Raw genomic sequence first — 57671 nt, forward strand, 5'->3', positions numbered from 1 at the left:
AAGGGTTTTGTGTTTCAGGACAGCGATGTGGCGAAATGGTTAGAAGCAGTCGCATACAGTTTAGAAACGGATCCGGATCCCGAATTAGAAAAAACAGCTGATGAAGTGATTGATCTTATCGGAAGAGCACAAGAAGAAAACGGCTATTTGAACACCCACTTCACGATAAACAAACCTGATGAAAAATGGACAAACTTGCGGAATCTACATGAGCTTTATTGTGCAGGACATATGATAGAGGCAGCGGTTGCTTATTATCAATCTACTGGAAAGAGAAAGTTATTAGACATCGTGTCTCGGTTCGCAGATCATATTGACTCGATATTTGGGCATGAGGAAAATCAATTGCCTGGATACCCTGGTCATCAAGAAATTGAACTAGCCCTCGTCAAATTGTATAGAGTGACAAAAAATGAACGATACTTGGCTTTGAGTAAGTATTTTATTGATGAGCGTGGTCAAAGCCCACATTATTTTAATATGGAAAAGCAAAAAAGAGGAGATGACAAAAAGCCCTGGTGGAGTGACGAATATGGAAATTACAGCTACCACCAAGCACATTTGCCAGTTCGTGAGCAGGAAGAAGCCATTGGACATTCTGTTCGAGCCATGTATATGTATACAGCAATGGCAGACCTGGCTTTAGAGACTGACGATCATACATTAAAAGAAGCTTCTCAGAGACTGTGGGAAAATGTGACTCAACGACAAATGTATATTACTGCAGGAGTAGGCTCTATGAGGCATGGCGAAGCGTTTTCCTTCGACTATGATCTGCCAAATGACTTATGTTATACCGAGACTTGCGCCTCAATAGGATTAGTATATTGGGCAAATAGAATGTTGAATCTTGAAAAGGATCGTAAATATAGCGATGTAATGGAACGTGCGCTTTATAACGGAACGATCAGCGGAATGGATTTAGACGGGCAAAGGTTCTTTTACGTCAACCCATTAGAAGTATCGCCAAAGGTTTGTTCGAAAAGGAACGATCAAGCACATGTGAAACCTGTACGGCAGAAATGGTTCAGCTGTGCATGTTGCCCACCAAATTTGGCAAGGCTGATTGCTTCAATTGGTCATTATGTTTACTCTGCAGATCAAAACCAAGCTTATGTGCACCTTTATGTTGGAAGTGAAGCTGAACTGGACATCGGAGACCAGAAAGTTAACATCAATCAGAAGTCGAACTACCCTTGGGACGGAGACGTCAAAGTTCAGATCAATCCAGAAAAAGAGGCTGAATTTACAGGTCAATGGTGAAATCATTGATCTTGATTTTAATGTAAAAAAAGGCTATGCCTATATTTCTCGCTTTTGGAAAAAAGGGGGCGAAATTCAATTGCATTTCCCTATGGCCATTGAAAAAATGAAAGCTCATCCAAAAGTACGAGCGAACGTAGGTAAGGTAGCCATTCAACGTGGTCCAATCGTGTATTGCCTAGAAGAAGTTGATAATGGAGGGCATTTACCGAGCATTTCACTTCCTTCAAATGCCCAACTTGACGCTATTCATGAAGAGATTTACTCGGAGGCGTTACGGTTATTACAGCAGAAGCTGAACGAGTGGATGAAAATGGATGGGGTGAACAGCTTTATCAACCGGAGGTTTCTAAACAGAAACCTATAAGGATCAAAGCAATACCCTATTATGCATGGTGTAACCGAGAGAAAGGTGAAATGCTTGTTTGGATCCGTGAGAAAAACTGATTAACAATTGATTTTTTTAAACATGCTATTTAAAACCTGAGCAGGAGTTCCTCTTCCTGCTCGGGTTTTTTGTCGTTTACAAACATCGTTTTTATACTATTTTTCAAAATCAAAGGTTTGTTTTTATAAAATATGCAATTATAATGACAAAAATATGGAAGGAATTTTCCGCGATTTAAACTGTGCCCACAGAATTTGATGAAAAAGTATTGTCGAAAAAAGAAAGCGGACCATAGTAGTAATCCACCCGAACTATGTATTTTGGTGTTTGAGGGAATGGATTTATTCACCACAATATCATGGGAGTTTATGGTGTTTATATATCCCGAAGATAATACAATCTAAACTCCAAATCCGCTTTGACGTGGAATTCAGCTCTTAAACCTTAGGAATCTCACAAGGCAACATGAGAATATTACGGGGATATATGTTCAAACCAAGCTGCAATTTCAAGCAGTACTAGATCAAATCTTTCCTGAATACAGAGGAGTTTTTGGTGACTTATATTCCATTGTGTCTTTACTTATTCTAAAGGAATACCCAGCATCAGAAGATATTTTAGCTGTTAGCGAAGATACGTTAGCCAATAAAATCAAGGAGTTCTGTAATAGTCGGTCAAAGAAATGGGCAGAAGAAAAAGCTCAAAATCTTAAGAAAGCTGCAGCACGGAATCCATTAAAAAAGACACTCTATCAGAGTCATTTACTGAGTCTTGGTATGTATATCAATATGCTTCTTCAATACAAAGAGCATCTATCTAGGTTGGACACAGAGATAGATACTCTCGCAAAGGAAGTTGAAGAATATAAGATTATCCAATCTATCCCTGGTATCGGAGAAAAAATCGCGGCCACGATCATTTCTGAAATTGGTGAGATAGACCGGTTTAATCACCCCAAAAAGCTTGTTGCATTCGCCGGAGTTGATCCAGAAGTGTTTGAATCAGGTAAATTAAAAGCTACTCTCGTTCGCATTTCAAAACGTGGATCAAGTAGGTTGCGGCACGCCTTATATATGGCTGTTCGCTCTGGTATTCGTGATTGTCGTAAACAGAAAACAACTGATGAAATTATCCCTAGAAACAAGAGATTAAGAGCGTTTTACTATAAAAAGCGTGAGGAAGGCAAACTTTATAAAGTAGCCGTTATTGCGTGTGTAAATAAGCTCTTACATTGGATTTATGCCATATTAAAAAACAGAACCACTTTCCAAGATATAGACTAATTAAGATTTCCAACTAAATAAGGCAAAACCTTCCAACCATTAGTTAGTGGAAGGTTATTTGGCATGCGCATTTTTAGTATAACATGAAGTATTTTAAGTTTTTATTGAAAAATGTTGACAAACTATTAGCTGGTTTAAGTGAAAACCTATACAATCTGTATGCAATATTTAACTGAAATATCTTTTTCCGAGTCTGGGACCCAAAAAACTGCTTGTCCCATGCCCATAAGACGGTCACAGGCTTCGCAGATTTGAAAAAATAGTTGACATTTTTATAGAGAGTATATTATATTTACTGTAAATAGTTAAATAGTTAAATAGTTCTCCTAAAGGGGAGTAGCTTTTACAACAAAGTCGTCATTTCGGAGTGCTACCGCTCTCGGCTTTGTTGGCAACATAGCGTTGTTAGCAAGACCTTTACCGATCGGTAGAGGTCTTTATTTGTATAAAAAACCTTTACCACATTTGGTAAAGGTTTTTTTGATGAAGGTATGGAAAACGATCAGCATTTACTTGATGGTATATCAGAAAGAAGCTATTGGACCGGTATTCTTTGTAATAAAACGTGCTCAATAACAAGACACAATTCATTTAGGTAAAGCCAAACATTAGACAATTTGTTTAACTAACAACACTGAAGGGAGGTTTGATGCCACCATGAATAAAGTAAAAGTATCCTTATCTGAGTTAATCAAAGAAAATAAAGAAGAGATCCTTAAAGATAAGGAACGAATTGAAAAAATTGAAAAACGTATTGATGAAAAATATACAAATCTAGCAAAATGATGCATTCAGGAGGGTGTTCAATGTTACTAAGGAAATACATGGCCCTTTTAGGAATAGGGTCGGCACAAATAGATCTTATCCTGCCTAAGGAAACGTATAGGCCTGGTGAACATATTAGCGGATATTTCTTAATTAAAGGCGGTACCATCGAACAACAAATCATACGAATTGACTGTGATTTGGTCATGATTAATCAAGCTACAGGCATCGAAAAGGTAATTGATACAATAACCCTATTAACATCAAAACTTATCCAGTCTGGAGAAGTTTATAAAGAATCACTGACGTTTAAACTATCAACTACAGTCCTGGTTACGACAAAGGAAATATCGTACCGTTTTAAAACAAAGGTCACTTTTAAAGAAGGAGTAGAAAGTAGAGACCAAGATATTATTCAAATTATCTAACAAGTCCTTTTTTGATCAATCGGATTCGGTGTTTCCATTAACTTTAGACATGTAAAATCTTAACAAAGCTTAGTACTAATTATTAAGTTTTGTCCTTTATCTATGCTAGACTAAACAAAACAAGAACACAAGCTTTATAAAAGATGAAAAGAGGATAAAAATGTTTAAAAAAATCATGAAGCAAATCAAGCAACTCTCCCAAGGCAGCAGCGAGCGAAGACATGGTCATTATCGCCGAGGCAGTAGTAGCAATAACCGACGGTATAAACGATCTCCAATGAGTGGAAGTAAACACTACAAACGGAAGGGTCGTAGCAGCAGCTAATCTTTTTCTCTGCGGTTAATGTACTTTTTCTTTCGCTTTGAGTGCAGCATGAAGATCGGCTGAAATTTCACTAATATTTGAATAAGGTTCTTTAATTCTTAAAAGTCTTTTTAGCAAATAAACGGTTCCCTTTTCTAAAGAAAGTTCTTCTGTCCATGGAAGAGCTTTTTTATTTTTGGAAGAATACGTCGTATAAAGCAAATATAAAAGTATTTCTCCTAAATCATAGTAGTCCTGTTGTTTCATTTCTAGGATACCTTCTTGTTTGTTATGTGAAAAACTAGGTGGTGATTGAAATGCGTCGAACGAGACTCTCTGTTTAGATAAACCAAAATCGATCAAAAAGGGCTCATTATTGTTCAATAAAATGTTTGGAATACGTAAATCTTGATGGTAAATGCCGTTTTTGTGAAGATATTCGACCAATTCAAGCAGTTGATCAAGAATTAGTAGAGACTCTTTCTCGTTAAAAGTTTTCTTACTAATAAAAATTTGGTCTTCCAAATTGTCCCCTTCAATGAAACTCATTGCATAAAAAAAATATTCGTTATTTGAAAAACCTTCATATAATATTGGCATATTTTTGTGGTTCAGTGTATGCAAAACAGAAGTTTCACTTTGAAACAGCTCAACCTCTTTTTTGTTACGACGTTTACTTGGACGAAGCTGTTTAACCACCCTATTCTCTTTTGACTTCAAATCATTACAGAGATAAACAATGCCATAGCTTCCAGTCCCTATAACACTCAAAACCTCGTAGCGATTGTTCAAAATCGTCCCTTCTTTAATAGGTATATCTACAATAGACTGATAAATTTTTCGAAATGAACGCAAAATCGAAACTTTCCTCACATCCTCATTTCAAACTGTTTTTTTAAAATTTTGTACTAATAGAGTTTTCAAAGTCTAGTATAAATTGAATATAAAAGAGTATGCACGTTAATAAGTTTACTCTTTTAAAAGACCTCAATAGATGTGGCAACCGAAACCTTGGTACTTCTTCAATTTTCTTTACTGTCATTCTTAGAGGATACATGACGATATCTTGATTTAATTTTACCTGATTAACCTTAGGTCTTTCCAGCTTACGGCCTCTTGCTCTAGCTGTCTCAGCTATCCACAAATCCTTAATATTATTAAAAATGATCGTAAGAGCTTGACTGATTCTCCGTTGGTACTTGGGACTTTTATTTCTCCAAAGTCCACCTGCATTTGTTTGCCCATTGGCAGCTCAGGTATCGCTCCAAATGTTCTGATAGAGGCTTGTTTAGGAATGTGATAGAGCTCTCTCATCTCATTTACATAATTTCTTACGGTGCCTTCTGAAACGTTCCTCATTACAAACCTTGAAGGTAATATGGAAGATATAGATGACGCAATAGAGGAAACAATAGTACCAATTCTACAAGAGACTTCAAATGGAGAGTAATAATCAAACACTCTTCAAGAAAAGGGGGCTTTTCTGAGGTAAGAAAAAGCAACATTTCTTATTTTTAGGGAGAAAAATATTTGAATTCATTATTGTTAGAATCTAACCTGAACACGCACTAATAGTAGTTTTTCATCAGGTTATATAGAATATATAAAGAACAAGCCATAAAACACTAGTTCATGAGTGAGCTAAGAATTTTATGGCTTAATTTTTTCCCTAAATTCTTAGGTTGTCTCATTGACCATAATTCAACTTATTGTAAGAAGCATTTCGAAACTTTTAACACTATTCAGATGTAAAAATAATTCTGTGAAACGAAACAATGTGAACAGTTTTATCGTCAAACAGAATAGGAGAGGTAAGGGGGAATGGTAAAGTTGGAAGATACGATACATATTGGGAAAAATGAAACACTTGAAGAAATTATAGAACTGCTAATAGATGAATACGGAGATACAATCAAGAGACTAATTTATACATATATTAAGGACTGGAATATTACTGAAGATGTAACACAAGAAGTATTTATTACCTGTTACAACAAGTATCATCTTTTTCGTGGAGAATCAAATATTAAAACATGGGTTTATCAAATTGCAGTCAATAAAGCGAAAGATACATTAAAACGTAAATCTTTTAGACAGTTTTTACGCTTTGAGCCCCTAAGGGATAATCTACAACATGGTCAACATTCTATAGAGGAACAAGTGATTAAGGAAGATGAAAAGCTAAATTTTTCAAATAAGGTGTTATCACTCCCAGTAAAATATCGGGAAATCATCATTTTTTTTTATTATGAAGAACTCACAATAAGGGAAATTAATGAACTTACTGGAATCAATGAACAAACAATTAAAAGTAGACTCAGAAGAGGGAAATTATTACTACGAAGAAAGTTTGAAGGGAGTGAGTAATTGAACATGGAAGAAAAGTTAAATAAATTACGAGAAAGTATGAACGATACAGTATTTAAGGAAACTGGGATTAGTAATAAAGAAAAATACAAAATTCTTAGTGCATTAGGTAATAGAAGAAAGTCTGGTTGGTTTACAAGTAAAATCCTTAATCCTACTCTAACGATATTAGTTGGTCTGATACTTATTCCCTCCATCATCTATTTTGGATATGAAAATATGACTGAATCAAAGATTGCACCAATCAATCAGCAGAATTCAGATAGGAATCAAGAAGGAGAAGTTTATAATAGTATATTTTCGAGTAAACATATTGATGATGCTGGTGTTAGGGCTGCAATTAAAATGGGGCATGGCCAAGTTCTGGATCAAACATTTTATGATAAGCAACTTGATATTAAAGTGAATTTTGAAAGGGTGATGGCAGATGATACAGAGACAAAACTTTTATTAACCTTTCAAAGTGAAAAAACAACGTTAAAGAACTATTATCTTGATATATTTGAAGGTAAAACTTCCATTAACCTAATTGTTGGAGATAAGAAAATTGAATTAGATAACGTAGGTTGGGGAAGCAGGTATTACGACAGTGAAAAAAACATAGTAGCTGAAGCCTTATCTTTTGAATCGATAAAAGAATATGAAGGAGAGGACATTCGGTTAGAAATTAAAGATTTGACAGTATATGATAATTCTGAGACACAAAGAGTAAAAACGACATGGCCACTTGAGTTCAAAATCAATCAATCTGCCATCTCAAAAAGAGAAACGATAAAGGTAAATAAAGAATTCACTTTTAAAAATGTAAATTATAAGATTAGACAGGTAGAGTTTTCACCTTTTGAAACAAGAATTGTGGTTACTGGACCAGACACTAAACTCCTAACTGATGAAAATGGAGTTCAATACCAAGTAAAGAGTAAATTGGAACTTCAGTACCTTAATGCAAGGAAAATTGATAAAGAATTTGGTTACATTGTTAATGAGAAAAAATCTGGTGTGTTCTTGAAATCAGCTGGAGAGAAAGTTATCCCGATTTTTAGTAAAGGTGAAATGCAGGGAGCAGATGACGAATATATTATGGTTTTTGCTCCTGTTAAAGATCACCAAGACACTGCTCTCTTAGTTGGTGATGAAATAAAAATACCTTTAACTAATTAGAGATAAATATACGAAGAGGCATATCTGAAATAGGAAAAGGATATGCTCTTTTTTAATGTGAAAGTAATTATTGAGTTAGATCTTATAATTTGAAATAATTGGTATTAAGCAATAGGGCAGGATTTTAGAACAAGAGTCAATTACGTTAGAGTAAACAAATACCATTACAAAAAAATAAATAACGCTGTTATTCTATTCCAGAAAAAAAGTGAATAGTATTGGACAGGAGGGGATCATTTTGTACAAATTAGTAACCTTATTGTCCATATTTTTATTACTTGGATGCGTTAAAGAAAATCAATCAACTATAAAAGAAGGAAGTGTTAAAGATTTAAACAAATATACTTCAGTTGCTGAAGTAAAAGAAGATTTGGATGGGAACGGGATTACAGAGAAAATCTCATTGTATGTAGGACCTGTTATACATAAAGACGCTGCGGTTTCTTCCTTAGCGGATCAAACTTATTGGAGGTTAATTGTAGAAGATGGTGATAAGACTTTCTCATTAATAAATTATAAATCATCTTATAATGATTCATTTGACTTGTGGCTTGAGGAAAATGGTAAAAGGAATAACATAATAGTATTCTTAGGAGGACACAACAAAGAAATTATCTCTTACCATTATGAAGATTCCAGGTTTATCAAAGAAAAGAGGTACAAAAGTAAGGGAGAAGTTAAAGAATTTGCACATGAGTATACTAGGATTAATTAATTTTTTTATGGAACATTTCGTTGATCCTTTAGAAGTCTAAATCAATTTACAATTATTCAAACGAGGCTTTTTAGTCACAAGAAAAGCCTCGTTTTGTATTTTTCCCTTAATTTATAATGTGAAATATTGAAAGTATAAATCAATAATACAGCATACATATTTCTTGAAATTAACATTTATTGGGGGTTATTGAATGAATAAAAAATGTCTTACATTATCGGGCATTGTATTTGTATGTATTATTGGGGTTTCGTAATATAAGGTCAACCAGTAAAAACTGGCTAACCTTATATTACGAACGGGCGCGCTTCTGGAATAAGGACAGCACAATTTTTCATTTAAAGAGCCAGAATATAGAATATAAGAAGCAAGGGAAAGAGGAGGAATCTAAATGGATTATCATCCGATTAATCTAAGGGAAAAGTTGTCTAAATTTAGTGACCAATGGTCGCCTAAAGTCATTGGTGAAATGAATGACTATCAGTTTAAGCTGGTAAAGGTTCTAGGGGATTTTGTATGGCACGATCATAAAGAGACTGATGAGGTATTCATAGTACTTGACGGCGAGATGGCTATCGCTTTTCGTGATGGAGAGGTCAAACTCTCCAAAGGAGAAATGTATGTTATACCAAAAGGTGTGGAGCATAAGCCCTATGCCGAAAAGGAATGCCATATAATGCTGGTGGAGCCAAAAGGTGTAGTCAACACTGGTGAAACCAAAGGCGAATTAACTGCTGAAAACGATGTATGGATTTAAGCTAATAAGTTAGTATGTATTGAACAAACCAATTACCGATTACTTTCACCAAATAGGATATGGACTCACTAATGTTCTTCAAGAAACGGGCCCAGTTCAGGAATAAAAAATGCGCTCTCGCTTTGTGTATAGGTCCATATTATGGTATGCGTTGGTATTCTAATCATACTCATGATCTAGGATAAATAAAAATCGGAACTGACTGTTGTAACTTTTCAAACACACTGTGGTAGGTTTAAATGCTAAATGATAAAAACTGATAGCAAGGGGTGGACAAATTGCCATCGATGCAGGACAATTCGAATTTATCACCTAAAAGTGATGAAGATCTCCAGAGATTGGAGAGCGTAAACCTCATAATGCGCAGATCACACTTCTAGAGTATGATCCGTACTGGCCTAAGCTATTCGACCGAGAAGCTAAACGGATTCGTTCCGTACTTGGGAAAAAGGCATTGCTAGTGGAGCACGTTGGATCAACCTCAGTACCAGGACTGTGTGCCAAGCCAATCATTGATATTCTGTTGGTCGTGACGGACTCTGCTGATGAAAAAACCTATGTTCAGGACTTGGAAAAAGCCGGCTATACGTTACGTATTCGAGAACCCGATTGGTTTGAGCACCGTGTGTTTAAGGGTCCCGATACAGACATCAATTTGCATGTATTCAGTAAAGGGGCGTCTGAGATCGATCGAATGTTACGCTTCCGTGATTGGCTACGGAACAACAAGTCCGATCGGGACAACTACGCACGCGTCAAGCGTAACCTGGCACAGCGTGAATGGCGTCACGTTCAACATTACGCAGATGCCAAAGACTCGATAGTCCAGGAGATCATGGAGCGAGCAAACTCGGTCGAGTAGAACGTTTAACATACTCTGGCCTGTTGGTCTGATGATCAGACTTATTCATTGTGATAATTTGGATACAAACTGGTGATACAACCTATGTTCAGTAATAGGGCTCTCTTCTGAAGTACCTACTGTAATAAACTCTATTTCTTTTTTGTAACAAAGAAAAACAAAACCGCTATTACAAAAAAGCCAATAATTATAATTATAGGTTCAGCAAAAGAAAAAAGATCCTCATAGATCATTTCTAAAAGTTCATAATCTAGAACTTTAGCAGCTACACATAAAAGGATCAGTATTATAAATATATTTCCTATTTAAAATCTCCTTACCAACATTTGTATATGCCTATATTTTAACAGATAACGAAAAGTACGATAGAGTTTGATCCTTACAAAATTCAAGAACGATCTTCCACAATCGGGAGCATTTCTGGAACAAGAAATACGCTCTTATTAATGAATTGGGAGTTTGTTGAATAAGGAGGAAAAGCTTTTAAAATCGAGAAGAAATCTTTAGGAGACATAAGTGATAAACTTAGGAACATAGGAGGTATGATATATGAAGATCCATAGAATAGATCATGTGGGTGTAATCGTATATGATCTTCCTGCCGCTAAAGCCTTTTTTCTTGACCTTGGACTTGAAGTGCTAGGGGAAACAGAATTGAAAGGAGAGTGGGTGGAACGGATAATTGGGCTTAATGACGTTAGAGAGACGGTTGTAATGTTTGGGATGCCAGACGGCCAGGCAACTTTGGAGCTGGTCAAATTCCATACGCCGTCAGATGAAAAAGGTATTCAGCAATCTTTTGCAAATACCTTGGGTATCCGGCATATTGCATTTGCTGTTGAAGATATTGAAGCCGTTGTTGCCAAATTGAAAAAGAAAGGCGCGGAACTTTTTGGTGAGATACAAAACTACGAAAACGCTTATAAATTATGCTGCGTTCGTGGGCCAGAAGGGATTATTTTAGAGTTGGCGGAGCAAATTAAATAAATATTGAGGGGACTTTGTTAAGCAAACGGGCGCATTTTTGGGGCAAGAAATGCTCTCATCTTTAATGTTGGTCACATATGTGGAATATGTAAGTGGGCTTACCCATAAAACAATTGGACACCCCCTTTTGTTTTCTATTAACTTAAATAGTTAGTTATCTATCATAGATTTTTTTCTTCTGCTTCTACCCCGTACCTTTCTAAATGTTCTTTAGGTACAACATTTTTTCTATTTGAGATGAACACACCTAACAACGTAATTAATCCACCGGTTATTGCAAAAATATTCGGAACTTCTCCAAGCCAGATCAATGCAATGAGAAAAGCAAAAACAGGGGTTACATAAAGAGAACTTGTTGCTTCCGATGCCCCAGTTTTTGAGGTAATATATGCTAGAGCCAAATAAGGAACAACAGTTGGGAAAATCCCCAGATAAACACTACAAGGGTGATATCGATAGGAGCTTGACTAACGGCGTCTGTAAGACTACGTGAAAATACCAGCATGAAAATAGTACCTGACCAAATCGTATACATTGTAAAGGGAACAAACCCGTATTTTTTTAGATAAGCATTCTGAAAAACAAAATAAACACTTTCAGAAAGTGATGCAACTAAAACTAGGATTATGCCAATATTGAATGAAAAACCTTCAATTGATCCTCCTAAAGAAATGAGTGCCACACCACAAAATCCAATCCACGAACCAACCCAGCCTGATAATCCAAACTTCTCACGGTAAAAAAGCAAAGCCAGCAAAGCAGTGAATATAGGTGTTGTTGAAACCAATAAACTTGCAACCCCTGCACTTATCGTTTGTTCCCCCCAATATTGAGTGCTGTATGATAAACCGAAAAACCTAAGAAGCCAAGCAAGAATATGATTGGTATATCTTTTCCTTCTGGTAAACGAATTCTTAGGATGAATGCAAGAACAACCAACGCTAAAGACCCAACTAATAATCGTAAAAGTGATAGATGTTCAGGTGAATAGGCCATCAATGTAAATTTTATCCCTGGGAATGCGGAACCCCATAAGATGATTGTTATCAAATGTGCTAAAATGATTTTTGTTTTTAAAATATTCATGTGACCCCCTCATTTTTACCCAACCATTTAATTCTGATGTTTTTATCTTAATAACACTTTGATAAAATGTCTCCAACAGGTTTAATAGAAAAATACCAACCAATTTTTAATAAAGGAGTACCCATGAAAAAGCCAAAATACCAATTGATCGTTGATTTTATTAAGGAGAAAATCTCCAAAGGTGAGTGGGCAATAGGAAGTCGAATACCAAGTCAGCGTAAACTAGCAAAAATGTTTGTGGTGAACCGCAGCACGGTCATAACAGCACTAGAAGAACTAATGGCAGAAGGACTAATTGAAGGCAAAGCAGGGATGGGAACAGTTGTTACAAATAACACTTGGACTTTGATGGGGAATCAATCCTCATTAAATTGGACAGAAAATATTTCGTTAGGTACTCATAAACCGAGTATATTAACAGTCCAGGAGATCAACGAAGCTGAATCTGATAACAATCTGATTCAATTAAGCAAGGGTGAACTATCGCCTGACACATTCCCTCTAGAAGAAATGAAGTCCATTATTCAAAAGGTTTCTGAACAATTAACACCGTTCGGGTATGAAGAGCCAAAAGGAAATATAAAGCTACGTGAAGCAATTAGCGATTATCTAAAAAATAGAGGGATGGATGTCTCTCCATCATCCATCCTTGTCGTTTCAGGTGCACTTCAGGCTTTACATCTTATTTCAATAGGACTGCTGCAAAGAGGGTCAACTGTATTTTTGGAAATACCATCTTACTTATATTCGTTGACCGTTTTTCAGTCTGCGGGGATGATGTTGAAAGGAATACGAATGGATAAGGAAGGGATTATGGTCGATTCAATTTATCCAATTAATGAAAAAGGAAAAAGTATTTTATATACCATTCCAAGTTTTCATAATCCTACAGGTACGTTGATGCAGGAAAAACGACGAAATGACGTAATAGAATACTGCGAAAGAGAACAACTCCCTATTATAGAAGATGATGTATATCGTGACTTGTGGATTGACGCACCACCGCCTGAATCATTGAAATCAAGAGATCGTTATGGGAATGTATTATATCTTGGGAGCTTATCAAAAACATTGAGTCCTGGATTGCGAATCGGTTGGATCGTTGGCTCGGAATCCGTAATAAATCGTTTATCCGATTTAAAAATGCAATCAGATTATGGATCAAGTACGTTGTCTCAGCTCGTTGCAACGGAATGGTTATCGTGTGGTTTATATAACCGACACCTTGAAAATGTAAGACAGCAGCTGAAGGTTCGGAGAAATAAGGCTCTAGAAGCTTTGAACAAGCATTTACAGTTTTATGCTACATGGGAGATCCCAAAAGGTGGCTTGTTCATATGGATTAAGGTGAAACCACAGTTTAAGGTGAAAAAGTTATTTGACAAAGCATTATCCAAAGGGATCCTTCTTAATCCTGGCAGTATATATGCCGAACATTCAGGGCATTTTATACGATTATCCTATGGAGCTGCATCGCTAGATGAAATTGAAGATGGAGTATATCAGTTAAGCGAAATCATTAAAAATCAATGAGATTTTCATCCATAATAGATATTTATCTAGGTATTGTAGAGGGTAATTATTTGTAATGAGAGAAATGGACATAACATCGATCTTCAGTTGCACTCTATTTGTTGATTTGTTTTAGGTCTATAAATATAATTTCTAAGAAAAATACATATAAAACTTAACAATAACGTGAGTACTCCTACGAATAAAATATATTCTGTACCAATTTGTTCGATAATGATTCCGGCTATATCGGCACCAATCGTTGTACCTAAATTAACAGAAGTTAGGAATAAACCATTAGCGATATCGGGAGCTTCTGGAGCAGAAGACATAATCCAGCTTGATTAATGTTAGCGCCAACACCTCCCAATATCCCCCAAATCAGAATGATAATAGCTGTAGGAACAGGTACTCGGTAAGGTAGCTATATACTCCGACGCGGCATCGTTATTACTCTTGTAGGATATAAGGATGGAGAGCGAACGGGCATCGAAGGCACATACAACAAAGTGGCCGGATAGATGATGGGGATTGAGGTTCTTACAAGTCTTTTGTTACTTCAATATCTTCTCTAGGCGGAAATTCCATTGCAGAATTGATTTCGTTAAACATCATCCAGCAAGTGCTTTTATTTTTTTATCTTTCGCTAAGCGGAACTTACACTATTTTATTAGCTGCCGGAAATGCTATATTTTATTTTCTTCCCATTTTCTCGGAATTACTATTTCCGATTCCACGTTGCAACAAAGATATGACATGTTTATGGAACGTAAAGCCAATGGGTTATACTCCTTGGGGGTGTATCGATTTAGTAAGTGCTTCAACCGGGGGAGGTGCTAATGCTGCAAATCAACTTGAAGGCTCGTATGATTTAGATGGAAAGGGATTATCTGAAGGAGAATTTAATAAATGAGAAATCTAGAGAAACGGTGCTGTCAGAAGCTTACTTGGAACAGTAGCGGTAGCATATGCCTTTCCTTCTTTACTAAGTGTTCCAATACCTTGTGTTACACGATCTCCTTGCTTAATAGAAGAGGAGTGGCAGGGTTGGGCCAGCGATGGCAATGGCTAGCGCATTCCGGAGCTGTTGCATTGTATTCTCGCAGCAATTGATTGAAATAGCTTGCACGAGCAATGGCAAGTGATGAAAAAGAAGTGGAAGAACAAAAAAACGCTCATTTTAATTAATCCCACGTTTCCTTTTTACGTGGTATACTTGAATTTGAGGTTCCAGAGATTTCAAAGTCTGTGGGATCTCAATTTTTTATATTTAAGGAGAGTGCAAAATGAAATTTAAAATGAAATTATGCAAGATGTATAGTCCAGAGAAGGGAGTTACTTTCCATGAGCCATGATTCTCTTCAATCATTGAAAAAAAGTTTAATAGAACAATTAACTTATATCGATGAAAATCGTCAAGAGCTTTTAGATCTATATTTAACTACAATAGATCGTAAAAACAAGGATTTTCAATTTTTTGAAAGATATGCAACAGCATTAAAGGAATATTTGTTGACAATCGACAACACAGCTTCCTCCATGCTGACCAAAGTTTTTATTGGGAGCCAGGTATCTGTATTGTATGAGGATGATAATGAGGTTGATCATTATACCATTTGTTTTCCGGGGGAAACAGATCCTGATAAGGGTTACATTTCATTTCATTCTCCTGTCGGGAGCCAACTATTATACCGTTGTTTAGGAGAGAAAATGGTATTAATAACCCCAAATGGAGAAACAAGTGTAGTGATTAAAGATATAAATTATTTTAATGGATACCACTTCTAATCGTTAGAACGAGCTTTATTGCTTGATGAAAATGATGAGTTAAACTAAAAAAGATGGCTCTACAGCTGCTGGGTTTATTGGTAAGGATGATCGCGAAGTGTTCTTTGTCATGTGTCTCAATACAAAAAATAAAGTTGTTGCCGTTCATAGGTGCCATGTAGGCTCAATCAATGCAAGTATCGGCCATCCTAGAGAAGTATTCAAAAGTGCAATTCTTAAAACAGCTCAGCCATCATATTATGTCACCAGCATCCTTCTCAAGACACAACCCCATCCCGAGAAGATATTGAAGTAACAAAAAGACTGGTAGAAGCTGGACAGATGATGGGGATTGAGATTCTGGATCATCTGATAGTTAATGCGAATGCTGCATATACCAGTTTGAAAGAAAAAGGATATGTAAAATAATTTGGAAGGAGCTAGTCTCCTTCCATTTTTGCTTTTCCAATCAAGGGATTTTTCACTTATGAGCTTTTGGTTAGAGAGGCTTCTTTCATGTTATATAATAAATTCCTCAAATACAGGAGTCCTTAATAGCCCCTTTTTGGTCCAATTTCGGAATTTTACCTTCGGACGGATAGCGGGGTTCAGGTAAATCCTTTGTTGATCCTCATGGGTAATCAGTAATTTGGAAACTTGATAAAAAGCCTTACGTTCTTCGGGTGAAGCTCCATATTCAATTACTCCAACTGGTTTCATTTGATGGTCTTCCTCAATCGATACAAGCCAGCCGGTTTGATCTTTTTTATATCCTGTTATAAAGACATCCGTGTACTGCCAGTTGATAATCTTTAACCATTGGTTGAACCGGATCGGTTGGTAGACGCTGTTTTTGTATTTGGCGACCATTCCTTCAAGGTTCGCTTTTTTTATTGCTTCAAAATAGGGTTCACCCTGTTCCTTGATATACCGGATCTTTGTGAAGGTTTGGTTATCTCTATCACTTCATTTAAAATCCTTTTTCGTTCGTCTAAAGGAAGTTTTCGAAGGTCTTTTCCCTTATAAAATAAGATATCAAATACTACATATGTGACCGGGCTAGATATGTGTATAGTTGAATTCAAGAATAGTTGATACATACAATTTTGAAAATTACATATAAAAAAAGGGTAAGTTCGTCCGAAACCTCGTAACCCATAAAAAACACCATCCTTTCCATCATATTACAGAAAGATTAGCTTTTTTTTTCGTTATAGGGGTAATGATTTGCCTTAGCTTGATGGGCATGGGGTTCCGCCAGAGTACGCTAAGCCGAAGATGGCGGAACCCCTTTTGGGGGTTTTTTGTTGATTCAAGCTAAAAAACACAGGAACCCTCCCCGTATCACTAGGGAAGGCTCCTGTGCCCACGTACAACTATGACGCAATTTCATTGTAGCACGCAAGGTCAGTCCTGGATGTTGACCCAGAACGGATCCCGGTTATACAGGATACGATCGCTGAAGTAGTACCAGCGGAGCAGTGCGCCTGCTGCGGTGTTCTGGCTCTTGGGGACGGCACGGACTGAGAAGTCCCATTCGAGGTCCGAGGCGCCTTCGTTGGTGGTGGAGAAGGGGTACTCGTCACAGTCGTATTTGCTCGTGTCATAGGGCGGCAAGCCCCGCCAAAAGTAGGGGGCCTTGCGCTGGCAAGCGCGGTTCTTCATGTCCTCGTTGGCCCGGTCGACGACGCTGCCGCTCGGTGTGCGGGTCAGTCCCCGGCCGTCCCTGGCACCGGTGTACTTGCCGGGGATGTCTTTGGGCCCGTCTAATTCCACTGGATAGGTTTGGGTGGGGTTGTCCTGGGCGAACTGGATGTGCCGGGCCACGGCCTCGACGCGGTCGTCGCTGATCCGGTAAGTGAGGTGCGGGACGACGTTGTAGTTAACGCAGGCCTTGGAGTAGTCCACGCCGAATTGGGAGAAGTAGTCGGCGGAATCGCAGCGGATCTGCCAGGAATCGGTCTTCCCCTCGGGCCCTTGGTATTCGTCGTCCTCTCCACCGCCGAAGCGGAAGTACCAGTCGTGGTAGAGCACCTTGTCCACGGCCGTGCTGGCTTCCTCGTGGGAGAAGATGTCCCAGTACAGCCAGGAGTCCGTGTAGTCCCACTCGCTCCAGGTGTTCTCGACGGCACTTCGCGTGCCGTGGCAGTATTCGGAGCCCTGCGCGCAGTCGGAAAGGATGTACAGGTGCAGGTCGGGGGCGGTAAAAAAGCGGTCCCAGGGGTCCCAGTCGTCGTAGGAGACCGATCCTTCCTCCGCCCGGAAGTACGTACGAATGCCCCGCTGCTTACCGTTCCCGATTGCGACGGCCTGGGCGACCAGCGAGTTGGTGCCTTCGTAGTCCCGTTCGCCGTTGCTCTTGATCTCCCAGTATTGCAGCCCGATTCGCATCCGGTGGCACCATGTCCAGCGGTTAAGGGTGTGTCCGCCGCGCTGGTTGACAGCGTCATTCTCCAGGCAGGTCTCGCCGTTCTTCGACGGGGTTTCGCCCCAGGAAGTTGGTGGTACCGCGGCCGCGGCGGAAACCTCACCGGTTCCCTGCTGAAGGGGGACCTTCGAGGTGTCGCCGTAGTTGTCGTCGGCGGCTCTTAGCTGAGCATTGGCCTGAGCCTCGGTCAACTGCTTGCCCTTGTCGGAAGAGGTGACCGCCTTCGTCCAGTCGGACGCGGAGAGGGTTCCGGCCGCCTTGAGTTTCTGATACTTGGCCTCGCTCATAACGACGGGTTCAGCAACGAACCGGGATTGTGGATCTTTGGGTGATTCGACCCCACTCTCAGACTGAGCCTGTACTGGGGTAATAAGCCCTGTGGCTAGAAACAAGATGAGCATGACTGAAACGATCGGCTTGAACATCCTAGACATACAAAACAATACCTCCTTTTTCGGATTGAAATTGATAGGGGAGTGTCTCTTACAACGAATGGACTAGATCGATTAGTTCGACACCTATCTAAATCGCAGACAGGATACTACAAGAAAAAACAAATTACAATAGATTCCATGGTAAATAATGCTATTAACCTACATTACTTAACAAAAAATGTTTAATTAGGAAGAAGGTGACCACTTCGATGGACCGATATATCTTAAAAGGCTGTTGTGAGGGAGTTGACCTTTTACTTGTTTAGTAAAAATCTTAAAGCTGTGGATAACTTTTGATATAAAATAAGAGTGAGTTAAGAAACAAATGATGATGGAAATTAGAAGAACGGTAAAATTCCGTAAAAAGCGGACACCAGAGGCCTTATTTTTACGTGAGAGTTTTGCATAATTTTTAGCCCTTGTACCTCAAGGGATTGAAAGACACAAATTATACGCTAAGCAAATTGCAAACTAAAAAAGTCGAATTCCTATGGAGGTTAAGGAACCGACTTTTTTTAATTTGGCTTGTTACACTAACGCCCCCCGTTAGCTAAATAACAAGACCTCGTACTGAGGTCATCTATCTTCTGAAAAAACATATTCTTTTTTGGCTTCTTGTACCTTTTGGGTACTGAGTACAAAACTAACGATTGCTGCGCCGCTACAAACATAAGGGAGCAGTGAATATCCCCAATTAGATATGACATAACCTCCAATCATTGAACCAATCGTGATACCTATATATAAAGCTGTATTATTCCATGCCATAGCAATTCCTCGTTCTTTTGAATATTCCGTTGCTAATCTTGTTTGATACGATGTGAATCCTGCATAACCAACCAAAGCCCATATAAACAGAAAGAAATAAACCCAATCGCCAGATGAGAAGAATATCCCTAAACAAATGAGTATAAGAGTCAAGAAAATTAGTGTAGCCTTTGAAATTTTTCTTTCTCCAAATTTATCTGTTAATTGTCCACTTGTAAGGCTTCCTAAAACCGCTCCGATACCATAAAAAGTAACAGCTAATGCGATTTCTGATGATGAGAATCTATTTTCGGAGTAAAGAGCTGCTCCCAAATAAACATAAAGAGTATACATCGAAATTGCCCAAATGGTAGTAACACTTACAGAACCTAATATTCGAAGAAGATTTCCTTGTAGTAGATTTATGGTTGAATCACTTCTAGGAATAGAAACCCATGTTTTGAAATTCACTACTGCTAATATTGCTCCTATGATAGCCATTACAACAAATACTGAACGCCAACCTAGAAAATGCTCCAATAACGTACCGAACGGCGCTCCTGCGCAAAGAGCCGTTAAGTGTCCTGAAACAACAATTGAAAGCCATCTTCCCCTCCGATTTGGTGGTGCAATATCACTAATGATTGCATATATCAAAGGGGTAATTGAAGCAACGGACAAACCAGATAAAATACGGCTTATAATTAACCATAAAAAAGAAGGAGCAAAAGCGGTTAGTGCATTAGAAATAGCAAACAGCAATAAACCAAACGTAATAAATATTCTCCGTCCCTTTTTATCTGAAAACCAACCAAAAAAAGGAGCTGAAAAAGCATATGTAACTGCAAAAACTGTTACCATCCATCCAGTGGTCGATGCACTAACCTGATATGCTTCCGAAATAAACGGTAATAACGGAGACACCACAAATAAGTCAGTACCCATAAGAAACAAAGTTATCCAACCAACACTTAAACTTATCTTCCCTTGTAACTCCATTAAATCCCCCCATTGATATGTATATTCTCAAAGGGGCATAAAAAGAGTTACGTTGGAATCATTAATGATGAAACATATCACTACAAAATGCATTTCCTATTGTTTGTTTTTGAATTTACGATTGAAGAACCCATCACGATTCCTTTAAAATAAGACGAACGACTATTTTGAACCGCGTTAAATGTGGCATAATAACAAAGATCATTTTTAGAGAGGGAGATTAAATATGGTGTTATACTTAGTGAAATATACTTTAAAAGGTAATGATAAAGGGGCACATTTAAAGCCTGATCACGTTGATTATCTAAAAAAACTATATGATGAGGGAACTTTACTGACGGCAGGATTGTTTATAGGCAAGGTCGGGGGGTATCTATTGTTTAAAACAGAGTCTTATGAAGAAACGCAAGCATTGATTGAGAAAGACCCCTATATCGTTCATGGGGTGAGAGACTTTGAAATTGAATCTTGGGATGTCTCACCGTTTCCTCTTAAAGTTATTGAGTAACCATATTTTTAGAGCATGTGGATCTATCTCAGTATCAGTATAGAATAAAATACAAATTACATTTTAAGGGGAATTGAAAATGGCAGAAATAAAAAAGATGATAACGGACCAAGACATTTTAGGAACTTTTCCATTATTCAAACAGTTACGTCCACATTTATCAATTTTTCAGCTTTATTTCGAGCTCTTGTTTCACCGTAACGTCCCTTACTTACACGGTTTAGTAACTCAGCAAGTTGGTCTGTATCAAGATTTAATAAGTCCTCTGGTAAAGGATATTGTAGAAGAATTTCAGTGGAAGACATCCCGAAAACATCAGAAAATATCTGTTCATATTCAGGGAAAACCTGATCTAATAAAGCAATGATTTTTCTCTTAACATCCGAACTTTGATCCACTAACGCATACCGTAACCGTTCTAAATGTCTAAGTTGAAGTAAATCCTCTTCTACAAAAGGAGTCCTTTAATCCAAGTTTATGTAGGAAAGAAAAGACAGATAACCAATAATGCCCTGTGGCTTCTAATCCACAAGTGCAATTTTCAGGTGTTAGTGTGTGTTGATTTAAAAATTCAAGAAGTTTTTCACTACCAGATTTTGAATTAGCAAAGCGAACCGTCTTACCGATAGGATCGCCTTTTTCATTAATTAATCCAGCTTCATGATGGCGTTTTCCAATATCAATGCCAAGATAGATCATAATTAGCACCACCTATATTCCAATTAATCAGATGGCAGGAAATCCTCTTTATCTTTATAGATATCCAACCTCGTTCCATATACGACAACTAAGTGTCATCCAGCTCATTCGAATAGTTCTATAAAGAAAGAGGTGTCAGTCTATAATACGAAGACAAAGCTTCAAGGGGGCGATCGACAACCTCTATCTGATTTAAATCCATTATACCTTGATATAAGGTATAAAGAATTTAAAGACCAGAAAAAATCTGGTTAATAATAATATACGAGGGGGCGATAATTTAATCGTCCTCATTTGTATTATACTGGTAGGACTATTAACGGGAGTTGTTGAAGAAGGTATTTGTTTCGTCAATTAATAATAAGGAGAGGATTTAATTGACTTCAAAAATCATCTTTTCACTAACAAATCAGGCGTAATAACCGATGAACAATTACAGGAAATGCTTGATAAATTTAATTTAGGAAGGCCTTCTCTTCAAGAAGTACAGAACAGGGTGTAATGAAACAAACAAGATTTGTTTTTTCAACTGAAGGAGAGTTCGTCTTCAAAGGAAATCCTTTGTACCCTGGACAATTGATAGAAGAAAAGTTTTTGTAGAAGAATTACATAAACGGACAAATGTTAACGTCCCTATTCCTTATCTTTTAGATGAGACAGATGATATTTTGGGCTGGAGTTATTCATTAATGCCTCGCATATCAGGAGAACAAACAACCATACAGTTGCTTACATTTAACGAGCAACCGTAAAGTTACATATACTTGTCAGGTAACCGTAGGGTTGCTTATATTCAAGGAGGTAAAACATGGATTACATTTCACCGAAAGAAGCGGTGTTAAAGGTGAAACGGTGGCCTAAAGATACCATAGCGGCGGGTCGTCGTCATACCGTTGGGCTTAAATCTGACGGAACGGTGACGGCTGTGGGTGATAATAAATATGGCCAATGTGATGTAAGCGGCTGGCGCGATATTGTGGCAGTCGCGGCTGGTAATGTTCATATGGCGACGAACACGGGTAATGCTCATACAATCGTTCTTAAATCTGACAGTACTGTGGCGGCTGTGGGTTGGAATAAGCATGACCAATGCGATGTAAATGACTGGCGCGATATTGTAGCGGTTGCGGCGGGTTGGCGTCGTACCATTGGGCTTAAATCGGATGGCACTGTGGTAGCAGTGGGCCGAAATAATGAAGGTGAATGCAATGTAAGCGGCTGGCATGATATTGTGGCGGTCGCGGCGGGTGACTGGCATACCATCGGTCTTAAATTGGACGGCACGGTGACGGCTGTGGGTAATAATCGGTATCGCCAATGCAATGTAAACGGCTGGTTCGATATTGTGGCGGTCGCGGCGGGTTATCTTCATACAATCAGTCTTAAATCGGACGGAACGGTGACGGCTGTGGGTTTGAATAAACATGACCAATGCGATGTAAGCGCCTGGCGCGGTATTGTGGCGATAGCGGTGGGTAGTAATCATACCATCGGCCTTAAATCGGACGGTACTGTGGCGGCTGTAGGTTGGAATGAGTATGGCCAATGTAATTTAAGTGATTGGCGCGATATTGTGGCGATAGCGGCGGGTTGTTCCCATACCGTCGGGCTTAAATCGGACGGCACGGTGGTTGCTGTGGGTGATAATGAATATGGCCAATGCGATGTAAGCGGCTGGCGCGGCATCCAACTGCCTGGCAATTAGTTTTTAATAACAACAAGCCAGAGAATCACTGAACGAGTTAATGAGCATTGCTTCAGAAATAAGGCTATTCCAAGCCGTGATATGGGCTCTAGCATCTAGGGAAAGATTTTCAGAGATAACGACGGGAAGGTCCTACTTCCAGCTGGAACGACAACAACCAGCAAAGACCCGTCATATAAGGTATCACCGAAATTGACAGGAGGATTTAGGACTGACGGATGAGGTCGTAGTAGCTAAGAGGAAAAGGTAATGCTTTTCTAAATATGTAGAAACATATTTCAACAATGGTAACACCAAAGTTGAGCAAAGGACCTTTGGGCACTTGGATGCCATGGGATTGTGAAATAGGACACAGAGCCTTAATAATAATAACAGTTATTTGTCCCGAATATGGCTAATTATGTAGTAAACCTTGTTATTGATAGGGGAATATGGGTGTCGCCATTTAATCCTAGGATAATAAGGGAAGGCTCATTTATTATATATCCAAGGTTAGAACCGGACTCGGGAAATCCGACCGTCCGGGATCGCAAGGGGGCTTCAGGAAACGTGGCTTTAATTAGTGCGCGCGCCTGAATTCTACCAGCCAATAGTGCAAGCACGGTTCTGGGAGGGGATGGAGTACAATTTACCGTACGGTAGAAAGGCTCCCTTCTACTCGACTTCTGTAATAAGAAATGTGTCATTCTTTATAGTGCCATTTAATTGAATAAATGAAATAAGTAACAGTATTATGAAGCTGTTCGACCATTTGAAGTATAATCAGGATTTTTATAAAGTAAATTAGAAGCTAAGGAGATTGCAACAACGATTTCTTTAGCTTCTTTTTTTGAAAAAACATTCAAAATCACAACTTTTATTTTATCAATACGTCTAAGTATTGAACATTGATAAAAAAGGAGGGATGATAATTTGTCGGACTTTAAAAAAGAAGAAATTGCGGATTGGTATGACCAACATAGTAAATCCGTTTTAACCTTTATTTTATTGATGGTAAAAGACTATCAACAAGCAGAAGATTTAACCCACGATACATTTGTAAAAGCATATTTAAATTATGATTCATTTAAACATAACTCAAGTGAAAAAACATGGTTATTCAGTATTGCTCATAATCTAACGGTTGATTTTTCAAGAAAGCGTAAGCCAAGCATCTTCTTGAAAGAAGTTTTTCTTCCGCAAAAAGATAATAATCTATTGCCTGAAGAAATACTCAAAATAAAAGAAAACTCATATGAACTTTATACCGCCTTAGGTGAAATCAAAGATACTTATAGAAAAGTAATTGTATTAAGGAAAATCAAGGGTTTTTCCATTGAGGATACCGCGAAAATTTTAAGTTGGTCTGAAAGTAAGGTTAAATCAACACTTTTTAGAGCAATTCCAATTCTGAAAAAAAAGTTAATAAAGGAGGGGTTTTTAGATGAAAAAATATTATGAGGACGGTTTTGATGATCAATCTCTAGAAAAGTTGGAAGATGATATTATGTGGAATAAAACACAACGAAGAGAACTGAAGGACCGAATTTTTATTAATGTGGAAACATTTGAATCACAAGAAAAAATGATCCCTACCAAGTTAGTTCGTATCAAACAAATAAGTTTGGTTAGAAAGTTAACTTACTCAGTTCTTGCTTTCATAATTTTATTTGGATTATTTGTTGGTTCTGCATTTGTATCTCCTGCGATGGCAAACGTTGTTTCCAACATTCCATATATGGGCCAAATTTTTCAATCGAAACCAATATTGGGCTTGATTAACGATGAACTAAAGGAGAAAGGCTATAATATTGGTTCTATAGGAATCAGGTATCAGCCGAAAAAAGTAATTGAAGTAAGTATCGAGGGTTCAGATGATTATTACAAAGAAGTAAAAGATGATGTCGAAAAGATTGTAAAAGGTATTCTAAAATCAAGAGGCTATGATGCGTATTCCTTAAACGTAAATAAATTTGTTGCAAAAAAAGATTATGTCCTAAAAGTTGCTAATACGAATGAATTTAAAATTTATACAACTAATGTAACAGGAGTACCAGTGAATGCAACCAAAGCCGATAAAGGAACACAAATTATATCTACGATCAACGAAGGGCTTATGTCGAAAAAGGAATATAAAGTAACAGAGGTAGGTTATACAAATAAACCATTGACCTTTATCATAAAGACCTCCATTTTAAGTTCCGATCCAACTGCTGAAACTCTTGGAACCGAAATCGAAACAATGATTACTGAATTCGTGACATCAGAGGAAGTTTCTTCAATATTAGAGAATGAACCTTATGAAATAATTGTAAATAGCAAGGATAATAAGAAGATAAATTAGGTTGTTTAGACAGCTAAGGTATTCAATGATCTTCAACAAACGGGCGCTAGCGGCCGAGCAAGGTCGTATCATATAACGAGTGGGATTCCCGTCGAGTAAGAACTAGCCATTCGCTCGTAGCGAGTCTTGGAGGACTAAAGGTAACTCTAGTCTTTAAGCGTAGACAGCTAGGTGGCGGGCCGAAAGCCAAATGGTTGAAGGGATTGAAATAAAGATATTCATGATCATGGACAGATTTAGACGCTCGCTTATTGGTTATTACAACTATTATTGCATCACTGATAATATCCAAAATGTTAGTAACTTCAAAGACAAAATCGAGAACTTACTGTTTAAATGGCTCAATAGAAGAAGTCAAAGGAAATCCTTTACATGGGATAAATTCAGACTATTTCTTGATAAATATCCACTACCATCACCAAGAATTAAAGTGAATATATATGATTTAAGAAAAGAGATTAGCTACATTCTGTGAATGATGACCAGGAGGAGCCGTGTGCATTGGAGCAGCCGTCAAGGCTGAAATTCTAATGGAGTGAAAGTCTCCTGTTGTCAATTGACCGCAAAGCAGGGTATACCAGCTTGAAAGAAAAGGGATATGTATAAATTTATTGGAAGGAGCTAGCCTCCTTCCTTTTTATGTTTAAAAAAAATTTATAAACCTCTTAATTTGCTGAATACTAAAAGTGAAAAAATAACTTTTCTTTTATAATTATGGATAAAAAAATGTTTTAGATAAAAAGGTAATAAACGATTCACTTGGTAATGAGAGACTTTCTGTATCGTAGACATAATATAGTTGTCTACGTAATTGAATCCCTTGAATGGATACTTCTCTGAGAATATTCAACTGGATTTCTTTTTGGATAGTAGATTTAGAAATAATTGATACTCCCATACCAGAAGCAACAGCAGATTTTATAGACTCAGTGTTTTCAAGCTCCAAGATAATATTCAGATCCTTAAGATCTAACTGATGAGCACGTAAATGTTCTTCAATCACTTGTCTAGTACCTGACCCAGGCTCACGTAGAATTACAGGTAAGGTAAAAAGTTCATCTGGAGTAATTTGTTTTTGCTGGCCTATCGGATTTGTAGGTTCGTTCGAAGTAATAATAACTAGCTCATCTTCTAAAAAAGGAGTTTGGCAAAGGCCAGGATAGGAGTTCATTGATTCGATAAACCCTAAGTTAATTTCTTTGTTAGAAAGCTTTTCAATTATTTGTTCTGAGTTATAGACTTTTAGAATAATATTTACATTTGGAAATTCATTTTTGTATTTACCTAAAATAAAAGGAAGTATATATTCACCAATGGTTAAGCTTGCACCAATAACTAAATCCCCATTTATTGACTCAGAAAGGACTGCAAGCTCCTTTTTGGTCCTCTCAACAAGATTCAGGATTTTTTCAGCGTACTCCACTAATAGTTGCCCTGATGGTGTAAGGGCTATTCTTTTTGTTGATCTTTCAAATAATTTCGTATTCAGCGATGATTCTAACTGTTGTATTTGTATACTAATACTCGGTTGAGATAGATGTAAGATTTTAGCTGTTTCAGAAAAGTTTTTCTGTTTTGCTGCAATATAAAATACTTTTAAATGTTCTATGTTCAATAATATCCACTCCTCCCCAACATTAGTGATTACTCTTAAGTTTAATATTACATACAAATAAAATTATTTTCTATGAGAAAGTGTACTTTAAAGTAGGAGGAGAAGGATTGGCCCTAAACAAATTAATAAAATAAAACCAATAACTCCAAGTAAAACTGGTTTTACACCTACTTTTTTGAAATCAGAAATATTAATACTTAAACCGAGCCCGGCCATTGCCATAGATATTAAGAAAACACTTACCATGATTAAAAAATGAGTGACAGAATTTGGTATCCATTGTAACGTGTTCAAGATACTCATGGCAAGAAAACCAAATATAAACCACGGGATAGGTAAGTCTTTGAAACTTCGTTTTTTTAATGTTCCCTCTGACTCTTTCTTTGAAAAAAAGAACCCTAGTATGATAACTACAGGGATTAACAAAGCAACCCTTCCTAACTTCACAAGTATAGCGATTTTACTACCTACTTCACCTCCTGGAATTGAAGCAGCAATAACGTGCGCTAACTCATGCAACGTTGAACCGACTAAGACACCATAAAGGTATGCGTCCATATCAAGAAATGGATACGTAAATATATATCCAATTGCACCAAAAGTGCCTAAAATTGCGATACATGCAACCGCCAAGGCAATATATTCTTTTCGTACTTTAATTACAGGAGCGACAGCTACTATTGCAGCTGCTCCACAAACAGCTGTTCCAATAGCAATCAATGCTGCCAAATGGTTATCTACCTTTAAAATTTTACCTAAACCAATCATTATAAGCATGGTAAATCCAATTACAATCGCATCGATTATTAAAATAGAAATTCCAGCATCGATAATTTGGCTAAGATTTAAACGAAGCCCCATTAAAATAATTCCAATGCGTAACAGCACTTTGCTGCTAAATGCAATACCTGCTTCCATTTCCTGCTGTGTTCCCATAAACCCTTTCCACGCTGTACCTAATAAAATAGATAAAATCATTGTCCCCATAATAGAGAAAAAGGGGAATGTTGCGATCTGTCCGGCAACAGTAGCAAGAACAACTGTTAGAGCGATACCTCGGATAAGTTCTTTATATTTAGGTTGCTGTTTTTTATTTTCTTTTGAGGGTGGCCCGTAATGTTCATTTAATTTTTCTATTGTCATAGAGTTTTTCTCCTTTCGTGACCGTTGTAATTTTAGGTTAGCATAAGGAAAGGGGATGGGATAATTTTACTTTTATATAGTATTTATTAAAGAATTTAATAAAGCGTAACTTCCGTATTATGAATAAAGAAAATAGTAGAAATATTTAAATTATTAAAAATTTTATATTGACGTTTTAAGTGAGTGAATGTAACATTTTATGTGATAACTGGTACGTACGTTATGATGTCATGTCGGTCGTGAAAATGGTCCTGCTATTTATTTTAAACTTATTTAATTTAAGAAAAATGGAGGGATAGCAATGCTGCAAAAATCAGATTTAATAATAACCAACGCCAATGTAATCACTCTTGATAATAACAATAGGCGTGCAGGCTCAGTTGCTGTAACCAATGGACGAATAACTGGAATTTGGTCAGAGAAGGAACCACCGCGTTGTGAAGTTGAGTACAGTATTGATACTGAAGTGATTAATTTGAAGGGTCGTACGTTAATTCCTGGCTTCATCGACACCCATAACCACATTCTTATGTATGGTCAAATGAAACAACAGATTGATTGTAGTTCCCCGGTAAATGAGTCGATTAGTGACATTCAATCCCGCTTGAAAACAGTAGTAGAACAAACTCCAAAAAACCAATGGATACTAGGGTATGGTTACGATGATACTCTCCTTAAAGAAAAGCGGCATCCAACTAAAGATGATTTAGATACAGTAGCCCCGCACCACCCTGTATTTTTAAGGCATATTTCAGGACATTTGGCAGTTGTCAATTCGGCAGCCATGCATCTTGCTAATATTGATGAATACATATCTGAACCATCGGGAGGGCATTTTGGACGAGACAGTTCCGGCAAACTCAATGGTGTTTTATATGAACCTGGGGCAATGAATACTGTTTTTTCCAAAATCCCTGTCCCATCTACACAAATGTTAGTTTCACAACTAGGAGAAGCAGCCCGCGATTATTTATCACAAGGTATCACTACTAACACAGACGCTGCAGTCGGCATGTTTAACGGTGAGGTAGAACTTGAAGCACACCTTACGGCAGTGGCAAATGGTGTAAATCCACTACGTATGAGATTAATGGTCATGCATGATCTATTAAAACCGGTTTCCCTTTTTGGTTCATTATCTGCTAAAGAGGTAAATATTGAAATCCTTAAACGCTCTAATGGACGTGCCTATCTGGATGGTGCCAAATTGTTTCAGGATGGATCTATTCAAGGTCTAACAGGTGCATTGCGTAAACCGTACCATTGTAATGCTGACCTTTATGGGGACCTGATCCATAATCAAGAAAGATTCAACTCAGAGATATTGGATTTGCATAAAAGAGGTTTCCGGATTGCAATCCATGGTAATGGGGACCGTGCTATTAAATCGATTTTAGATGCCTATGAATATGCATTGGAAAACTTTCCTCGAGATGACCATCGTCACCGGATAGAACACGTCCAAACTGCTACATTAGATGATTTGAACCGAATGAAAGAGCTTGGTGTGGCGGCTTCATTCTTTATCAATCATGTCTATTACTGGGGGGATCGACATAAGAAACTATTCTTAGGTCCACATAGAGCAGAAAGGATCAACCCAATAGCTGATGCCATACATCGTAAATTGTTGTTTACGCTACATTCTGATTGTCCAATAACACCGATCTCTCCTTTGTTCTCAATCTGGGCTGCAGTAAACCGTTTAACAAAGGAAGGGGATATACTCGGTCCGGATCAACAGTGTGATGTGGAAACAGCACTTAAATCGATGACGATTTATGGAGCCCAATTGAATTTTGATGAACAACACTCGGGAAGCATTGAGCTTGGTAAACACGCTGATTTTGCGGTGCTGGAAGAGGACCCGACAGCAATAAACAAGGAAGGCATTAAGGATATCCCCGTCACTGCAACAATAATTGGTGGAAATGTTGTCTATGAATCTGACCTGACATCCATTGCTTCCTTGTAATCAGGTAAACAGGAAATTGTTCAAAAATAATTACATCTATAAACCAATATTGAGAAAGGAGCTGATTTTTATAAGTTTTAAATCTATCTCCATACATTGAATCGTGTAACTTTGTCAAAGGTGGAATGTAAAAAAGAAAAGGGTGATGATTGTGAATTGGTGGTTAGTATGGCTTGTCGCGTTTATAACCGGGATAAGTATACTTGGAATTTATTACTCTCGCAGGATCAAATCAGCTGATGACTATGTAATGGCGAATTTCAGTTTAGGTTTTTTTCCAATTTGCGGAAGCATAATTGCTACCGCTTTAGGTGCCTCTGCAGTAATTGGAGCATCCGGAAAAGGCTTTACGATTGGTTTATCATGGTTTACAGCAAACATCCCTTACGTATTGTTTTCCATTTTACTTGCTATGATTCTTGGCTCAACGATACGCAAACTTAAACTATACACACTTCCTGATCTTTTTGTACGTCGATTTGGTAAAGCTACAGGTCTTATTCCGGCATTAGTAATTAGTATCCTGTATATGACCCCAACCTTTGGAATGCAAATTGTAGGGATGGGTTCAATCTTAACATCTATCATCGACGTCCCACTAACGTTAGCTATGCTTTTAGGTTTTGTCGTATGTGTAGCGTTTACCTTGATGGGCGGGCTTCCGAGTGTTGCGTGGACGGATGCAGTCCAGTCTGTCCTAATTCTCCTTGGGCTTATTGTGCTGTTCCTAATAGGGGTGAATTATGTTGGTGGATTTAATGTAGTAATGGCTAATACACCTGAGAATATATCGAGCTTTTTTAGTTTAAGTAAAACAGAAATGTTTAACTATCTTGTCATCTTTGGCCCCTTCTATTTAGTATGGCAAACTACTTGGCAGCGATTGGCTGCTGCTAGAACAGATAAAATAGCGGTTAGAGCTGTTTCCATTGGTTATTTGCTGAGTGGATTTGTTGGTCTTTTTGCAATCGGTATTGGGATCGTTGCCCGTCAAGTTTTACCATTAAATACAGTTCCTGATTTAGTTTATACCGAATTTTTGACCACTATCGCTCATCCATCAATAGGTGGATTATTTATGGTCTCACTTTTCGCTGCCGTATTAACAGGAGCTACATCCTTTCTATTAAGTGGTGCGGCGAACATTTCAAAGGACATCTATCATGGATGGATTTCTCCTGACGCCAGCGATAAGAAGGTATTGAAAGTTTCGCGTCTTTCCGTTGCTATTATGGCTTTTTTAGGACTAGGAGTAGCTTTGTTTATAAAAGACATCGTTGCAATCTACACTTATGCACTATCTTTATCTGCAGTAACACTCGTTATGCCCGTTATGGCAGCGATGTTTTGGAAAAGAGCTACTAAATCAGGTGCCATAATAAGTATCATAGGATCACTTGCTTTTGCGCTGATTTGGAATTTTGCCGGAAGGCCTTTTGGACTGCATGAAATCATTCCTGGATTAGCCGTTTCTTTTTTACTATTAGTTGTGGGAAGTTTAGTAACAGAGCATTCTTCGGAAGAAGAGGTTATTGCATACTATTTTGCATTAAAAGAATTGGACGATCCTTCACTTGAATCGGCCAATAGTGTAGTAGATACCAGTGTCAAACAAGAAAGAATGGACGCATAGTTATCTAGATTCCCAGAGGTGATTAAATGATAAAAATTGAACGTTTAAAATCACGAATGATAGCAATGGCTGACATCGGAAGAACAGAAAAGGGGGGTGTAACTAGATTAGCACTTTCAGAAGAAGATCGTAAAGCACGGAACTTATTTATTAATTGGATGGAAGATTTAGGTATGTACGTTCGATACGATGATGTCGGCAACATATATGGAAGAATAGAAGGGACAGACCCTACAGCACCTGTTATTGTTGCAGGCTCTCATTTGGACTCTGTTCCAAAAGGTGGTAAATTCGATGGGGTTTTAGGAGTGTTAGGGGCATTGGAAGCAGTAAATGCCATTTTAGAACAAGGAATAGACCACCGTCACCCTATTGAAATTGTTTCATTTACAAATGAAGAGGGTGCAAGATTCACTCCTCAAATGTTAGGAAGCGGGGTAGTTTCTGAAATTTTTTCTTTAGATTACGTATATGATCGACAGGATCAACACGGGCTTTATTTTAAGGATGAGCTTGAAAAAATCGGATTTATAGGGGAACGATCGAATCGGTTGAAAAATGTTTCCGCGTTTATCGAATTACACATTGAACAAGGACCAGTATTGGACTTTGAACAACAATCCATAGGAGTTGTTCAGGGTATTTCGGGTTTCTCTTGGATGGAGGTAAACGTAAGAGGTGATTCCAATCATTCAGGTTCAACACCAATGAAATTAAGAAAGGATTCTCTTGTGACGGCAGCATCCATTATAGCAGAGATTGATAGCTGGGCTCGGCAAAGAACAGATGGAACAGTAGCCACAGTCGGTCAAATTCATTCAACTCCCGGAATTATAAACGCAATTGCTGGAGAAACCAACTTTACCATAGATGTTCGGCATTCAAACACCAATCAGTTAGAAAATTGTAAAAAAGAAATCGAACAGATCATTAAAAAAGTAACGACCAAAAATGAGATGAAGTACACATTAAAAGAAATATGGTCTCATGATCCAGTACGTTTTTCTCCTGACTTGGTCAATGTTTTGGAAAGGATTTGTCAACAGCATGATTTTTCTTTCAAGCGAATGAATAGTGGAGCTGGTCATGACGCGATGTACATTAGCAAAATATCCGAGACGGCAATGATCTTTGTCCCTAGTAAGAATGGTAAAAGTCACTGTGAAGATGAAGATACACCATGGGAACAGATTGAAAAAGGGGTAACGGTACTTTACGAGACATTATGCTTCTTGTCGACGGTTAAATACCCATTAAAAAATTACAAAGGGGGATAAGTGGATGGAGGAGAGGACACAGCTGGAAAAGACGTTGAAACCTCATTGGGTACTAGCAATTGCATTTGGTTCCGCTGTCGGATGGGGGTGCTTTGTACTACCAGTAGATTGGCTTACGAAAGCAGGTCCGTTTGGTGCAATCATTGGATTCAGTGTTGGAGCATTATTGATGATCGTAATCGCTGTGAGTTATGGTATTTTGATCAATAGATTTCCGGTTTCTGGTGGAGAATTTGCTTATGCTTATCTAGGGTTTGGACGTAAACATGCCTATATAGGCGGTTGGTTTTTAGCTTTAGGATATATTTGTATCGTTGCCTTAAATGCGTCAGCACTAGCTTTATTAGGGAAGTTCGTTCTTCCAGGTATTGTGAAACAAGGTCTGATGTACAATATTGCAGGTTGGGATGTATATTTTGGTGAAGTTTCGATTGCTAGTATAGCACTTCTGCTTTTTGCATATTTGAACATTCGTGGAGCAAGCATTTCCGGAAAGGCGCAATTTGTCTGCTGTGTATTGCTTGTGTTAGGTGTGCTATTGATCGCAGGCAGCATGTTTTTACATCCTTCTGTTTCATTCAGTAACCTTCAACCATCATTCAAACCAGGAGTGTCGGCTTGGTCAGCGATCATTGCAATCGTAGCTATCGCACCTTGGGCTTATGTTGGATTTGACAATGTTCCGCAAGCAGCGGAAGAGTTCAGCTTTTCACCGAAAAAAGCTTTTAAACTGATAGTCTTATCCCTCATTTGTGCGGCTGTCGTATACTCATTAATGATTCTTGCTACAGCAGTTGCAATGCCATGGCAAGAGCTTGTCCATCAACAATCGATTTGGGGAACTGGTGACGCTATATCAGGCCTTTTAGGTAATAGTGGTGTCATTTTGCTTACGATTTCCGTGTGTATGGGAGTTTTTACCGGACTGAATGGTTTTTATGTTTCCGCGAGTCGTTTGTTGTTTGCTATGGGCCGGGCGCATATTTTGCCAAAATCCTTTTCGAAGCTTCATTCGAAATATAAGACACCGTATGTAGGAATTGTTTTTACATGTATCATTTGCCTATTTGCACCATGGTTTGGCAGGCAAGCCCTGTTATGGGTTGTCGACATGTCGGCCATCGGCGTAACCATAGCTTACTTTTATTGTTGTCTTGTCGCTTTTAAGTGTCTGAAATGGAATAGTGAACAGAAGAGCGGGGATCTGGAAGATGTTGCCCCTGTAAAAAAAGGATTAACTCTTCTAGGAACCATCAGTTCGGTCGTCTTTTTAGGGTTACTGGTGGTACCAGGGTCACCGGCATTTTTAGGAATACCTTCTTGGGTTGCATTATTCGTATGGGTAGTCTTAGGAACCATTGTCTACTTATCCAGATCAAAAGAGCTTAATCAAATACCTGAAGAAAGACTCGACTACTTAATCCTCGGTAAATCTGGATTTAGAAAAGAGAATCGTTCACAGAGCAGTGATCTCTATCCACCAAAAGTGGACGTAAATTAAAAAAGGCCATTAAAATATTAGAATTTTTAGATTTATTGATTGACTTTTCAACAAAGTGGGTTGTAACATATGATTATCAACTGGTACGGACGTCGTAATGACCATGTTGAATATGAAATATACTTGAGGAGGAAAAAATAATGGCAAAAATTGAAACGAAAAACGTAAGAGGAACAAAAGTGAAAATGACACCGAGTGAGGCTATTGTTGAAACTCTGGTTGCTGAAGGAGTAACTCATATATCTGGTATTTTAGGATCTGCGTTCATGGATATGCTAGATTTATTACCGACCGCAGGAATTCGCTTTATCGGAGTACGTCATGAACAAAGCGCTGCACATATGGAGGATGCATACACTCGTGTTTCTGGTACTGCCGGTGTTGTAATCGGACAAAATGGTCCTGGAATAACCAATATGGTGACTTCAGTTGCTGCTGCCAACCAGGCGCATACCCCAATGGTTGTCATTTCTCCATCTGCCGGGACTCCAACAGTTGGATGGGATGGTTTCCAAGAGTGTGATCAAGTTTCGGTTTTTAAGGCGATTACCAAAGAAACAGTAAGAGTCACTCACCCAGGCCGAGTTGCAGATTGTTTAAGGACAGCCTTTCGAATTGCTTATGCAGAACGTGGTCCAGTTTTATTCGACATCCCGCGTGATTATTTCTATGGGGAAGTGGAAGACCAGATTCTTCAGCCGCATCAATACCGTGTCGATGCACGTGGCTGTGGTTCGACCGAATCATTGGATCGAGCTGCTGACTTGTTGTCCAAAGCGGAGTATCCGGTGATCATTTCAGGTCGAGGTACAGTGGATTCAGATGGTATTGAAGCGGTGAAAGCAATTGCCGAGCATTTGACAGCACCTGTTGCCGTCTCCTATATGCACAATGATGCGTTTCCAGATGATAATCCACTTGCCGTCGGACCTATCGGATACATGGGTTCAAAGGCTGCGATGAACACATTGAAGAAGGCGGATGTTGTTTTGGCAATTGGTACAAGATTATCTGTTTTCGGAACACTACCAGGCTATGATATTGATTATTTTCCAAAGAATGCTCAAATTATCCAAATTGACATCAATCCTAGAAATATTGCTCGAACACATCCAGTCGAAGTAGGGATCATCGGAGATGCTCGTGAAGCAAGTCTTGAAATCATGAAGCGTTTAAAATCGCTGATCCCGACCCGTAAGCAAAACAAAGAGCGTTTACTAGAAGTGACGAATGAGAAGCAAAAATGGGAAGAGGAGCTCATTGAACTGGCGATGAAGGATGGAAATCCGATTAACCCTCGTCGAGCGTTATTGGAGCTTGCAAAGGTACTTCCAGAAAATGCGATCGTTTCTACTGATATCGGAAATGTTTCATCGACAGCAAATGCGTATTTAAAATTCAAACAAAGCCGAAAACATATCGCTGCCCTTACGTTCGGCAATACAGGGTTCGCCTATCCTTCCGCTCTTGGTGCAAAGCTTGCAGAACCGGATTGCCCTGTGCTTGCGATTGTCGGTGATGGAGCATGGGGGATGAGCTTACATGAAGTCAGTACAGCCGTTGAAGAGAACATCCCAGTCATCGCGTGTGTTTTTAATAATGGTGCATGGTGTGCAGAAAAGAAAAATCAAGTTGATTTCTACAATAACCGGTTCGTAGGTGCTGATATCCAAAACCCTGATTTTGCAGAAGTTGCTCGTTCGATGGGAGCAGTCGGAATCAGAGTGGAGAAGGCCGAAGAACTAGGTCCTGTCATAGAGAAGGCTATAGTGTCCAACCAGCCGACTGTCATTGATATTCAAGTGGATGGAACACAATTAGCTCCACCATTTAGAAAAGATGCCTTGAAAATGCCTACGAGGTTATTGCCGAAATACGCACACCTTGATCACAAGAACTGGTGAAAATTATTTAGATCTATAGGGGCGTGATGACTCTAACAGGATTAGAGCGTCACGTCCACCTATAACAGGAGGAAATCATCTGATGTGGCATGAAACAACTTGCATTATTTGTGGTGACAAAACGATCTGTTATGTAGATTTAAAGCAATGCAATGGGAGAAAATGCACTTTAAATACAATAACAAACATTACTTGTGAGGATTGTGAAGACTGGCATCGTCTGATCATAGAAAATCGCGTCTTTGCTGGATTGTAAGACTACAATAAAAAGGGTGAAAAAGATGATTTTAGGTATTCCTAAAGAAATAAAAAACAGTGAAAATCGAGTCGGTATGACCCCAGCCGGTGTGTCTACATTTAAAAATAATGGACATGACGTATGGATTGAAACAGGTGCTGGATCAGGGAGTGGTTTTTTAGATCAGGATTACAGGGATGCTGGTGCTAAAGTGGTCGCTTCGGCTGAGGAAGCTTGGTCGGCTGAGATGGTCATTAAGGTAAAAGAGCCGCTTCCAGAGGAATATAAATATTTTCGGGAGGGGTTGATCCTTTATACGTATCTCCATTTAGCACCAGAACCTGAATTAACAAAAGCATTAATCGATAATAAAGTAACGGCCATTGCATATGAAACGATTCAATTAGAGAATGGCTCACTCCCATTATTGACTCCGATGAGCGAAGTAGCTGGACGGATGTCGGTCCAAATCGGTACGCAATTTTTAGAAAAAACCAAAGGTGGCAAAGGGGTTTTACTAGGTGGTGTACCGGGTGTAGCCCCAGCAGAAGTCGTCATAATTGGTGGAGGAATTGTCGGTACAAATGCGGCTAAAATGGCGATAGGACTTGGTGCGAGTGTCACGATACTCGATATCAACCCAGATCGTCTTCGCGAATTGGATGATCAATTTCGAGGACGATTAAGGACTGTGATGTCAAACAGCCTGAATATAAGTCAAGCGGTCAAAAAAGCGGATTTGCTTGTAGGAGCAGTACTTATTCCAGGAGCACGAGCCCCTCGTCTTATTTCAGAAGATATGGTCAAAACGATGCAAGAAGGTTCGGTTATTGTAGATGTCGCAATCGACCAAGGTGGGTCTATTGAAACCATTAACCGAATTACAACACATCATCATCCAACCTACGAAAAACATGGGGTCGTTCATTATGCTGTTGCTAATATGCCTGGGGCTGTCCCACGAACCTCTACGATTGCTTTGACGAATGTAACGATTCCTTTTGGTGTGCAAATTGCAAATAAAGGATTTAGGCAAGCAGTACTTGATAACATGGCACTAGCGAAAGGCATCAATGTAGTGAATGGTAAAGTAACGTACAAAGAAGTAGCAACTGCCCACAATTACGAGCACCATCTTCTCGATTCTGTTTTAAATCAAACCCCTGTCGCAGTTTAAAACGATCAACAAAAAAATAATCAATAGGGAGGCCATATCATGCAATTAGAAATGGAAAAAAAGGATCTTGTCCAAAAAGATAAAGATCACTTATGGCATGCGATGCATCGTTATAAAGAGAAAGCAAATCCTTTGATCGCTTCACAAGGTCAAGGTTCCTGGTTCACAGATACGAATGGAGAGAAGTATTTGGATGGCGTTTCTGGATTATGGTGTTTGAACCTAGGGCATGGACGTAAAGAAATTGCGCAAGCAGCTTTTGATCAGATGATGAATTTATCATACTTTCCTCTTACGTTAAGTCACAAGCCTGCAATTGAATTATCCTCAAAGATAAGTGAACTACTGAAAGGATCTTATGCAACATTTTTTGCAAATAGCGGTTCTGAAGCGAATGAAACCGCATTCAAAATTGCTCGTCAATATCATGCTCAAAACGGGAATCCAGGAAAATACAAGTTCATTTCCAGATATCGTGCTTACCATGGAACGACTTTAGGTGCATTAAGTGCAACGGCACAAGCAAACCGGAGAGTAAAGTATGATCCGGCCGTTCCAGGATTTCTGCATGTCCCACCACCATATAGCTATCGAAGTACATTTGGAGATAATGAAAACTCAGACCTTCATGCTGCGGAATATATCGATCAGGTGATTACTTGGGAAGGTTCTGAAACAGTTGCAGGACTCATTCTTGAGCCATTCATCTCCGGCGGCGGTGTTATGATCCCTTCAAAAGAATATTTAACAAGGGTATCAGAAATTTGTAAGAAACATGATGTCCTTATGATTGTTGATGAAGTCGTTTCAGGGTTTGGAAGAACAGGAAAGATGTTTGGATTTATGCATTCTGAAGGTGTTCAGCCGGATATCGTAACGATGGCAAAAGGGTTGACCAGCGGTTATATTCCGTTAGGAGCTACAGCTGTAAGATCTGAAATCTATGAGAAGTTTAAAGAAAACGGAAAACAAAACCACCTCAGACATATTTCTACTTATGGCGGGCATCCAGCTTCATGTGCTGTTGCACTCAAAAACATTGAAATTATTGAAAATGAAAAAATCGTTGAACGGGTCTCGCAGTTAAGTGATTCAATCCTCAGTAAACTCCATGATTTAATTTCCCTTGATAAAGTTGGAGAGGTTCGAGGAGTTGGATTTTTATATGGAATTGAGCTAGTTGAAGATAAGGAATCTAAGGTACCAGTTACAGAAGAGTTTATGGGAAGTGTCATAGCGGGTTGTAAGGATAAGGGCCTTATTATAGGCCGAAATGGTGATACAGTTCCTGGATATAGTAATGTTTTAATAATTGCACCACCATTATCCTCAACAGAAAACGATTTATATTTTGTAGTAGAGACTTTAAAAAAGGTTTTATACGAGCTATGTTAATTCTTAATATAGGGACATGCTAATATTGGTGGGCATGATTACGGTCTAAATATTTATACCAAATCATTTCATAATTTTAGCTTGTTTTGAAATGTTAATAAAAATTGGGAACTTATAATTTAAAAATATTAATCCTATCTATGGATGAAAAGATAGGATTAATATTTTTTAGTTATTCACTTACAAGTTCTTTCTAGACATTTTCATTGCAAATGAATACATATCAGATCTGAAATATCCTTTATAATATTCTGTCAAATTTCCTTCTTGATTATAAATCATTCTTTCTGTAATCAATAAACACATATTTTCAGAAACACCTAAGTATTCAGCATCCTCTTTGGTAGGGTGGCCACAAGTAATAATCTGTTCAGCTTCCCAGAAATTAATATCTAGATCATTTTCAAGAGTATCGTATAGAATGACAGTGTTCAAATCATATTCAGCTAGCGTTTGTCCAAGCGTTAAAGGGTAATAATGTAATTCAATAGCAAGAGGTTCATCATCTTTGAGCCTTAATCTTTTTATACGATAGGATTTATTGGAAAATCCATTTACATTATCTATATTAGTAGGTGTAGGGGCAATTCCATGATCTAGTAATTTAATCCCCATTTTCTTTGTCGTTTCGGTAAAGCTTATCATTTTTAACCATTCTTGAACAGGTTTCAAAGATACAAATGTGCCCTTCCCATGCCTTTTTTCTAAAATACCTTCACGGACTAAAACTGAGACGGCTTCTCTTACTGTGCTTCTACTAACACCGTACATATCCATTAGTTCCCTTTCACTAGGTATCTTCTCCTTATATTGACCTTTTAGTATTTGTTCTTCCAAAATATTTTTTAATTGTACATGTAAGGGAATCGGATTATTAATGTCCAACGTCATAATAAAACCTCCAAATCAAAAAATCACATCATGATGTACGATCCAGTTTAGATTATTATAAGTCCCATTATGATATTAATCAATTTCTATCCTTTAATTTTTGAATCCTGCAGCAACTTAAAAAAATAATCCACCCTTGAGTTAGTGGTTCAGGTGGATTATTCCGTCCTTAGCCGATCCCCCTGCAAGGAACCTGCATTGCATAACCATTCGGTGTTACCAGACCAACGGTTTTTTTTATTATATGTCAACTATCTTTATTTTTATCTGATACAACCAACTAAGGAAGAAAACAATATTGAGTATATAAACTCTTTTCATTATTTATTAACCACAGACTTACAAATCCTCAACATCTTTAGATTTGCCAGTATTCCTTATTCATTTATTTCCTGCGTATGACAGTACGAAGTGTTCAATTCACCACAAAGTATTTTATGTTAAGAGGGCTTTAATGGGAATATTTAAATTTATCTATAGAGAATGCATTGTGTACGTTTAAAAATAATGGTATTATCTTTTTAATAGTATGTCATATATACGTATTATCAGTTTAATAGTATAACATTAAAATTGATTGAGAGGTAAATGTGTTGAATTAGTAGTTAAGAGTCATCAATTTCATTGATTTAATAAGAAATCATTAAGATATCCTTTTTTATTCTACTGTACAAATGGGCCGTAGAATTGTAGAAGAAGGATAAAAGATAAGGAGATCGGATGTGTATAAGAATAAGACGAAAATAGTTTATGTCGTTTCTGACTCGGTAGGAGAAACAGCGGAGTTGATGGTGAAGGCAGTTGCAGCTCAATTTAATGGGGGAGATGTCGAAATCCAACATATTTCTTATGTAGAAGATAAGAAAGATCTTCAAAATATCATTACTGCAGCAAAGTATAGCAACTCGATTATTGCCTATACAATTGTAATCCCTTCTTTAAAAGAATATCTTGATGTAAAGGCACGTGAACAAGGCATCATCGCAATAGATTTAATGGATCCACTTATAAAAGCGTTTATGCAAAAATTTAATCAAGAACCTAAATGGGAACCAAGATTAATGAGAAAATTAGATGAAAACTATTTTCGACGGGTAGAAGCGATAGAATTCGCAGTAAAATATGATGATGGACAGGATAAACGTGGAATTACCAGTGCTGATATTGTACTGATTGGTGTTTCTCGGACATCAAAAACTCCTCTTTCTATGTATCTTGCTCATAAAAGGTATAAAGTGGCAAACGTCCCTTTGGTACCGGAAGTGGCACCTCCTGAAGAACTTTTTCATATTCCGAGAGATAAATGTGTTGGGTTAGTGATAACACCAGAAAAACTCAATGAAATTCGTAAGGAAAGATTGAAGAATTTGGGATTAATGGCTCAAGCAAATTATGCGAATTTAGATCGGATACTTAAGGAATTAGACTACGCGGAGAAGATTATGAGGCGCATAGGTTGCCCGATCATTAATGTATCCAATAAGGCAATTGAAGAGACTGCTGACTTGATATTAGCTATGTTAAAAAAGATAGGGGTTGGAAAGGTTGAATAAAGTTGTATATATGTTTAATGAGGGTAACGGTACAAAGGAACTTCTAGGAGGTAAAGGCGCTAACCTGGTAGAAATGACCAGGATTGGTTTGCCTGTTCCTTATGGCTTCACCATTTCAACAGAAGCATGCAATTCGTATTTTAAAGCTGGAAATTGTATTCCTAGAGAGATGGAATTTCAAGTATTAGAGTCTCTTAAAAAGCTTGAAGAAGAAACGGGTAAAAGGTTTGGAGATCCTTCAAACCCACTGCTTGTTTCTGTACGCTCTGGTGCTGTACATTCAATGCCAGGGATGATGGATACAATATTGAATCTCGGGATGAATGATGAAACAGTAGAAGGATTGGCAACCCTTACAAAAAACCCGCGTTTTGCATATGACTCATATCGTAGGTTCATTCAAATGTTTAGTGACGTTGTCCTTAAAGTGGATGTTTTTTATTTTGAGCAATTTTTAGAAGAATACAGGACTGAAAGAGGATATAGTTCAGACCCTGAATTGTTAGCAGAAGATTGGCAAAAAGTGATTATTGGATACAAAAAGATTGTTAAAAAGCATACTAAAAGAACTTTTCCTGAAGATCCTAAGGAGCAATTATTCCTATCTATAAGTGCTGTTTTTGACTCCTGGAATAACCAACGAGCTATCGTATATCGACGTCTTAATAAAATTTCTGATCATCTTGGAACAGCTGTTAATATTCAAAGCATGGTGTTTGGAAATATGGGTAACGATTCTGGTACTGGTGTCGGGTTTACACGTGATCCTTCTACAGGGGAACCAAAGCTTTATGGTGAATATTTAATAAATGCACAAGGAGAAGATGTTGTAGCAGGAATTCGTACCCCCCAACCGATTTCATCCCTTCAAGAAGAAATGCCGGAAGTATTTCAACAGTTTGTAAATACATGTCGTCTTCTCGAAGAGCACTTTCGAGACATGCAGGACATAGAGTTTACAGTAGAGCGAGGACAATTATTCATACTTCAAACACGGGTAGGGAAAAGAACAGCTCAAGCAGCCATTCGAATAGCGGTTGATTTGGTGAATGAACAAATCATAAGTAAGAAAGAAGCCCTTCTCCGTATAGACCCAGATCAGCTTAATCAACTACTCCATCGCAGAATAGATGATACATTTGTACGAAAGCCGTTAACTAAAGGTTTACCTGCTTCACCTGGTGCTGCAACAGGGCAAGTTGTATTTGATTCCAGTGAAGCAGAAAGGTTATCGAAAGACGGAAAAAAGGTTATTCTTGTTCGTCCAGAAACAACACCCGAGGATATCAATGGCATAGTTGCTTCTCAAGCAACTATCACTAGTCGTGGTGGAATGACTAGTCATGCAGCAGTGGTTGCAAGAGGTATGGGAAAAGCCTGTATATGTGGTTGTGAATCATTGAATATTGATTTAAAATTAAAACAGTTTAAAGTCGGCGATGTAATTGTGAAGCAGGGTGATGTGATTACCATTGATGGTTCAACTGGTGAAGTCATCCTGGGTGAGGTTCCAATGATAGATCCAGAGCTTTCAAATGAGTTTAAATTATTGTTGACGTGGGCAGATGGACATAGAAAACTCAGGGTAAGAGCAAATGCCGATAGTCGAGAGGATTCAATAATTGCATTAGAATTTGGAGCTGAGGGTATAGGACTGTGTCGCACAGAACATATGTTTATGGATGAGGATAGAATCCCGATTGTTCAGGATATGATACTAGCTGAAACAATCGAGGAACGTGAAGAGGCTTTATCAAAATTATTACCAATGCAACAAGGGGATTTTGAGCATATCTTTGAAGTGATGGACGGTAATCCTGTCACAATTCGTTTATTGGATCCACCTCTCCATGAATTTTTACCAGATAAAGAAGAGCTAATTATTGAGTTTACAAAGCTTCAAATGCTAAAGTCAAATTTTCAAGAATTAAATAAAAAGAAAGAGCTTTTAAGAAAAGTTTCTCATTTAGATGAATTTAATCCGATGCTAGGGCTGCGTGGCTGCAGGCTCGGGATGATATATCCAGAAATATATATTATGCAAGTAAAGGCGATTTTTTACGCAATTGCAAATGTATTGGAAAAGGGAATCGAGGTAAAACCTGAAATTATGATTCCATTGGTTGGCCATGTAAATGAATTAAAAGAAATGCGTCAATTGGTAATCACTGCTGGAGAACAAATTTTTGAAGAAACGGGTCATAATTGCAATTATCTCATTGGAACAATGATTGAAGTGCCTCGAGCAGCCTTGACGGCTGACAATATTGCTAAGGAGGCAGACTTTTTCTCCTTTGGAACTAATGATTTGACTCAAACCACTTTTGGTTATAGTCGTGATGATGCAGAAGGAAAATTCCTTCAAACCTACATCGACAATAAGGTTCTCCCAGAAAATCCTTTTGTATCTCTTGATCAAGAGGCAGTAGGTAAACTTGTAGAAACAGGTTTAAAACTCGGTAAAGATACAAAACGAGGGTTAAAAACTGGTATTTGTGGAGAACACGGAGGAGAAAAACAATCAATTCAATTCTGCCATGATATAGGCTTGGACTATGTTAGTTGCTCACCATACCGTGTACCCCTTGCACGACTTGCAGCAGCACAAGCAAATATAAAAAGTGAGCAAAAACAGTGCATAGACAAATTGCAAACTCACATATAAGTTTTTTATATGTCTAAGTTCGCTCCCAGATACAAATCCCTTTAAAACAGGACATACCTTTAAAGTTAGAAAACTGTATATCAATAAAGAGGCTCTCGACACTAGACGAGTGCCTCTTCTTACTTTCATTATTTTTCAATTATAGCGTTATGCTCGATCGTATCTCTATTGATCCACTTTACTGTAGTACCAGGTGCTATTTCAAGCGTTTCTGGTGTATAAGTGTAGTCTTTTATTTCAACTGTTTGTTCCTCCATCTTCTTACCATCTTTAACAATGATCCTCATTGTCATATAGGGGTGCGGCTCGCAATGGATTAGGTATACTCCTGGTTCATTAAATAAATACGTATAAGTTTCATTAGTTTTTAAAAGAGGGGAGCTTTCAATTGCTGTTTTTGATGCTTCTTGTTGTGTATTATTCGAGGTCTTTTGTTTTTCAGTTGAATTTTTTTCTTCATGAGACCTTTCCTTCGTTGATGCTTTAGTAAAATAAGCTGTACCTCGGCTTCCTATTGTCGCTGTGAAAAATGGAAATGCGTCTGTTTCAAGCGTTTGGATCACTTCATTCGTTGTTGTATTAATGACGACAAGTTTATTTTCTTCTGTCACAGGTACATAGAGTTCTTTATTGTCAGGTGTGATGGCAATACCATGCGGACCTTGTCCTACTTTAATGGTTTTCACGATTTCTTTTGATCCTGTATCAATGACAGTAACGGTATCGTCTCCAATATTTGCAACATATGCAAATTTACCATCGTTCGTTAAGTCAATAACATGATGCCCCTTGCCAACAGGGATTGTATCGGTCATTTCTCCTTTTTCCAAGTCCACAATTCCAATGGCATGTGATTTTGTTAATGTTACCCAAAGAGTTTTACCATTTGGTGTAATCGTTAAATTATGCGGAAGGTCTTTTACGCCTTCAATCGTATCGATTACAGATTGACTCTCTGTATCAATAACGGATATCGAATTGGAAGATGTATTTGTAACATAAAATTTGCTGCTGTCTGGACTGGAAATGCCGTTATGAGGGAATTTCCCTGTTTTAATCACAGTACTTTTCTTCATTTGTGTAACATCAATAACCGTTACAGTGTCTTCGCCTTCATTTATGACATAGGCCCATTCCCCGTTTGTTGTAAAGTTTACACCTTTAGGCGTTTTACCGACTGGGATTGTTTTGATTACTTCATTTAATTTGGTATCGATAATTGAAACTTCTTCTGATTTGCTATTAACAACATATGTGTAGTTCCCATCAGGAGTTACTTGAACATAGGTAGGTTTTTCTCCTACATTCACCGTACTGACAACGTTGTATGTCGTTGGATTCACGACTTGGACTGTATTTGCTTCCCGGTTGTTTATATACACTAGAGGTGTTTTTTCATTTTCTGGCGCAATACTTTCTTCAGTTGAGCCTGCAGTATTTTCCTTATTTTCGGGTTGGACGTTCTGTTCATTGGTACACGCGCTAACGACTAACATCAACAATGTAATAAGAAGCAGTGTGGCATAAGATGTTTTTAGATTCTGTCGTATCATTAAAAGATACCTCCATTTTATTCTTTTAATTTAGTAAACGAATAAAAGGAGATATCGGTTTGTATAGTATAAAAAAATTGTGACAAAAGTCTTGCTTTTAAAATCAAATAAATAAAACTCATTTTATATCAATTCATACATTTTTTCGTATCTGCCTCCTATTTCTAGGGTTACCTGATTAGGAACCATTGGAGACATGATCGGTGTAAATCTTGAGTTTGATAGATGTGAAGGCCGACCCTAAGACGTTCCCATCACTTTTTGTCCCTGTGGTTGGGTGTTATATGGGTTTGGTTCTAATGTAATCCCAATATCATCAAACGAGTGGTTTTCTGGTAAGCGGTAAGTGATGAGGCCGTTACCGTTTTGATCAGGCTTTAAAGTACCGGCACTTTGCCGATTTCCGTTTTTTAACAACCATACTTGGTATACTTCATCATCTCTCGTACTTGGCATATTATTTAACTCAATGATAAGGCTGGTGTTGTTGCCTTCTTGAAGAAGATAGGCGGTACCGTTTGCCGAATCGGCTAAATCCTGTCCTTTTAAGGAAATTGTCGTAACAATTTGCGTAGGGGAAATAGTTTTGTTTTCTAAAGCTGTAATCGTACCTTTTAACTGCAAGTTATTCCAATATAGGCCAATTAAACCGATCACTAAAACAGCAGTAACAGCAATTGATAATGGTGAGAAATGCTTTTTGGAGATTACTTTGAATCGTTCTAAAAAGCTTTTCTTCTCAGTTTCCATTTTTTGTTCTTGTTCTACCGTCTCGTTTTCTTCAAAAATAAAGTCCATGACATCTGATTTCAATGAATCTGGGACGTCAACCTCTTCGATATCATAAGCAAGTATCTGCCATGTTTCCTGTAGAGATTCTAATTCATGCTGACAGTGCGTACACGTTTTAAGGTGGCGTTCAAATTGTTCTTTTTCACTTTTAGTGAGTTCATTGATGATATATAAAGACAGGATTTCGCATTTATTTTCCATGCCGAACCCCTCCTGTTTCTTGGACGAAATAATTCCGAAGTTTTTTTAAAGTTTGATGTAGTCGGCTTTTAATTGTACCGAGCGGCGTTTGTTCAATTTCTGCAATTTCGCTTAAGGAGTAACATTCCCAGTATAATAAATCGATAAGACGTTGTTGTGGTGCAGAGAGATGACGTTTTGCTTCTTGGATTTCCTGTTTTAATAGGTTTTTTGAAACTTGCTGCAGTACATCTTCTGTCTGCTGATCTTGCATTTGTCGCCATTCATCAACTTCTAATTGGACTGTTCTTTTATGTTTTTGCTCCTTACGGCTGAGGTCGATGGCAATGTTTCGGGTAATGGTGAGAAGCCAGTTTGCAAATCGTCCTTGTGACGGATTATAAGTACGTTTTGTCGTCCAAAGTCGAAGAAACACCTGTTGGACAATTTCTTTCGTTTTTTCCGTATCCCCCTTTGTTATTTTTAAGGAGAAGCTATAGATGAGCTTTACATAACGGTCATATAGCTCTTCAAGTGCCGGACGATGATTATGAACAATTAAGTGAATCAGTTCTTCGTCTGTCTTAGATTTCATTGCCAAATTCTCTCCTTACATTGAAATCGTTTTTTATAGTATAAATCATAGCTTGGGTTGTGGTAATTATTTAAGTGAAGAGAGAAAAAAGAACTACCTAGCATGAGGCAGTTCAATCAGTTAGCATGTATTATTGTGAAAATGTTGTCTCGGTATTTACAATAAACCAAATATCTTTGACGCCTTGTCCATTTACATCCCCAGATGCTTTGTCTTTTATAAAGTAGTAAAGCGGATAGCCCTTATAAGTGTTTTGTTTCTCACCAGTGTCTTCACGTGTAATCGTTCCGAAGTCGTCTTTGTTAAATCCTTCTGGAACTTCAAAGTTTTCAGAGTAGAAGGCAGGCCAGTTTTCAAGACATTCGCCACTACAGTTTGTTGTATTTGGTTCATCCTTAGTAAAATAGTAAAGTGCCATACCATTAGCATCAGCAAGATATTTACCAATTTCCTTATTTTCCATCAATTGAAGTGCTCCATCCAATTCTGTAGAATTTTCTTCTGCATCGTTTTTAACCTCCGATGTTGTTTCTTCTGCATGATCATTTGTATCCGTATCTTCTACGTCTTCTTCTGTACTGCATCCAACAAGAATTATTCCTACTAAAAGAAATGTAAATATCCAATTCCACTTTTTCATTTTTAACTCCTCCTTAAATTATTCTTTTCAATAAAAGTAACGGAAAAGAGTTAAAAACAGTTCGATTTTATTTTTATTTTTTTCTCTGGTTCTTAAATTTATAGGGGGTTGGTATAAACCTATCCATAATCTATTACAAAAATAAGTCGGTTAAGCCAGAATATCAAACTGATTCTTTTGAACACTGGCTAAGTCATTGGGTTTTGTACTGTCCATAACTTCCCACTTGATGCTTGCGCATACTTTCGTATTTTCCTACACTCGTTTTCGCAAAAATTCCTTTCTTTTCAAACAAAGAAAGGAGCTGTTTGATGGAAACAATTTATGAGATTCAACGGATCAGACAGGTGATTTTAGAGGTGGAAGGAGGGGAAACACACATATAATATGTTCTCCAGAAGGTGGTGCAAGAGTGGCTGCTAGGTTTATCGGTGAGGATGATCGCGAAGTTTGCTTTGTCATGTGTCTCAATACGAAAAATAAAGTTATTGCCGTTCATCAGTGCCATGTAGGTTCAATTAATGCAAGTATTGTGTATCCTAGAGAAGTATTCAAAAGTGCAATCCCGAATAACAGCGCAGCCATCATACTATGTCACCAGCATCCTTCTCAAGATACGAACCCGTCCAGAGAAGATATTGAAGTAACAAAAAGACTTGTAGAAGCTGGACAGATGATGGGGATTGAGGTTCTGGATCATCTGATTGTTAATGCGAATGCTGGATATACCAGCTTAAAAGAAAAAGGATATGTATAACTTATTAGGAAGGAGCTAGCCTCCTTCCTTTTCTGTTAATACTCTTTTTTTGCTTTTTATTCTAATTGAAAAGATTATTAGTGAAGTTCTAATGAGACGGAAGTTCCTTTCCTAGATTATGCCAAGAATCATAAAAACAAACAAACTTTTATTTAGAATAAATAAAAGTTTGTTGACAAATAATTATAGAAGTTTTAAAGTTTTATACAAATACAAAATTCTTAAAATTCAAACCAATAAAGGAAGGTTCGTGAAATACTTTGGAACACATAAATGAAGAAATTGAATTTTTAAAATCTTTTATAAAAGGAATAGCAAATCATTTTGGTGAAAGTTGTGAAACAGTTTTGTTAGATGTATCTAATCCTAAGGAATATGGAAGCGGTTTAATCGTTGCGATTGAAAACGGCCATATCACTGGTCGAAAAGTTGGGGACACTGGAACTAATTTAGGATTAGAAATATTAAGGGGTACCGATAGCGCAGGGGACAAACATAATTATTTAACCCAGACCAAAGATGGGAAAATGCTTCGCTCCACAACAATGTATATTCGTAATTCACAAGGGGTCCCTGTTGGCTGTATTTGCATTAATTTAGATATAACAGATCTGGTCATGGCAGAAAATACGATTAGACAATTTACTAAAATTGATGATATCAACACTAATGTCAATGAAGTTTTCGTGAATAATGTAAATGATGTGTTAGATATGCTGATTCAAGAGGCACAAGACCATATAGGTAAACCAGTTGCACGTATGAATAAAGAAGAAAAAATGAGAGGAATTCATTATTTGGATAAAAAAGGGGCTTTCTTAATTAAAAAAGCTGGAGACACAATTTGTTCCTATTTCGATATATCCAAATATACTCTTTATAACTATCTTGAAAAAATGAGAGATAATGATTCGAAATAAAAATTAGAGATAAGGCTTACAAGTAAAATATCACATTTGTACAACTCGTTGATGATTGTAAAAAATAAAAAGCAAATGAGGGATAAAAACATGCTTAGTACACCTTATGTCTATATTGATTCGGAAAAACTAAATACAAATATTAACACGATGCAAAATCGATTAAGCAGAGTAGGAATTGATCATTGGCCACATATTAAAACGCATAAAAGTGTTGAAATCGCACGTAAGCAGCTTGCAGCAGGTGCAAAAGGAATAACATGTGCAAAATTATCAGAAGCAGAAGTCTTTGCGGATGCCGGCATAGTAAATATTTTTATAGCTTACCCGATTGTTGGGCAAGAAAAGCTAGATAGACTTCAAGCATTGGCTGAAAAAATTAACATCCGAACAATTGCTGATAGTCATACCGTTGCGGAGGGGCTTTCAAAAGTAGGGGAAATAACTGGGAATAAGATTGAAGTTCTAATTGAAATAGATGGAGGCAGTCATCGCGGGGGAGTTCAATCTGGGAAAGACACCTTGGATTTTGCCTTAGAATTATTAAAATTGCCAGGTATAGAACTTAAGGGTCTATTTACATATGTAGGTCAAATATATGCATTATCAAAAGAAGAAGAGGTAAAGAAGGAGACACTCCGAGAAGCGAAACTTTTACTTGAGAATAAGGAACTTCTACACTTTAACGGTATTGGTGTACAGGTAACATCGGGCGGGTCCACTCTTTCTTCCTACTATGCTGACCAATTAAAGGGTATCACGGAGAGTCGCGCCGGTAACTATGTATTCGGAGATATAAATGCAGTGGCACATGGTATCTACACGCCAGAAGATTGCGCTCTAAGGGTTTGTTCCAGTATTGTCAGCCTTCCATTACCGGGATACGCTACAATTGATGCTGGTTCTAAAGCGCTAACAAGTGATTTATCGGTTGCAGGAACTACCTATGGATTTATTATTGGTTATCCTGATGTAGACATTGTGAAGCTTAATGAAGAGCATGGGTATCTCAGGTATGATCCAGAAAAATATAATTTTGAAATTGGTGATCAGATCGAAATAGTCCCTAATCATTGTTGTGTTATTCCCAACTTAAATGAATTTGTACATGCTTTTAAAAACGGAGTGTATAAAGGGGAAATTAATATTGATGCTAGAGGTAAAAACTATTAAAAGGGGCTGAAAAAGAAACTTATGGTAAATAACTTAGTAGATTTTACCGATTATTTTCAATCAGAGGAATTAATAGAGATTTTACAAGGACTAATTACAGAAAAAAGTGAAAATCCAATAAGCACCGAAGAATCAGTAGCTTACTATGTAAGAAAGCTTTTAGTTGATAATGGAATCGAGGCAAATTTACACTGGGCAGCAGATGGTAGACCAAATGTTTTTGCAGAACTAAAAGGAGGCTCCGGTGGACCAACATTATTATACAATGGTCATTTGGATGTAGTCCCAGCTGGGGAAGGATGGGAAAGTGACCCATTTGAAGGCGTTATTCGTGGTGGGAAGCTTTATGGAAGAGGATCTGCTGACATGAAATCAGGTGTAGCAGCAATGATTTACTCTGCTATTGTGTTAAAACGTATGGGTAATCCATTTGAAGGGAAATTAATACTCTTTTTCACTGTCGACGAAGAACGAGAGAATCTGGGTATGCGGCACTTTTTAAAGGAGAATGTGAGTGCTGATTATGCAATTATAAGTGAACCTACTGAATTGAATATTTGTATCGCACATAAGGGTGTTGCACGATACCGACTAAGAACAAAAGGGACACCACAGCATGCGGCAAAAGTAAAGGAATCTGATAATAATGCTATTACAAATATGGCTATCTTTATTGCGGCACTGGAAAATTTAAATAAAGAAATCAAGAAAATAAAGGATCCAATACTAGAAAATGCATCATTAACCGTTACACAAATTAAAGGCGGAATAGCAATTAATGTAGTTCCAAGTCTTTGTGAAATTGAAATTGACCGAAGATTACTTGATGGGGAAACTGAAGAAGTGGTAATGAAGCAAATAGAAAATGTACTTCAAAACATTGCCAAAATAAACAACATTGACTATGAATTAGAAAACTATCTATTTCTCCCGGCAACTAATATTTCAAGAGATCATTTATTAGTCGAGAATTTAGAGGAAGTTGTAAGAGAACTTTACAAAAAAGATGCAAAAGTCGACGTGTTTGGGGCAACATGTGAAGCACCTTTTTTATCCGTCTATAAAGGAATACCGACCGTGATTTGCGGGCCAGGTTCGTTAGAACAAGCGCATATCGTTGATGAGTATGTAGAAGTTCAGCAAGTAATTGATGCATCTAACATTTTTATCAGTCTAGTACTAAAAATACTTCAATCAAATTAGGCGTTTGAGTTAAAAATATCAAAAAAGGTGAGGTTTTAATATGTCAATAGAAGATAGATTACAAGAATTAGGTATTACATTAGAAGAGGTAAAAACACCAAAATTTTCATATGTACCGGTAACTCAAGTAGGGAATTTAGTTTATACATCTGGTCAAGATTGCCGTGTTAATGGGGAACTTATACTGGAGGGTAAGTTAGGCAGGGAATTAACAGTCGAGGATGGAAAAAAAGCGGCAAGACAATGTGCAATTAATTGCTTATCTGTTATTAAATGGCATTTAGGTAGTTTGGATAAGGTAAAAAAGATTGTTAAGGTATTAGGTTTTGTACAAAGTAATGATGAATATAAAGACCAGCCTTTTGTTATGAATGGTGCATCTGATTTATTTTTAGAGATTTTTGGAGAAAAAGGGAAGCATGCACGGTCAGCTATTGGCACAAATGAACTTCCATTTAATACTCCAGTAGAGATAGAAATTATTGCAGAAATAGAAGATTGATTCTTTTATTTTAAACTATATTTTTGAAAGCGGTAACAGTTTGTTTTTTCAAAATTATATTAATAATTGGAATTAACTATTAATAGGAGGTTACGGAGGATGAAGAATAATACAAAAGCAAAACGAATTGTAATTGTGTTAATTGTTCTATCAATATGTATGACAGCAAGTCCTATTGTTATGTTAGCGAATAAAGTAAGACCTTTTGCATTAGGAGTTCCATTTTTCTTCTTTTGGAACTTGTTCTGGCCGACTATGCTTTTTATTCTTTCTATTGTGTATATAAAAGTAGCCGAAGAGAAAAGCGAATAGAGAAAAACACGATAATCACAATGAGTAAGAGAGGATGTTAATTGTGACAGTAATTATTATAATATTTGCATTCTTGTTTATGACATTAGGTGTTGGATTGTATCCCGCAATCAGAGGGAAAAAAGAAAACAGTGCTCTTTCCATCGATGAATATATGCTTGGTAAGAGAGGTTTAGGTGTAGTGTTGATTTTCTTTACCTCAATGGCGACATGGTATAGCTCTTCCTTATTTTTGGGGGCAGTTGCAGAAGTTTACACAAAGGGGCTAGAATGGGTATTTGGTTTTACTAGTAGTGCAATTGCAGGTTTAGTCTTTTTCTTTCTTGGGCCTAAGATAAAGGAGGTTAGTGACAAGAAACTGTACACTACCCAAGCAGATTTATTTGCTGATCGTTTCAAAAGTAACTTTTTAGGTTATTTAGCTAGTTTTATTGGAATTGTTTTTATGATTCCTTATATTGTTATTCAAATGGTAGGAACAGGTTATATTCTCGAAGTGTTTACAGATGGTAAAATTCCTTATTGGTTAGGATTATTAGTTGGGTTATCTATTTGTCTTATCTTTATTTATTTTGGTGGTGTAAGAAGTGTAGCTTGGACTGATGTATTTTTAGGTATTGTGTTTTTAATCAGTATCTGGGCTGTAGTTCTTATGGTAGCTTTTAAAGGATTTGGATCCATTCCGAACCTTTTCAGGGAAGCAGAGCTAAAAGTTCCAGAATTATTAACTCTGCCTGGGCCTGAAGGTGTAAACTGGTCGTACTTTATTTCGATGGCATGGGTTATAGGGCTAGGGGGATATATGTGGCCACACATGTTTATGCGAATATACTCCTCAGAATCTGCAAAATCAGTAAGAAAAGTTGGGTCTCTAGTTATTTTTGCAAGTTTGATTGCACAATTACCTATTGTTTTAGGTGCGATTGCAGCTGCGATCCTGCTACCTAATTTGGAAGTTGCAGATACGGCCCTTTTAGAATTAGTAAAATTGTATGCACCTGTTTGGATGATTGGGATACTTGGTGCTGGAGGAATTGCAGCGTCACTCTCAACTGTTAATAGTTTAATACATGCTGAAGGGGTATTAATATCCAAAGATTTTTATTCCAAGTTTACTAAGAAAAAGGCTGATAATATAAATGTTCTAAAAGTAACAAAATTAATCATTGTTTTTATCTCAGTCATGGCTTATTTCCTTTCATTAACTCAACCTCAGTTTTTGTGGTCCATTTTAGCTCAAGCATACGGTGGAGTATCTCAATTTTTCCCATTGATTGTAGCAACCCTATTTTGGAGAAAAGTTACCAAACAAGGAGCTATTACTGGAATGATTGTTGGTGTATTGGTTTCGTTATTCTTTAATTTTGGACCAATCCCATCACCACTTGGAATTGTACCAATGCTTTGGGGCATGCTTGCAAATACATTATGCTTGATTATTGTAAGTTTACTTACTCAAAATGAGGTTAATGTAAGGAATACGAAAGAATTCTTTGGTGAGAATGTCTTAGAACAACATTATGAAGCGAAATAAATATTTGGATTATTGAAGGTTTTGTGGAGTTCAGTCCCATTTCAGCATCATGTAGGGGTTGATCAATGCTAGCATTGTCCACTCTAGTAAAAGTATTCAAAAGTGCAATTTTGAATAACAGCGCAGTCATACTATGTCACCAGCATCCTTCTCAAGATACGAACCCGTCCAGAGAAGATATTGACGTAACAAAAAGACTTGTAGAAGCTGGACGGATGATGGGGATTGAGGTTCTGGATCATCTGATTGTCAATGCTAAAACTGGGTATAACAGCTTGAAAGAAAAAGGATATGTATAATAACTTGGAAGGAGCTAGCCTCCTTCCATTCTTTTTGCCTTTCCAAACTTTTTCGCTTATGAGCTTTTGTTTTTTGTTTAGAGAGACATCTATCAAGTTATATAATAAATTCCTCAAATACTTAGTAGCCCCTTTTTGGTCCAATTTCGGAATTTTACCTTCGCACGGATGGCGGGGTCAAGGTAAATCCTTGTTGATCCTCATGGGTATCAGTGATTTGGAGACTTGATAAAAAGCCTTAGGCTCATCGGGTGAAGCTCCATATTCAATTACTCCGACTGGTTTCATTCGATGGTCTTCCTCAATCGATGCTATCCAGCCGGTTTGATCTTTTTTATATCCCGTTATATAAACCTCCGTGTGCTGCCAATTGATGATCTTTAACCAATGGAGTGATCCTATCGGTTGGTAGTTTCAAAGTATGTACGAATTTTTCGAAAATTGTTGATTTATAGAATATTTTTTATTATTATAAAATCAACAGTCGACAGTATACTCTGATGAACTTCTTATACTTTTTGATGTATTCATGAGTAAATCATACTTAGATTAAATTCACTATCCTATCCCATTATATGGTTATTATTGTTTACTCGGAAATTAATCCTGAAGAGTTAAACCCAGGTGTAAATATTTAGAATGACTATTCCGAGGGGTTGGAACAGAGTCTCCAATAAGTTGGCTTTGTTTTAATGATTAGAAGGGCTTGTAGAAAGAATTCCAGACAGGACCGACTGTAAAGGGCTATATGGAAAAGAAGTGTATGTCGGTTGGTGGTATATATGATGCAGGAGGGAGGGAAAAGATTTATCTCAGTTTTACGATTTATTTAGTCGACAATTGACTAAGGGAAAAGAAGTTAATAGATAAGTTACGAGACTAAGAAATTAATAGCTTTTTATTTGAAGGAAAAGAAGTGTAGTTAGAAAGATCGTTTTGCTACTAAACGAAGGTAATCCACAAAAACAGTGCAATGAGGTGCTAGGCTTGAGAGAACAAGTTTTGCTCTAATAGACAGTCATGCTGAAGACATGATTAAAACATGGAAGGGTTGGTGAACATTGGATGTTACTCAAATATGTCTTCTGAATTTGAAAAAATGGGTTTCAACACTCGCAATTTAAACGGTAAGTTAGTCTTAGGACGTAAAGGGGTCGGCAACAAGTTAATAAGAAAAAAGAGGTTACTGTAAATGTTGGGTTGATACAGGGTGGGAGCGCAGTCAATGTAGTTCCTGACAAAGCAGAAGCTAAAATAGATGTAGAGTTCATGAGGACGAGCAATTTTTTGAATTAGAAAAAGAAATTAAAGAATAGTGAAGAACATAAGCTTAAGTGGTGCAAAAATCTCGGTTGAGAGCTTTATTAAATATCCTGCTATCAAGGTAACAGATCAAAGTGTTAGACTATTTTAAAAACATTCGTTGAAAAATAAATACGTTAAGGTTTAGGCGTGTGTAGACTAGGAGACGACTATAGCCACAGCCACAGCTTTTAAAATATAGAAATGAGGGAAACAAAGTGTTAAATGAACCTGTAGTTGCAGTAATGTTTCTGTTAGCGCTATTGGCAGTAGGTGAATTTTTGTCGATCATCTCAAGAGCGAGAATTCCAATGCTACTTGTTGCTTTATTCGGTTATTTGATTTTGATCTGGACAGGCATTTTTCCGAAAGATCTTATTGACAAATCAAACCTTGCAACTTTCGGAGCCGTGATGGTTGCGCCACTCATTGTCCATATGGGCACACTTGTGCCTTTTCGGTTAATAAAAGGCCAGGTAAAAGCGATATTAATTGCCTTTTTCGGTGTGGCATGTTCAACTGTACTAATCCTACTTATAATCGCTCCGATTTTTGGCTATGAAGCTGCTGTTTCTGGCGCGGGGCCGCTGTCGGGAGGAATTGTTGCCACCCTTATTACGTTTGAAAAGCTTGAGGGGATAGGCTTGGCAAGCATGGTTACCATTCCGGCGTTAGTATATGGATGTCAAAAGTTTATTGGTATGCCGCTTGCCTCCAATCTTTTGCGTCGTTATGCATTAAAACTTCGGGCTTCGATTGATGCGGGAACGTTTGCGGCTGCTAATAAACCGAAGGATGAAGTTTCCGCTACAAAAGAAGAAAATGAAAAAAGCTGGCTCCCGGAAAAGTACCAAACGAACATTATTTTGTTGTTTCAATTGTTTCTCGGCGGTACTCTTGCCGTCTGGATCGAAAATCTTACAGGCATTCATTACAGTCTTTGGGCGCTGTTTATCGGGATTATCGGCACTTATTTCGGTTTTTATCAGCCAAGAATGATGCAACGTGCAAACACATTTGGTATTTCCATGGTAGGACTCCTTTTTGTAATTATATCTGCGATGAACGATATTACGATTGATATGTTTGTAGATTATCTTCCAGCAGTTCTTTCGATTCTTGCGGTTGGAGCGATTGGCATTTTGGCCGGAGGTTTTCTTGCTTCAAAAGTGTTGAAATGGGATCCGTATTTAGGCGTTCCGGTAGCACTTACGGCTATGTTTGGATTCCCCGCAGATTATATCTTGGCTGAAGAAGTAAGTCGAAGTGTCGGCAGGGATGAAGAGGAACAACAAGTCATTCTCAATGACATTTTGACACCGATGCTTGTCGGCGGTTTCACAACGGTAACAACAGCTTCGATTGTTATTGCTACGATTTTGATGGGTACACTTTAAACCGAAGCTTTTGCGTAATTGGTACACAAAAGTTTGCAAAGGAATTGTCTCGTACGG

46 protein-coding genes and 8 pseudogenes (1 of these 54 cut by a window edge) are annotated in these 57671 nt (G+C 37.7%); 38 read left to right on the plus strand and 16 right to left on the minus strand.

The annotated features are described in order from the left end of the window. The 4 genes and pseudogenes from ACJROX_RS14540 to ACJROX_RS14555 form a co-directional block, all read left to right on the plus strand. A pseudogene (locus ACJROX_RS14540) lies at positions 1-1710 on the plus strand (glycoside hydrolase family 127 protein) (it extends 192 nt beyond the left edge of the window). Positions 1711-2073: 363 nt separating this feature from the next. Further along, a pseudogene (locus tag ACJROX_RS14545) lies at positions 2074-2934 on the plus strand (IS110 family transposase); the annotation flags it as partial. Between the two features lie 657 nt (positions 2935-3591). After that, positions 3592-3720, plus strand: a complete 129-nt coding sequence (locus tag ACJROX_RS14550; protein ID WP_408011401.1) for an FbpB family small basic protein — start codon at positions 3592-3594, stop codon at positions 3718-3720. A 20-nt stretch (positions 3721-3740) separates the two neighbouring features. Next, the gene (locus ACJROX_RS14555) at positions 3741-4127 is read left to right on the plus strand and encodes a sporulation protein (RefSeq protein ID WP_408011402.1); all 387 of its coding nucleotides are present in this window, start codon (positions 3741-3743) and stop codon (positions 4125-4127) included. 340 nt (positions 4128-4467) lie between these two features. On the opposite strand, the gene ACJROX_RS14560 is transcribed toward ACJROX_RS14555, so the two are convergent. Beyond that, entirely contained in the window at positions 4468-5304 is an 837-nt protein-coding gene (locus tag ACJROX_RS14560; RefSeq protein WP_408011403.1) for a protein kinase domain-containing protein, read from the minus strand. Positions 5305-6261: 957 nt separating this feature from the next. Here ACJROX_RS14560 and ACJROX_RS14565 point away from each other — a divergent pair. From ACJROX_RS14565 to ACJROX_RS14590, 6 genes and pseudogenes are all read left to right on the plus strand, one after another. Beyond that, positions 6262-6798, plus strand: a complete 537-nt coding sequence (locus ACJROX_RS14565) for a sigma-70 family RNA polymerase sigma factor (protein WP_408011404.1) — start codon at positions 6262-6264, stop codon at positions 6796-6798. Positions 6799-6804: 6 nt separating this feature from the next. Next, positions 6805-7959, plus strand: a complete 1155-nt coding sequence (locus tag ACJROX_RS14570) for a hypothetical protein (RefSeq protein ID WP_408011405.1) — start codon at positions 6805-6807, stop codon at positions 7957-7959. Between the two features lie 238 nt (positions 7960-8197). Then, positions 8198-8674 (plus strand): hypothetical protein, encoded by a 477-nt coding sequence (locus ACJROX_RS14575; RefSeq protein WP_408011406.1) that lies wholly within the window; start codon positions 8198-8200, stop codon positions 8672-8674. Positions 8675-9065: 391 nt separating this feature from the next. Beyond that, positions 9066-9431: a cupin domain-containing protein gene (locus ACJROX_RS14580; RefSeq protein WP_408011407.1), complete on the plus strand. Its 366-nt coding sequence runs from the start codon at positions 9066-9068 to the stop codon at positions 9429-9431. 287 nt (positions 9432-9718) lie between these two features. Then, a pseudogene (locus tag ACJROX_RS14585) lies at positions 9719-10293 on the plus strand (GrpB family protein). 549 nt (positions 10294-10842) lie between these two features. Further along, positions 10843-11280, plus strand: coding sequence for a VOC family protein (locus ACJROX_RS14590; RefSeq protein ID WP_408011408.1), 438 nt, complete (start codon positions 10843-10845; stop codon positions 11278-11280). Positions 11281-11441: 161 nt separating this feature from the next. Here the strand turns inward: ACJROX_RS14590 and ACJROX_RS14595 are convergent. Next, positions 11442-12366, minus strand: a pseudogene (locus tag ACJROX_RS14595) (DMT family transporter). A 123-nt stretch (positions 12367-12489) separates the two neighbouring features. Here ACJROX_RS14595 and ACJROX_RS14600 point away from each other — a divergent pair. Then, positions 12490-13899 carry a PLP-dependent aminotransferase family protein gene (locus ACJROX_RS14600; protein WP_408011409.1) on the plus strand — a complete coding sequence of 470 codons (1410 nt, stop codon included), beginning with the start codon at positions 12490-12492 and terminating at the stop codon, positions 13897-13899. 83 nt (positions 13900-13982) lie between these two features. Here the strand turns inward: ACJROX_RS14600 and ACJROX_RS14605 are convergent. Beyond that, positions 13983-14284 (minus strand): annotated as a pseudogene (locus ACJROX_RS14605) (MFS transporter); the annotation flags it as partial. A 189-nt stretch (positions 14285-14473) separates the two neighbouring features. On the opposite strand from ACJROX_RS14605, the gene ACJROX_RS14610 reads away from it, so the two are divergent. The 3 genes and pseudogenes from ACJROX_RS14610 to ACJROX_RS14620 form a co-directional block, all read left to right on the plus strand. Continuing rightward, positions 14474-14791, plus strand: a complete 318-nt coding sequence (locus ACJROX_RS14610) for a hypothetical protein (protein ID WP_408011410.1) — start codon at positions 14474-14476, stop codon at positions 14789-14791. A gap of 431 nt (positions 14792-15222) precedes the next feature. Continuing rightward, positions 15223-15666, plus strand: coding sequence for a GreA/GreB family elongation factor (locus tag ACJROX_RS14615; RefSeq protein WP_408011411.1), 444 nt, complete (start codon positions 15223-15225; stop codon positions 15664-15666). Between the two features lie 64 nt (positions 15667-15730). Next, a pseudogene (locus ACJROX_RS14620) lies at positions 15731-16074 on the plus strand (JAB domain-containing protein); the annotation flags it as partial. A gap of 90 nt (positions 16075-16164) precedes the next feature. Here ACJROX_RS14620 and ACJROX_RS14625 read toward each other — a convergent pair. The 3 genes from ACJROX_RS14625 to ACJROX_RS14635 form a co-directional block, all read right to left on the minus strand. Then, on the minus strand, positions 16165-16515 hold the full coding sequence (locus tag ACJROX_RS14625; RefSeq protein ID WP_408011412.1) for a hypothetical protein: 351 nt from the start codon (positions 16513-16515) through the stop codon (positions 16165-16167). 20 nt (positions 16516-16535) lie between these two features. Further along, positions 16536-16745, minus strand: a complete 210-nt coding sequence (locus ACJROX_RS14630) for a hypothetical protein (protein ID WP_408011413.1) — start codon at positions 16743-16745, stop codon at positions 16536-16538. 307 nt (positions 16746-17052) lie between these two features. After that, positions 17053-18360, minus strand: coding sequence for a hypothetical protein (locus ACJROX_RS14635; protein ID WP_408011414.1), 1308 nt, complete (start codon positions 18358-18360; stop codon positions 17053-17055). Positions 18361-18451: 91 nt separating this feature from the next. Here ACJROX_RS14635 and ACJROX_RS14640 point away from each other — a divergent pair, with 91 nt between their 5' ends. After that, a complete protein-coding gene (locus ACJROX_RS14640; RefSeq protein ID WP_408011415.1) occupies positions 18452-18574 on the plus strand; it encodes a hypothetical protein in 123 nt (40 codons plus the stop codon). A 509-nt stretch (positions 18575-19083) separates the two neighbouring features. On the opposite strand, the gene ACJROX_RS14645 is transcribed toward ACJROX_RS14640, so the two are convergent. Beyond that, a complete protein-coding gene (locus ACJROX_RS14645; RefSeq protein ID WP_408011416.1) occupies positions 19084-20253 on the minus strand; it encodes an MFS transporter in 1170 nt (389 codons plus the stop codon). Between the two features lie 241 nt (positions 20254-20494). On the opposite strand from ACJROX_RS14645, the gene ACJROX_RS14650 reads away from it, so the two are divergent. After that, positions 20495-20761: a YciI family protein gene (locus tag ACJROX_RS14650; protein WP_408011417.1), complete on the plus strand. Its 267-nt coding sequence runs from the start codon at positions 20495-20497 to the stop codon at positions 20759-20761. 137 nt (positions 20762-20898) lie between these two features. Here ACJROX_RS14650 and ACJROX_RS14655 read toward each other — a convergent pair whose 3' ends face one another. Both ACJROX_RS14655 and ACJROX_RS14660 read right to left on the minus strand, forming a co-directional pair. Continuing rightward, on the minus strand, positions 20899-21159 hold the full coding sequence (locus tag ACJROX_RS14655; RefSeq protein ID WP_408011418.1) for a hypothetical protein: 261 nt from the start codon (positions 21157-21159) through the stop codon (positions 20899-20901). A 28-nt stretch (positions 21160-21187) separates the two neighbouring features. Next, positions 21188-21460, minus strand: coding sequence for a transposase (locus tag ACJROX_RS14660; RefSeq protein ID WP_408011419.1), 273 nt, complete (start codon positions 21458-21460; stop codon positions 21188-21190). 808 nt (positions 21461-22268) lie between these two features. Here ACJROX_RS14660 and ACJROX_RS14665 point away from each other — a divergent pair. The 3 genes from ACJROX_RS14665 to ACJROX_RS14675 all read left to right on the plus strand — a co-directional run bounded on the left by ACJROX_RS14665 (position 22269) and on the right by ACJROX_RS14675 (position 25488). Next, a complete protein-coding gene (locus ACJROX_RS14665; RefSeq protein WP_408011420.1) occupies positions 22269-23165 on the plus strand; it encodes an RCC1 domain-containing protein in 897 nt (298 codons plus the stop codon). 912 nt (positions 23166-24077) lie between these two features. Further along, entirely contained in the window at positions 24078-24605 is a 528-nt protein-coding gene (locus tag ACJROX_RS14670; protein ID WP_408011421.1) for an RNA polymerase sigma factor, read from the plus strand. Then, on the plus strand, positions 24589-25488 hold the full coding sequence (locus ACJROX_RS14675; RefSeq protein WP_408011422.1) for a DUF4030 domain-containing protein: 900 nt from the start codon (positions 24589-24591) through the stop codon (positions 25486-25488). The genes ACJROX_RS14670 and ACJROX_RS14675 overlap by 17 nt, the downstream gene beginning before the upstream one ends. Before the next feature lie 712 nt (positions 25489-26200). On the opposite strand, the gene ACJROX_RS14680 is transcribed toward ACJROX_RS14675, so the two are convergent. Together ACJROX_RS14680 and ACJROX_RS14685 are read right to left on the minus strand one after the other, a co-directional pair. Beyond that, positions 26201-27103: a selenium metabolism-associated LysR family transcriptional regulator gene (locus tag ACJROX_RS14680; RefSeq protein WP_408011423.1), complete on the minus strand. Its 903-nt coding sequence runs from the start codon at positions 27101-27103 to the stop codon at positions 26201-26203. An 87-nt stretch (positions 27104-27190) separates the two neighbouring features. Further along, on the minus strand, positions 27191-28246 hold the full coding sequence (locus ACJROX_RS14685; protein ID WP_408011424.1) for a YeiH family protein: 1056 nt from the start codon (positions 28244-28246) through the stop codon (positions 27191-27193). Positions 28247-28547: 301 nt separating this feature from the next. Between ACJROX_RS14685 and ACJROX_RS14690 the strand changes: the two genes are divergently transcribed. From ACJROX_RS14690 to ACJROX_RS14720, 7 genes are all read left to right on the plus strand, one after another. Beyond that, positions 28548-30221 (plus strand): amidohydrolase, encoded by a 1674-nt coding sequence (locus tag ACJROX_RS14690; RefSeq protein ID WP_408011425.1) that lies wholly within the window; start codon positions 28548-28550, stop codon positions 30219-30221. 151 nt (positions 30222-30372) lie between these two features. After that, positions 30373-31854 carry a sodium:solute symporter gene (locus ACJROX_RS14695; protein ID WP_408011426.1) on the plus strand — a complete coding sequence of 494 codons (1482 nt, stop codon included), beginning with the start codon at positions 30373-30375 and terminating at the stop codon, positions 31852-31854. Between the two features lie 26 nt (positions 31855-31880). Further along, entirely contained in the window at positions 31881-33131 is a 1251-nt protein-coding gene (locus ACJROX_RS14700) for a Zn-dependent hydrolase (RefSeq protein WP_408011427.1), read from the plus strand. Positions 33132-33135: 4 nt separating this feature from the next. Then, on the plus strand, positions 33136-34632 hold the full coding sequence (locus tag ACJROX_RS14705; RefSeq protein ID WP_408011428.1) for an APC family permease: 1497 nt from the start codon (positions 33136-33138) through the stop codon (positions 34630-34632). A 140-nt stretch (positions 34633-34772) separates the two neighbouring features. Continuing rightward, entirely contained in the window at positions 34773-36536 is a 1764-nt protein-coding gene (xsc, locus tag ACJROX_RS14710; protein WP_408011429.1) for a sulfoacetaldehyde acetyltransferase, read from the plus strand. Positions 36537-36817: 281 nt separating this feature from the next. Continuing rightward, the gene (gene ald / locus ACJROX_RS14715) at positions 36818-37951 is read left to right on the plus strand and encodes an alanine dehydrogenase (RefSeq protein WP_408011430.1); all 1134 of its coding nucleotides are present in this window, start codon (positions 36818-36820) and stop codon (positions 37949-37951) included. A gap of 39 nt (positions 37952-37990) precedes the next feature. Further along, positions 37991-39346, plus strand: a complete 1356-nt coding sequence (locus tag ACJROX_RS14720; RefSeq protein WP_408011431.1) for an aminotransferase — start codon at positions 37991-37993, stop codon at positions 39344-39346. Between the two features lie 180 nt (positions 39347-39526). On the opposite strand, the gene ACJROX_RS14725 is transcribed toward ACJROX_RS14720, so the two are convergent. Continuing rightward, complete coding sequence (locus ACJROX_RS14725; RefSeq protein WP_408011432.1) at positions 39527-40237, minus strand: GntR family transcriptional regulator; 711 nt, start codon at positions 40235-40237, stop codon at positions 39527-39529. A 722-nt stretch (positions 40238-40959) separates the two neighbouring features. Here ACJROX_RS14725 and ACJROX_RS14730 point away from each other — a divergent pair. Both ACJROX_RS14730 and ppdK read left to right on the plus strand, forming a co-directional pair. Then, positions 40960-41790: a pyruvate, water dikinase regulatory protein gene (locus ACJROX_RS14730; protein ID WP_408011433.1), complete on the plus strand. Its 831-nt coding sequence runs from the start codon at positions 40960-40962 to the stop codon at positions 41788-41790. After that, entirely contained in the window at positions 41783-44455 is a 2673-nt protein-coding gene (gene ppdK, locus ACJROX_RS14735; RefSeq protein WP_408011434.1) for a pyruvate, phosphate dikinase, read from the plus strand. The genes ACJROX_RS14730 and ppdK overlap by 8 nt, the downstream gene beginning before the upstream one ends. A gap of 128 nt (positions 44456-44583) precedes the next feature. Here the strand turns inward: ppdK and ACJROX_RS14740 are convergent, their stop codons facing one another. From ACJROX_RS14740 to ACJROX_RS14755, 4 genes are all read right to left on the minus strand, one after another. Next, positions 44584-46008 carry a beta-propeller fold lactonase family protein gene (locus tag ACJROX_RS14740; protein WP_408011435.1) on the minus strand — a complete coding sequence of 475 codons (1425 nt, stop codon included), beginning with the start codon at positions 46006-46008 and terminating at the stop codon, positions 44584-44586. A 240-nt stretch (positions 46009-46248) separates the two neighbouring features. Then, positions 46249-47001, minus strand: coding sequence for an anti-sigma factor domain-containing protein (locus tag ACJROX_RS14745; RefSeq protein ID WP_408011436.1), 753 nt, complete (start codon positions 46999-47001; stop codon positions 46249-46251). Next, on the minus strand, positions 46991-47575 hold the full coding sequence (locus ACJROX_RS14750) for an RNA polymerase sigma factor (RefSeq protein WP_408011437.1): 585 nt from the start codon (positions 47573-47575) through the stop codon (positions 46991-46993). Before ACJROX_RS14750 ends, ACJROX_RS14745 begins: the two co-directional genes overlap by 11 nt. Positions 47576-47705: 130 nt before the next feature. Next, positions 47706-48215 (minus strand): hypothetical protein, encoded by a 510-nt coding sequence (locus tag ACJROX_RS14755; protein WP_408011438.1) that lies wholly within the window; start codon positions 48213-48215, stop codon positions 47706-47708. A gap of 412 nt (positions 48216-48627) precedes the next feature. Between ACJROX_RS14755 and ACJROX_RS14760 the strand changes: the two genes are divergently transcribed. The 10 genes and pseudogenes from ACJROX_RS14760 to ACJROX_RS14805 all read left to right on the plus strand — a co-directional run bounded on the left by ACJROX_RS14760 (position 48628) and on the right by ACJROX_RS14805 (position 57614). After that, complete coding sequence (locus ACJROX_RS14760; protein WP_408011439.1) at positions 48628-48972, plus strand: JAB domain-containing protein; 345 nt, start codon at positions 48628-48630, stop codon at positions 48970-48972. 260 nt (positions 48973-49232) lie between these two features. Then, a complete protein-coding gene (locus ACJROX_RS14765) occupies positions 49233-49892 on the plus strand; it encodes a transcriptional regulator (protein WP_408011440.1) in 660 nt (219 codons plus the stop codon). 51 nt (positions 49893-49943) lie between these two features. Continuing rightward, positions 49944-51065, plus strand: a complete 1122-nt coding sequence (locus tag ACJROX_RS14770; protein WP_408011669.1) for an alanine racemase — start codon at positions 49944-49946, stop codon at positions 51063-51065. A 21-nt stretch (positions 51066-51086) separates the two neighbouring features. Next, on the plus strand, positions 51087-52268 hold the full coding sequence (locus ACJROX_RS14775) for a M20 family metallopeptidase (RefSeq protein WP_408011441.1): 1182 nt from the start codon (positions 51087-51089) through the stop codon (positions 52266-52268). A 40-nt stretch (positions 52269-52308) separates the two neighbouring features. Then, complete coding sequence (locus ACJROX_RS14780; protein ID WP_408011442.1) at positions 52309-52770, plus strand: RidA family protein; 462 nt, start codon at positions 52309-52311, stop codon at positions 52768-52770. 99 nt (positions 52771-52869) lie between these two features. Next, a complete protein-coding gene (locus ACJROX_RS14785) occupies positions 52870-53082 on the plus strand; it encodes a hypothetical protein (protein ID WP_408011443.1) in 213 nt (70 codons plus the stop codon). A gap of 43 nt (positions 53083-53125) precedes the next feature. After that, entirely contained in the window at positions 53126-54616 is a 1491-nt protein-coding gene (locus ACJROX_RS14790; protein WP_408011444.1) for a sodium:solute symporter family protein, read from the plus strand. Between the two features lie 55 nt (positions 54617-54671). Beyond that, positions 54672-54915 (plus strand): annotated as a pseudogene (locus tag ACJROX_RS14795) (JAB domain-containing protein); the annotation flags it as partial. Positions 54916-56103: 1188 nt separating this feature from the next. Continuing rightward, a pseudogene (locus ACJROX_RS14800) lies at positions 56104-56211 on the plus strand (peptidase dimerization domain-containing protein); the annotation flags it as partial. A 224-nt stretch (positions 56212-56435) separates the two neighbouring features. Beyond that, positions 56436-57614, plus strand: coding sequence for a hypothetical protein (locus tag ACJROX_RS14805; protein WP_408011445.1), 1179 nt, complete (start codon positions 56436-56438; stop codon positions 57612-57614). Positions 57615-57671 lie beyond the last annotated feature (57 nt).

The organism is Pseudalkalibacillus sp. A8 (assembly GCF_045920555.1).
In the GTDB taxonomy this organism is placed as follows: Bacteria; Bacillota; Bacilli; order Bacillales; family Fictibacillaceae; genus Pseudalkalibacillus.

Excerpts from the sequence above, each read along its gene's own strand:
- ACJROX_RS14690 (WP_408011425.1), top strand. The coding sequence starts at position 28,548 with ATGCTGCAAAAATCAGATTTAATAATAACCAACGCCAATGTAATCACT.
- ACJROX_RS14700 (WP_408011427.1), top strand. The coding sequence starts at position 31,881 with ATGATAAAAATTGAACGTTTAAAATCACGAATGATAGCAATGGCTGAC.
- ACJROX_RS14725 (WP_408011432.1), bottom strand. The coding sequence starts at position 40,237 with ATGACGTTGGACATTAATAATCCGATTCCCTTACATGTACAATTAAAA.
- ACJROX_RS14580 (WP_408011407.1), top strand. The coding sequence starts at position 9,066 with ATGGATTATCATCCGATTAATCTAAGGGAAAAGTTGTCTAAATTTAGT.
- ACJROX_RS14785 (WP_408011443.1), top strand. The coding sequence starts at position 52,870 with ATGAAGAATAATACAAAAGCAAAACGAATTGTAATTGTGTTAATTGTT.
- ACJROX_RS14550 (WP_408011401.1), top strand. The coding sequence starts at position 3,592 with ATGAATAAAGTAAAAGTATCCTTATCTGAGTTAATCAAAGAAAATAAA.
- ACJROX_RS14740 (WP_408011435.1), bottom strand. The coding sequence starts at position 46,008 with ATGATACGACAGAATCTAAAAACATCTTATGCCACACTGCTTCTTATT.
- ACJROX_RS14625 (WP_408011412.1), bottom strand. The coding sequence starts at position 16,515 with ATGGTCGCCAAATACAAAAACAGCGTCTACCAACCGATCCGGTTCAAC.
- ACJROX_RS14645 (WP_408011416.1), bottom strand. The coding sequence starts at position 20,253 with ATGGAGTTACAAGGGAAGATAAGTTTAAGTGTTGGTTGGATAACTTTG.
- ACJROX_RS14750 (WP_408011437.1), bottom strand. The coding sequence starts at position 47,575 with ATGAAATCTAAGACAGACGAAGAACTGATTCACTTAATTGTTCATAAT.
- ACJROX_RS14660 (WP_408011419.1), bottom strand. The coding sequence starts at position 21,460 with ATGATCTATCTTGGCATTGATATTGGAAAACGCCATCATGAAGCTGGA.
- ACJROX_RS14745 (WP_408011436.1), bottom strand. The coding sequence starts at position 47,001 with ATGGAAAATAAATGCGAAATCCTGTCTTTATATATCATCAATGAACTC.
- ACJROX_RS14615 (WP_408011411.1), top strand. The coding sequence starts at position 15,223 with ATGAGCCATGATTCTCTTCAATCATTGAAAAAAAGTTTAATAGAACAA.
- xsc (WP_408011429.1), top strand. The coding sequence starts at position 34,773 with ATGGCAAAAATTGAAACGAAAAACGTAAGAGGAACAAAAGTGAAAATG.
- ACJROX_RS14685 (WP_408011424.1), bottom strand. The coding sequence starts at position 28,246 with ATGACAATAGAAAAATTAAATGAACATTACGGGCCACCCTCAAAAGAA.
- ald (WP_408011430.1), top strand. The coding sequence starts at position 36,818 with ATGATTTTAGGTATTCCTAAAGAAATAAAAAACAGTGAAAATCGAGTC.
- ACJROX_RS14630 (WP_408011413.1), bottom strand. The coding sequence starts at position 16,745 with ATGTATCAACTATTCTTGAATTCAACTATACACATATCTAGCCCGGTC.
- ACJROX_RS14780 (WP_408011442.1), top strand. The coding sequence starts at position 52,309 with ATGTCAATAGAAGATAGATTACAAGAATTAGGTATTACATTAGAAGAG.
- ACJROX_RS14775 (WP_408011441.1), top strand. The coding sequence starts at position 51,087 with ATGGTAAATAACTTAGTAGATTTTACCGATTATTTTCAATCAGAGGAA.
- ACJROX_RS14600 (WP_408011409.1), top strand. The coding sequence starts at position 12,490 with ATGAAAAAGCCAAAATACCAATTGATCGTTGATTTTATTAAGGAGAAA.
- ACJROX_RS14755 (WP_408011438.1), bottom strand. The coding sequence starts at position 48,215 with ATGAAAAAGTGGAATTGGATATTTACATTTCTTTTAGTAGGAATAATT.
- ACJROX_RS14770 (WP_408011669.1), top strand. The coding sequence starts at position 49,944 with ATGATTGTAAAAAATAAAAAGCAAATGAGGGATAAAAACATGCTTAGT.
- ACJROX_RS14705 (WP_408011428.1), top strand. The coding sequence starts at position 33,136 with ATGGAGGAGAGGACACAGCTGGAAAAGACGTTGAAACCTCATTGGGTA.
- ACJROX_RS14635 (WP_408011414.1), bottom strand. The coding sequence starts at position 18,360 with ATGAGCGAGGCCAAGTATCAGAAACTCAAGGCGGCCGGAACCCTCTCC.
- ACJROX_RS14720 (WP_408011431.1), top strand. The coding sequence starts at position 37,991 with ATGCAATTAGAAATGGAAAAAAAGGATCTTGTCCAAAAAGATAAAGAT.
- ACJROX_RS14570 (WP_408011405.1), top strand. The coding sequence starts at position 6,805 with ATGGAAGAAAAGTTAAATAAATTACGAGAAAGTATGAACGATACAGTA.
- ACJROX_RS14555 (WP_408011402.1), top strand. The coding sequence starts at position 3,741 with ATGTTACTAAGGAAATACATGGCCCTTTTAGGAATAGGGTCGGCACAA.
- ACJROX_RS14590 (WP_408011408.1), top strand. The coding sequence starts at position 10,843 with ATGAAGATCCATAGAATAGATCATGTGGGTGTAATCGTATATGATCTT.
- ACJROX_RS14675 (WP_408011422.1), top strand. The coding sequence starts at position 24,589 with ATGAAAAAATATTATGAGGACGGTTTTGATGATCAATCTCTAGAAAAG.
- ACJROX_RS14665 (WP_408011420.1), top strand. The coding sequence starts at position 22,269 with ATGGATTACATTTCACCGAAAGAAGCGGTGTTAAAGGTGAAACGGTGG.